Raw genomic sequence first — 57,671 nt, 5'->3', positions numbered from 1 at the left:
TCGTAAAAACAGTTTGAATTAACGTCATTATACGGGCTAACCAAGAAGTTTGCAATAAATGCTCTAAACTTTTTTAAAAAAATGTGGTATCAAATCTCACAAACCTAAAAATCTTCATCTTTGATCATATTATGTAAGCCCTTTCATTTCAATGTGTTTTCAAAAAAATTTTGATTTATCAGTGGTTCTGCTTTCTTACTTTCCCTTGTTAAACCGATGGATATATTTTCTATTGTTTCGTTTATTTGCATGTTTAAAAAGAAATCTATAAGTTATCTTCGCTCGTTTTTCTATTTTATTCATGCTCTTTCTTTCCACGGGCGACCCGCGAGTCTCCTCAGGCTAATGTCTTACGGGGTATCACAAGGTTCGCTGCTCTCGCAGAAGTCTCCTCTATTCCCAGAATATCAACTCCCTTGTTCAGCAACGTCCTTTATTAGAACCTTTTTCATTATAAAAATTGATCCTAGGCCTAGTTTTTTAAAGAGGTCACTAAAATAAAGATGAAAGGAGGGACAGTTTCAATACAAAGAAGCTGCCTGATAAGACAGCTTCTTTAAAAGGTATATTACTTATCTTTCTCTAGTGATAACCTGTAACTTTCTAGGTCGATTCAATAACCGTTCGTCCACCCATATATGGGCGGAGTACTTCTGGAATAACGATACTCCCATCTTCTTGCTGATAATTTTCTATAATCGCAGCGACCGTCCGTCCAACAGCTAAGCCGGAACCATTCAATGTATGAACAAATTCTGTTTTGCCTTTTGCTTCACGTTTAAAACGTATATTCGCCCGTCTAGCTTGAAAAGCTTCGAAATTACTACAAGACGAAATCTCTTTAAAATCATTATAACTAGGGAGCCAAACCTCAATATCATATTTCTTGGCAGCCGTAAAACCGAGATCACCTGTGCACATATTCATCACACGGTATGGAAGTTGAAGACGCTGAAGAATCGTTTCAGCATGGCTGGTCAAGGATTCAAGCATTTCATATGATTCTTCAGGCTTCACAAACGTTACCAATTCCACTTTATTAAATTGGTGTTGGCGTATCAGCCCGCGTGTGTCACGACCGGCAGAACCTGCTTCAGAGCGAAAGCACGCACTAAAGGCACTATTTTTGATTGGCAGCTCGTCCACGTTCAAAATTTCATCACGGTGCATGTTAGTGACAGGGACCTCTGCAGTTGGAACGAGAAAATAATCTTCTTCTCTAATTTTAAAGGAGTCTTCCTCAAATTTAGGCAACTGTCCTGTCCCTGTCATACTTTCCCGGTTTACCATGAACGGCGGAATCACTTCTTCATAGCCATGTTCACTTTCATGGACATCCATCATGTAGTTAATCAAAGCACGCTCGAGCCTAGCACCAAGCCCTTTATAAAATACAAAGCGACTTCCTGTCACCTTTGAAGAGCGCTCAAAATCAAGCATTTGCAGCTCTGTTCCTAACTCCCAATGAGCTTTTGCTTCATATGAAAAAATTGGTGGTTCTCCCCATGTTCTTACTTCTTCATTATCACTCTCATCTTCTCCTTGCGGTACACTTTCATGAGGCAGATTCGGGAGCGTTAAAAGGAGTTGTTGTAAATTTTGTTCTACTTCACGCAATTCTTCATCCAACGTTTTCATTTTCGTAGAAACTTCTTTCGTTTCTTGAATTAATTCATCCGCATTTTTACCTTCTCGCTTGTATTCAGCTACTTGCTTGGAAACTTCATTGCGTCTCTGTTTTAATTCCTCTGTTTGCTGAATTAACGAGCGCCGCTTGTGATCTAGGGTTTCAAAATTCTTTAATTCTTCAACATTTTCGCCCCGTTTATTAAATTTCGCGACCACATCATCCATATGTTCTCGAAGATATTTGGCATCAAGCATTTCGTATTTCCTCCTTGTATGTTTTACCATTAAAAAACTCCCATCCCTATTATGCAAGGGACGAGAGTTTCCCGCGTTGCCACCCTAGTTGCTAATCACTTAGCCACTTTGATTCGATAACGGTGAATAAACCGGGGGAGTTTCCGCTACGTTCCACTTCCCACTCTAAGCTGGATTCACACCTTTCGTTTCACCGGTTCCCACCAGCCACCGGCTCTCTGAAAAAACAAAAAGGCGTTACTTTTGCTTATCTACGTGTTTAATAATTTTACGCCTCAATGGTAGAGGCTTCTTGTTCTTGCTGCTCTTTCACCATCTGGGCAAAATAGCGATGCAGACGATTATCCTCTGTTAACTCCGGATGAAAGGAACAGGCCAAAAAGGAGCCTTGACGAGCAGCTACAATCTCTTCGCCGTGTTTGGAGAGAACTTCAACATGCTCCTCCACTTCTAAAATAAGCGGGGCGCGAATAAAGACCGCTTCCACGTCGTCCCCAACACCTCTTACGTAAAGCTTTGTTTCAAAGCTTTCTCGTTGACGCCCAAACGCATTCCGTTCAACCCGCATATCCATTAAGCCGAGGTGTCCTTGTGCTTCCCCATCAATTTCCCGAGCCATTAATATGAGGCCAGCACATGTGCCAAAGACAGGTTTGCCTGAATCAATAAAAGCTTTTAACGGTTCAAAAAATCCATATTTATCGATTAACCGCCGCATGGTTGTGCTTTCTCCGCCCGGAAGTACAAGCCCGTCTACTTCGTCTAGCTGTTCCGTCCGCTTTATAATAACCGTTTCAGTGTCAGGACCTTGCAAAGCATGAATGTGTTCCCGTACCGCTCCTTGGAGGGCAAGCACACCAATTTTTATCATGATTCAACCTTCTCCTTTACTTACGTTATATTCAAAACCTCGAAGATATAGATAGGTTATGAATGACTATGCGGCGATTTCTTTTTTCATCACTTACCATCCACGGTCTTGCATGCGTTCAGATGGTTCTAGTGTAGAAATCTCTGTTCCTTCCATCGCAGACCCTAAATCTTTTGAAAGCCGGCCGATAAGGGCATAGTCATCATAATGGGTCGTCGCTTCTACAATTGCTCGTGCATATTTTTCAGGGTGATCTGATTTAAAAATACCAGAGCCGACAAATACACCATCGGAGCCAAGCTGCATCATTAACGCCGCATCAGAAGGAGTAGCAATACCGCCGGCAGCAAAGTTCACCACTGGAAGCTTGCCATTTTCTTTAATGTCCAATAACAACTCATAAGGAGCACCTAGATTCTTCGCTTCAGTCATTAATTCATCTTTTGACATATTCGCTACTTTATGAATTTGTGACTGTACTTCCCGCATATGGCGGACGGCTTCTACAATGTTGCCGGTGCCTGGTTCACCTTTCGTTCGAATCATAGAAGCACCTTCGCCAATACGGCGCAGGGCTTCACCTAAATTGCGTGCTCCGCATACAAAAGGAACTGTATATTCACTCTTATCAATATGATATACCTCATCAGCAGGTGTTAATACTTCACTTTCATCAATATAATCTGCACCTAAGGCTTCGAGTACTCGTGCTTCAACGATGTGACCGATACGAGCTTTTGCCATAACCGGAATGGATACAGCTTCCATTACTTGTTCAAGTATCGTTGGATCTGCCATGCGAGCAACACCGCCTGCTGCTCGAATATCAGCAGGAACACGTTCAAGTGCCATGACCGCAACCGCACCTGCTTCTTCAGCTATTTTAGCTTGTTCTGCATTTACGACGTCCATAATGACGCCACCTTTTTGCATTTCTGCCATTCCACGTTTTACACGATCCGTACCTGTATCAACCATCGTCCATTCCTCCTGCTTTCTTATAAAAGTAGCCACCTGCCGACAAACTTTATTCAGCAAATGGGGAAATAAGGGATTTTTTTCTGTCCAACGTCTATTTTATCATCATTATGGCTTGACTAAAAGCACTACCTTCCGCTTTTAGAACCATCCACGTACTGTATCTGTGGCTTGATTCCAAATACCGCTGAAGAATCCGCCAATACTCCGCATTGTTAAGGAAAACCAGCCTGCTTCTTCTACCCCTTCATCCAAAACAACCTCTACTGTCTTGTGATTTTGCATATCAGACTGCAAATAATCATAATCTTGTTCGCCGTGGTATTCAGCGCTAAGTTGGCCAATTACTTCTCCCTCTTCTAACGGAGCTACTAATTCTCCCTCATCGTTTAAGACAGAGTCAGCAAACGCAAAGGAAGTCTCATAATCCTCTTCTTCTCCCTCTTCGATCAATGTTTGAATCGCTTCAGTAGTAGAAGCTGCTACTTGATCTTCTTCTCCACGCGTAACGGAAATAGCTTCTGCTTCCTCCGGCGTATACCCCGCTTCTACAATCTCAATTTCCTGAAAGTTGTCAAATCCGTAATCCATTAACTTTTCGGTTTCTTCAAACCGAGCCTCGCGGGAATCTGTACGCATCACTACGGAAATAAAACGGGTATCATCTCGTTCTGCTGTACCCGTGAAGGCATTGCCTGCAAGTTCTGTATACCCTGTCTTCAATCCATCCATGCCTTCATAGCCATGAGACCCCATGCCGGGAAGCATTTCATTCCAATTCCTCATATCAACCGCGTCATCTGTTCCTTCTTTAAATGTCATTTCTTCAATGCTTGCTGTATCCAACACCTCTGGATAATCATTTAATAAATGATACGTTAGCAGTGCAGTAGCACGGGCAGACATTTCATTTTCGGCGTCAGCATCCGTTCCGTCTGGATGCAGCCCTTGCATAGAGCTATTATTTAAGCCTGAGGAGTTCACAAAATTATACTCTGTTAAACCAAGTTCCTCTGCTTTGGCATTCATATCCTCTACAAATTCTGTCTCTGACCCTGATATTTCCTCAGCTAAGGCCACAGTTGCAGCATTAGCGGAATAAATCGTCATCGCTTCATAGAGTTCTTGTACGGTGTATGTTTCGTCTTGGCTCAAAAACACGTTTGACAAAGCAGTATCATGGGAAAGGGCATTCACCTCATCTGTAATAGTCACCTCGTCATCCCAACTAATTGTTCCTTCGTCCAACGCTTCATGGACCAAATATTCACTCATGATTTTGGTCATACTTGCTGGTGGTAGAATGACGTCTACTTCTTCTTGATAAATCATTTTACCTGTCTGTGCATCGACCAAAATAGCGGCTTCAGCCTCTAGATCAGGTTCTGATGCTTCTATATGTTCTACTGGGGCTGTAAGGAAAAACATCACCCCTAGACCATAAGCTGATATATGTTTGATATAACTTTTCAACCTACCCACACCTCCATGCAATCTTTAACAATTTTGTATTCTATCATAACTATTTATAAAAACATAGACAGCCACAGTACCCATTCTGAGACAAGTAAACATAGTCATCTGACCTATATTTAAGAAAAAAGCTTTGTTAACGAGTAATGTTGATGGTTCTTTCATGGCCTCCCTTACCAAGCGCAGGAAGAGCCTCCTCACCTTAACACCTGGGGGTCTCGTTAGGATGTCTTGTCAACGCCACAGAAAAACTGCTTATAGTTTAAGGCTCTGTTTTTAATCATTCTATAACTTGTATAAAGAGGTTGAGAACGTACACAACCTTGTTTTTGGTGAAGAAGTCGGCAAACCGCTTCGAGCTTTGCTCACTACTTCTCAAAGTAAGGTGAATGGAAGAATGAATGTAACTCTCGATAAATTAATTTTTTCCGCACCTCGTTCTATAAGAGTTTTGCCCATACCCTCTATAAAAACTTTCTTTATCCCCCCTTACAGAGCCTAGAAAATAAAAAGAACTTTTCCCGGGAAATAATAAAATGGGAAAAGTTCTTAAGAAAGAGGCTTTGGTAAGATCACGGCATATACGCATAACGCATTACGTGGGCACATTGGTAATACGTTTACCGCCCTCATATTGTTTTGTCGTTATAAATAGATCGTGATCAACCGCTCGTTACCAAAGCCATGAAATTAAAAGCTTTTCTGCCTCATTTCTCCTTCTGGTGTTTATAGAGGAGGGTGCCCTTACAAACTGTAATTTGGAGCTTCCTTGGTTATTTGTACATCATGTGGATGACTTTCTGTTAACCCAGCATTTGTAATACGGACAAATTGGCCATCTTCCCGCAGATCCTCGAGAGTCCTTGTACCGCAGTAACCCATACCTGCACGAATGCCTCCAACGAGTTGATGGATACTATCTGCTAGCGGTCCTTTATAAGGGATTCTTCCTTCAATCCCTTCCGGCACTAGTTTCTGGCTTTCCTCTTGGAAATAGCGGTCTTTACTCCCTTTTTCCATTGCTCCCATTGAACCCATGCCCCGGTACACTTTGAATTGACGTCCTTGGAAAATCACTCGTTCACCGGGACTTTCACTTACACCGGCTAATAAACTTCCGAGCATCACAGCATGTCCACCGGAAGCAAGAGCTTTCACAATATCACCTGAGTACTTGATACCGCCATCAGCAATAATTGGCACATCATGCTTAGCAGCTTCTTTTGCGCAATCATAAACAGCTGTTACTTGAGGTACCCCTACACCAGCTACTACTCGGGTCGTACAAATAGAGCCTGGGCCAATTCCAACTTTAACAACATCTACCCCCGCTTTGATTAAATCTCGCGTTCCAGCAGCTGTGGCAACATTGCCGGCAATCAACGTGACATCTGGATACTCTTCGCGGATTTGCGTAATTTGGTCGAGGACCCCTTTAGAATGACCATGAGCTGTATCAATCACGAGCGCATCAGCACCTGCTTCTACTAGCGCTTTTACGCGTACAGCCGTATCGTGCGCCACACCAACAGCCGCTCCCACAAGCAAGCGTCCTTGCTCATCTTTGGCAGAATGAGGAAATTCAATTACTTTTTCGATATCTTTAATCGTATATAACCCTTTTAGGGTCTGTTCATTATCTACAAGCGGCAACTTTTCAATTTTGTGTTTCTGCATTACTTGTTCTGCTTCTTTTAACGTAGTGCCTACCGGTGCTGTTACTAGGTTATTTTTAGTCATGACCTCGTCAATTAACAGAGAATAATCTTCAATAAAGCGTAAATCACGATTAGTAATAATACCAATTAACTTTTGCTCGTCATCAACAATTGGCACACCAGAAATTCGATATTTTCCCATGAGATGTTCGGCATCGTACACTTGCCGGTCTTTTGTAAGGAAAAACGGGTTAGTAATCACACCACTTTCGGACCGTTTCACTCGATCGATCATTTCTGCCTGCTCTTCCACAGACATATTTTTATGAATGATGCCAAGCCCGCCTTCCCGAGCCATAGCAATTGCCATTTCCGCTTCAGTTACAGTGTCCATTCCTGCGCTGACAATCGGTACATTTAACGGAAGCTTGTCAGTGAGCTTTGTCTTTACTTCAACGTCTCTTGGATGAATGTCAGACCTCGCTGGCATAAGCAATACATCGTCAAAAGTCAAACCTTCTTTCTCAAACTTATCGCTGCGCAAAATCTCCACCCCTTTTTAAGATTCCTTTTTTATTCCGATAGCTCGTAACTACACAAAAGGTATTTTTACTATCTTATCACGTTTTATGATACGAACAAGAGTGATGGCTTGAAGTCAAAACATTTTAAAAAATCAAAGAAGCTAAGTAAAGAACAAGTCATCTATTTTCTGATAGTGAAGTGAACGTTGAATGCGAATGGCTAGGCCGGGTCCAGACGTTTTTAAACCCCCACTCATTATCCTCGTAATATCTGCATTCTTTTTGTCACCTCAGCAAAAAGACCATGAGAAAACCAGCCGCAAGAAACGATATGCTTCATCACGGCTGGTTTGTTTTGTTCTCCTGTTAATCAGCAAATATTCCAGCAATATATACATTGTCCTTGCCTGTTAACTGCGTAATCAGTTTTGAATCTTCTAATTGTACGGTCGGACGAGTCGGATCTTTTGGGTCGATGTACATGACTTCTGCTTTTTCCCCATTTGTTAGAAGAACAGAAGTTCCAATTGAATAGGTTAACAAATAATCAGTAAGTGCCTGGACCGCCGGTGGATAAAATTTTCCAAATTCATCTCTAGCCAATATATCGAGCGCTTTATACGGTGATTGCTTATGGCGATGGCGCCGTTCAGAGCTAATAGCATGAAATACATCCGCCACAGCTAATATGCGGCTATACATGTGAATTTTTTGATGATTCACTGCCAACGGATAACCAGACCCGTCTTCTCGTTCGTGGTGTTGTAAAATGCCTACTAATACTTCATTTCCTACTTGGCCAGATTTTTTCACCATCCTATAGCTGTGATACGGATGATTTTTCATTTCTTCGTATTCTGTCTTTGTCATAGCTTCCCTTTTAACAAAAATTTGAAAGGGAATTTGGGACATCCCACAATCACATAGGGCTCCAGCGATTCCGACTTGCAAACACTCTTTCCATTCCCGATTCATTTTTTTAGCAAGAACGGAAGCAAGCAATCCAGTTGCCACCGCATGATGAAAAATGTATTCGTCTCTCGTGCTGTAATGATATAAATGCAACGCCTTTTGTGGCCTCTCTAGCACCTTTTCAATTAAAGGAAGCATCGTATTACGCACAGCCGTAATGTTCACATTTGCTCCCTCTTGCCACTTTTTAAACCACTCTTTGTACGTCTGAACGGCCGTTAAATAGTCTTTTTTAAAACTGGCATTTGGGTTAAGCTCTACTTTTTCAGGTGTTTCATCCTCTGGTGGCGATATGTTAGTTTCTGGCTGAAACGTACTGCCATCAATCATCATTTCTTCTACGGTTACTTGTGAAACCAAAAAAGCCTTCAGCACCTCTAAGTGCTGTTCTGTTAAAACAGTATGCTGAGGAATGAGGGGCTGAGGAGTAACAGCCATTACATCGGCAGCCAAAATGCATCCTTCTTTTACCTGATCCCGATAGACTGTAAGCATCCGTCCGCCCCTTTCTTCTTAGTTAGCTGAATTATTGATCTTCTTCATCAGTTAACGCTTCTTCATTTGCCTCTTCTTCAGTTACATCTTCTGCTTCTTCGGTGTCAGTTTCATCTTCTGATGTTTCAACTGGCGCCACCGTTGAAACTTCTTCGTCTTCTCCTACCCGAATTAGACGAACGCCTTGGGCATAGCGGCTGTACTGGGAGATTTCATCTGCATCCATGCGGATGAGAACGCCATTTTCTGTTATAACCATTAGATCATAGCCTTTGGTCAAGACGCGCAAACTCACGACATGACCTGTTTTTTCTGCAAGTGAAACAGCTTTTAACCCTTTTCCACCACGGCGCTGTGTCTTAAATTCTTCAGTCGAGGTGCGTTTACCAAAGCCTCTGCTAGTAACCAGAAGAACGTCAGAATCGGGCTCAATCATATCCATTCCAATCACTTCATCAGAAGGACTTAGTGAGATAGCTTTTACTCCGGAAGCTGTACGCCCCATCACACGGACATCCTTTTCATCAATGCGAATGGCATTGCCGTACTGCGTGCCGATCATCAACTCTTCTTCGCCTGTCGTCAAGCGCACACCGTGCAATTCGTCATCTTCGCGCAAGGAAATAGCAAACAAACCTCCCCGACGAATATTCGAATAAGCTGATAGGGTAGTACGTTTGGCCACACCTTGTTTTGTAAGGAAGAAAAGGTGCTCGTCATCGGAGAAATCTTCAATTGGAATGACTGTACTGATCGTTTCTCCTGCATCAATTTGAATTAGATTGATAGCTGGTATGCCTTTTGCTGTTCGTTTTAATTCAGGGATTTCATATGCTTTTAAGCGATAAACTTTTCCTTTATTCGTAAAGAAAAGGATCGTCTTGTGCGAATGAGTAGTAAACAAATGTTCTACAAAATCACCGTCATTTGTTCCCATTCCCTGCACGCCTTTTCCACCCCGGCGCTGGCTGCGATACGTATCCAGCGGCATCCGCTTTACGTAGCCATTATGAGTAATCGTGATGACTACATCCTGGCGAGGAATGAGATCTTCATCCTCAATCAAGTTTTCCCCGGCTTCGATTGTTGTTTTTCGTTCATCATTATACTTTTCTTTCAATTCTTTGAGTTCGGTACGAATGATCTCAAGCACTCGTTCTTCGCTTGCTAAAATAGCTTTTAAATCAGCTATTCTTTCAATCAGCTCTTTGTATTCCTGTTCAATTTTATCCCGTTCAAGCCCTGTTAAACGCTGAAGGCGCATATCCAGGATAGCCTGAGCTTGATCATAGCTTAACTCATATGTCGACATTAACCCTTCACGTGCGATGTCAGTCGTTTGTGACTGACGGATAAGCTCAATCACATCGTCCAGATGGTCTAAAGCCACGCGAAGACCTTCTAAAATATGAGCTCTTGCTTCAGCTTTACGAAGTTCGAAGGCTGTTCTACGTCGAATAACTTCTTTCTGATGATCCAAATAATGGGTTAAACATTCTTTTAACGTCAAGACTTCTGGGCGTCCATCTACGAGCGCTAACAAATTGATGCCAAAGCTCGTCTGCAAAGCCGTGTGCTTGTATAAATTATTAAGCAGGACGTTCGCATTTGCATCCTTTCTGAGCTCAATAACAACCCGCATGCCAGAGCGGTCCGATTCATCACGCAAGTCGGTGATCCCGTCTAATTTTTTGTCGCGGACAAGTTCGGCAATCTTTTCTACAAGCTTCGCTTTATTTACTTGGTACGGCAGTTCGGTAACGATAATTGAAGACTTGCCATTTGCATATTCTTCAATTTCAGCTTTTGCTCGTATCGTAATCGAACCTCTGCCGGTTTGGTAAGCTTTTTTAATCCCGCTTCTTCCCAGTATCGTAGCTGCAGTAGGAAAATCTGGTCCGGGGATATGTTCCATTAAGTCTGCTACGGTAAGGTCCGGGTCTTCGCTTAAGGCAAGCACCCCGTCAATCACCTCGCCCAACTGGTGAGGAGGAATGTTGGTTGCCATACCGACAGCAATTCCTGCCGCTCCATTTACAAGGAGATTAGGAAACTTTGCAGGAAGAACAATAGGCTCCTTTTCCGCCCCATCATAATTGTCCTGGTAATCTATCGTGTCTTTGTTAATATCTCGTACCATTTCCATCGAGATTTTGGACATGCGTGCTTCTGTATAACGCATCGCAGCAGCTGCGTCCCCATCGATGGAACCAAAGTTCCCATGCCCATCAACAAGCATGTAGCGGTAACTAAAATCTTGCGCCATCCGTACCATCGTTTCATAAACAGCGGAATCCCCATGCGGATGATACTTACCGATTACATCGCCCACAATCCGGGCTGATTTTTTATATGACTTATCAGCTGTAATCCCAAGCTCACTCATCGCATATAAAATCCGCCGATGTACCGGCTTCAATCCATCTCTTACATCAGGAAGGGCGCGACTTACAATGACGCTCATCGCATAGTCTAAAAATGATGTCTGCATTTCCTGACTAATATTTATTTCATGCACTCTTGATTCATTCTCGGCCATTCCTACAACCTCCGTTAATCCGTCAGAAAGTCACTTACCTGTCGACGGGCACGATTACACATCCAAATTCTGAACATAGTGAGCATTTTCTTGTATAAAATCACGGCGCGGCTCAACCTGGTCGCCCATTAATGTTTCAAACACTTCATCCGCCTTCATCGCGTCTTCAAGCGTAACTTGCAGAACCGTCCGGCCTTCAGGGTCCATGGTCGTTTCCCACAGCTGGGTCGCATTCATTTCGCCTAGTCCTTTGTAACGCTGAATATTTGGTTTCGGCTGACTTGGAATTCTTGCTAGTACTTCCTCTAGTTCTCGTTCCACGTAAGCATATTGAATATTTTTTCCTTGTTTAATTTGATAGAGAGGGGGCTGAGCAATATAGACATATCCCTTTTCAATCAACGGACGCATGTAACGGTATAAGAACGTTAAGATTAACGTCCGAATATGAGCGCCATCCACATCAGCGTCAGTCATAATAATAATGCGGTGGTAACGAGCCTTTTCAATATCAAACTCCTCGCCAATTCCTGTTCCCAACGCTGTAATAATGGCGCGAATTTCATTGTTTGCTAAAATTTTATCAAGACGTGCTTTTTCGACGTTGATTATTTTTCCTCGCAGTGGCAAGATCGCTTGAAAATGACGGTCACGTCCTTGCTTAGCAGAACCGCCTGCAGAATCCCCCTCCACGATATATAATTCACTAATTGAAGCATCTTTCGATGAACAATCGGCTAACTTACCAGGTAAAGAGCTCACTTCAAGCGCGCTTTTTCTGCGCGTGAGCTCACGGGCCTTTTTGGCAGCTTCGCGCGCTCTTGAAGCCATAAGTCCTTTTTCTACAACGCGGCGCCCTGTATCAGGATGCTCATTTAAGAAGCGGTAAAAATGATCAGAAAACAATGAATCTGTAATTGTTCTCGCTTCACTATTGCCGAGTTTCGTTTTCGTTTGTCCTTCAAACTGCGGGTCCTCTAACTTGACCGAGATGATCGCTGTCAAGCCTTCACGCACATCGTCTCCGACAAGGTTCGGGTCATTGTCTTTAAAAAGATTGTTTTTACGAGCATAATCATTGATAACCCGGGTTAAGCCTGTTTTAAATCCAGACTCATGGGTCCCGCCCTCATGTGTACTAATATTATTGGCAAACGAGTATATATTACTGGCAAAACTGTCATTGTATTGGACAGCAACTTCTACAATTACGCCGTCTTTTTCACTTTCGATGTAAATTGGTTCTTCATGGAGTACTTCTTTAGAACGGTTTAAATATTCCACGAAAGAAGCAATTCCACCTTCATAATAGTACTCCACATGTCGGGTCGTTTCATCTTCCACCCGCTCGTCAACAAAATGAATACGCAAGCCTTTATTTAGAAAAGCTAATTCACGCAAACGAATAGCAAGCGTGTCGTAATCAAATGTCGTCGTTTCTTCAAAGATCTCTGGGTCCGGTGAAAAAGTAATAATCGTACCGGTCTTGTCGCTTGTTCCTGCTACCTCAAGGTCCGTTTGCGGCACGCCTTTGGCATAATTCTGTTTATATATTTGTCCATCTCGGTGTACTTCAATATCAAGAGAAGTGGATAGAGCGTTTACTACCGAAGCCCCGACCCCATGAAGGCCGCCAGAAACTTTATAACCGCCGCCTCCAAATTTACCTCCTGCGTGAAGAACTGTCATGATCACTTCAACAGCAGGTCTTCCTGCTTTTTCATGCATTCCTACTGGAACCCCTCTACCGTTATCTTGAACAGTTACAGAGTTGTCGGTCCCAACTTTGATTGTGATCTCGTCACAATAGCCGCCCATTGCTTCATCAATACTGTTATCCACGATTTCCCACACTAGATGGTGCAAGCCTCGGCTAGCTGTAGAACCAATATACATACCAGGCCGTTTCCGCACAGCCTCTAGACCTTCTAAGACCTGTATTTGACTTTCATCATACGATTGTTCATTTGCTGACATAGTTTCACCTTCACTTCCTAGAAAGGAAATCTTAACTAAATTAAAAACAAAAGATCCTTCGCACTTTACCGGCTTGCAACTGAGCAAGAAAAGTAAACCTTGTTTAAGGAATAATTGAGCATAAACAAGGGTTCATAGAAATCATTTCCTTCTTCCAACTGTTTTTAGTTCCCACGCTTGTCAGTCTCTGCCTCTTATTTCCTGCTTTCTACTTTTCTTCTTCTGTGTTTTCTTCTTCGTTTTCTGTATAATCTTCAAATTCACTGATCACTTGGGCCCTTCGTTTTAACGTTAAAGAGGAGATCGGTGAATAATATACATAGCTTTCTGTTACTACTACTGATTTCGTCAGATCTTCAGAGATGATAATTACATCTTGTTTTGATTTTGCCTGTAAGAATTCAACTGTAATTCCATCTGCCTCGTTTGAATCATAATCGAGAATAGCGATAACATCTTTAGAGCGGATCACTTCATCGCCGCCTAAATGAATAAACATCTAAACACCTCTTTCCAATCGCTCTATGGCTCCGTTTGCTACTTCAAATACAGTCGCTTTTGAAAGTGTTTGATGTTCAATGCCTTCAACACTCGTTGAAGTCACAAACGTTTGCACCTTTCCTTGAATGGTATTTAGTAAATGAGACCTCCGGTGTGTATCTAATTCTGAAAGTACATCATCTAACAATAAGATGGGGTAATCACCGATCTCTTCACCAATTAGTTCAATTTCCGCCAGCTTTAAAGCTAATGCCGCTGTACGTTGTTGACCTTGAGAGCCATATGTCTGGACATTGCGCTCATTCACTTTCAAAACAAGATCTTCGCGATGAGGGCCAACCAAAGAGGTGCCGCGGCGCCTTTCTTGTTCCCTCTTGTTCAAAAGAGAGTCCTGGTATGCTTTTACCATTGTTGGCATATCTGTATCATCCGATACCTCCGCAGTGGGCACATATCCAAGCTCCAAGCTTTCAGCATCTCTGCTAATCCCGGCATGGAGCTCTGAAGCCCATTTTTCCAAGGAAGAAAGAAAGCGGAGTCTTCTATGCACAACTTTTGCTGCCGCTTCTGCCAATTGGTCATTCATTACCTCAAGCATCATGCCTGGATCATTTGGCGACCCTTGCCAATCTTTTAACAACTGATTACGCTGCTTTAAAATTCGATTGTACATTGCCAGGTCATGGAGATAAACAGGACTTGTCTGCCCTAGTTCCATATCAATAAAACGGCGCCTCATGATCGGGCCGCCTTTTACAAGATTCAAATCCTCGGGTGCAAACATAACTACATTCATCGCACCAATATATTCACTTAGTTTTCGTTGTTCCAACTCATTGACTTTCACCCGTTTACCGCGTGAAGACAAGATTACCTCGAGTGAGAGAGGTCCCGTTCGTTTTTCGACGTGGCCAGAAATCATTGCTTGTTTTTCTTCCCAGTTCATGAGCTCTTTATCTTTAGACGTTCGATGAGATTTAGCCAACGCCAAAAGGTAGATGGCTTCCATCAAATTTGTTTTTCCCTGAGCATTTTCCCCTACAATTACATTCACAGTATCTTCAAAGTTTATTGAGAGCTGTTTGTAATTACGAAACTGTTTTAGGTGGAGCGATTCAATGTACACAGCTAAAAACCCTTTAAGATCCCTGGACGACTTTAAAGGTTCCAGCTTCTTCTACGTAGATCTCATCCCCAGGGTAAAGTTTACGTCCACGCCGGTCTTCTGCTTCCCCATTCACGATTACCGCAAATTCACTAAGGAACCACTTTGCCATACCACCAGTATCTATGACCGCCGCTTCTTTTAAAAATTGACCCAGGGTAATATAAGAGCTCTGAATTTCAATTGATTCAGCCATTCGTCTGATCCTCCTCAACACATTCTACAACACGCCGATAGAACCCTTTATTTCTGGAAAACCAGACTGTTTGAGCACCCCAGTGCTAAATGGGAGAAGGGTTCTTTCTACACTAAGTCTTTAAGCACTTTATCTTTCTTAACCTGCCGTACTCAAAAAAGCTGCTGAACTGTAGCTGTTTCTTGACAGCCTCTTATTTTCCGATTGCAGCTAGTACAAAAATAAATTCGATCCTGCACTCCTCTCTCCATTTTACTAGACTGAGAATAGAACGCAAATAGGTAGGTGAAATAAAAGTGAAAGAAACACGAACGCCCTCCATTTTTTTATAAGGTTCTGGCAAATCGGGTGGTTTGCACCTCTGGCTACTCGTGTTAACTGTAGGCACCTGTACGTTATCTGCTTTCCCTTCGCTTCGCGCTCGTTTGATGTCGCCTCGCCTTTTGTTTCAATCAGCACTCCCTCTAACAGGATTAAAAATAAAAAGCAAATGAGTCCAGCAAAGGAACTCATTTGCTATAAAAACGATTAATACGTTCTCACCGGAGAGAAAAGGTGCAGCATCTGCTCATGGTCTGTTGGACGAACAACAAAGGGACTCATTGCCCCCGTGAATTGGATATGAATCGTTTCGCTATCGATAACTCGAAGTGCATCCATAATATTTTTCCCATTGAAGGAAATACGCAGTTCTTCTCCTTCAAACCCTTCTACGTTCACATTTTCTTGTACTTTTCCAACCTCTGCTGATACGGAGGAAACCTCAATCAAGTTATTTCCTTCTGCCTTCACATTAATCACATTGTTCTTTGCTTCTTTTGAAAGCAACAGCGCTCGTTCAAGCGATTGTAAAAGTTCTTTTGTCTGGATGGAAAAACTCGTCTTGGACTGCGTCGGGATCATATTATCTGTTACTGGATATTTTCCATCAAGCAAACGTGAAAAGAAAAGTAGATTCTTAAATTTAAAAAGAACCTGTGTTTCTGTAATGACAACATCAATCGTTTCTTCACTATCTTCAAGAATTTTATTTAGCTCATTCAACCCTTTTCCCGGTATTACCACATTTGAAATTTGTAATGGGGTTTCGCTTGCTTCAACTTGAGCTGTTCGCATTGCCAAGCGGTGACTGTCCGTCGCTGTACAGGTTAACGTTTGTCCATCAATGCTAAAGTTTACACCTGTCAACACCGGGCGTGTTTCCTGAGTGGACACTGCAAAAGACGTTTGTCGAATCATGTCTTTTAATAGGTGTTGAGGCAGAGTAAATGTTTGCTCTTCTGTTAATTTAGGAAGGCGTGGATACTCTTCCGGGTCTAATCCATTTAAGTTAAATACAACTGAGTCTGATCGTACTGTTGCTGCAAATTGGTCTTGTACTTCGATTTCAATCGTTGCCCCTGGCAGCTTTTTTATAATATCAACAAAAAATTTAGCCTGTAGAACAACACTTCCAGGTTCTTTTAACGAAATATATTCTTTTTCTTCATCGGCTTGAGGAATAAAAGCTTCAATCGAAACATCTGAATCACTACCAGTAAGAAATAGTCCGTCATCAGCTGCTTCAAGTTTAATCCCGGTTAAAATAGGAATCGTTGTTCGAGAAGAGATCGCTTTATCTACGTGCTGAACGGCGTGGACAAATGCTTCTCTTTCAATACTGAATTTCATTCTTATGACCCCTTTATTATTAATAATATAAAAAATAGTAGTAGTAGTAGGAGGTGTTTGTAGTGTGGATAACTCCAATGAGCCAACGGTAAACAAAGATATTCACATGTGGACAACCTGTGCGCAACTGAATGGTTTTAAAAGAGGTTATTCACATTTTAAGTTTTTCTTTTAATTCTTCAATTTGATCTGAAACAGCTGGCTTGTCGCTCATAACTGATGTGATTTTTTCATGCGCATGAATGACTGTCGTATGATCACGTCCCCCAAATTCATCTCCGATCTTAGGCAGAGAGGAATCTGTTAATTCGCGGGAGAGGTACATAGCTACTTGACGCGCAAACGCAATGCTTTTTGTCCGCTTTTTTGCTGTGATCTCTTCCTGTTTTACTTCATAGTATTCAGCAACTTTGTGTTGGATATCTTTAATCGTAATGACTTTAGGCTTTGCATTTGGAATAATATCTTTTAATGCTTCAGCAGCTAGGTCGGCGTTCATATCTTCATTGACTAATGAAGAATAGGCAACCACGCGGATAAGCGCCCCTTCAAGTTCACGAATATTAGTATCAATTTGGTTGGCAATATAGAGCATAACCTCATTTGGTATATCTAGTTTTTCTGCTTTCGCTTTTTTGCGCAATATGGCGATTCTTGTTTCTAGGTCAGGAGGGGTAATGTCAGTAATAAGCCCCCACTCAAAACGAGAACGTAAGCGATCTTCTAAAGTTGGAATTTCTTTTGGCGGGCGATCACTGGAAATGACAATCTGTTTGCTTTCTTCATGTAAAGCATTAAAGGTATGGAAAAATTCTTCCTGCGTTTGTTCTTTTCCAGCTAAAAATTGAATATCATCAATTAGCAGCACGTCTACATTCCTATACTTATTGCGAAAGTTGACTGCACGGTTATCTCGTATGGCATTAATAAATTCATTCGTGAATTTTTCTGAAGATAAATAAACTACACGTGCTTCGGGATTATGAGAAATCACATAATGGCCAATTGCATGCATTAAGTGGGTTTTTCCGAGTCCTACACCACCGTAAATAAATAAAGGATTATACGCTTTTGCGGGTGCTTCTGCCACTGCTAAAGAAGCTGCATGGGCAAAGCGGTTCCCAGAACCAATAACAAATGTATCAAAGGTGTATTTGTCATTTAACATGCTGTTTGGAGATTCATCTTCTGGAACCTGGCGTTTTGGCGGACGTTTATTCTGCTCCTGTTCGATAAACAAATCTTGCTCATCTTCCGCTTCGGGGATAATAAACTTTACGTGAAGCTCAGCACCTGTTACTTCTTTCAGTGTTTCAGAGATGATATGAGAATACCTGTTTTCAAGCCAGTCACGGGCAAATTCGTTTGGAGCTGTAATAGTGATGGTTTCATCTTCTAGCGCAGTAGCCTTCGTCGACTTTAACCAAGTTTCAAAGCTCGGTTTACTAACCTTCTCTTTGATCGATTCAAGAGCTTGATCCCACAAGTCCGTCAAATTTTCCAATCATGCCACCCTCCTTATGCAATAATTTGTTCCATTCGTTCTATGTACGAAACGATAAGAAAAGCTTCCGTCTCCTGGAAAAGAAGAAGGAAGCTATCAGCTGAACAACAATTAGATAATCATGTCGAATAAACATGCATCCAATGTTATAAAGAGATGCTATCCCCATTTAAATTACTATAGTAGAAAACAGTCTTATCAATAAAGTACACAGAGTTGTGGATAATAGTGTTAGAAGTTTGTGTATTGACATATCCACAAGAGTGGATAAGTTGTGGATAGTGAGAGAGTTCATTCAGAAGTTGTTCACCGAAAAACATAATAATCATATCAAAGATAGCCTGTTAAATCAATGATACATGAAAGTTATCCACATAGCCATAAAACTGTGATAAAAAATTATACACAGGCTTCGGGTATGTGCGCAATTTGTCGATAACCTTGTCGATAACTGCAGACATATGAAAAAGTTGTGCACAACCTGAAATGGAAAAGGTAACGGGAGAAAGAAGAAGTTTGGCATTACATACAAAAATCTCTTATTCAGAACCACCTTGACACTGAAGAAAGAAGTATTTATAATTTACGGGAATGTTTAGACTGAAATTACTACCTCAGGGAGGTGCGAATACATGGGTAAACCGACATTTCAACCGAATAACCGTAAGCGTAAAAAAGAGCACGGATTTCGTGCCCGCATGAGTACTAAAAATGGACGCCAAGTTTTACAGCGCCGTCGCCGCAAAGGACGTAAGGTGCTATCCGCTTAAGACCACTGATATTTAGTGGTCTTTTTTTCACTACAAAAAGGAAAAAGGATAGAAACGGCCGAATTAATATAATGAAAGAATGTAGTATGTAGAAACTGTTTACTTACTAGAAGCTCGCTATTAAGCGAGTTTTCTTTACGCTTTTCTTTTGTGCGGCTCTGTTAAAGGCCAGTGTTTAGTTGAAGCGGAAGGTGAGGGATGGCTGCGTGAATACGGGGTAGGGCGCCCTGAAGGTGCAGAGTGCAGAAGACGATCTAGATGCGTCCCCGCCAAGAAGGTACGGTTGAGCAAACGTGGTGAAGATAACGCCGAAGTCGCACTAGTGTCCGTAGTGCAACCAGCCAGAAGCGAAAATTAACAACGTTTAACAGAGCCTTTTATATAGAATTAAGATCAATTTCGTCTCTTGAAACCAAAAGAGGTGTTAGAAGAGGCGAAAGCAGGTGAGAATGTGAAAAAAGAGTATCGAATCAAGAAAAGTGAAGAATTTAGTGCTGTTTTTCAAAATGGTACCTCTTATGCAAATCAACAATTTGTTGTATATGTGCTGGATAAACCTGGACAGCCTCATCTTCGAGCAGGGTTTACTGTAGGAAAAAAGCTCGGCAATGCCGTAACACGAAATCAAATGAAACGTAAAATGCGGGAATTGGTGCGTATCCATCAAACTCACTTACATCCTGAAAAAGATTATGTACTTATAGCAAGAAAACCAGTCCTGCAATTATCTTTTCAGCAATTAGAACGAAGCTTTATTCACGTCATGAAACGAGCTAAAGTATGGAACCATGAAAATGAGATTTAATTGCAGCACTGTTCCTTTCATATTTATGTGTTCTATATCATTCACCGGTTTGTCACTGTTTCACTCAAAGAATTAGACTTTATTTCTTAATTCCGAAAGTCTAAAATAAAGAGTGTTAAAAGTAGTGGATATGTTTTTCTATCATGAAAAGGTAGGAGATCAATGTCTAAATAGATGCTAGGAGGAAAGACCGTGAGAAAAAAGCTATTACTGTCACTGGTGTTTATAGCCCTCACTGTTTTATTGACAGGCTGTTTCGATATCAATACGCCGGTTACAGATGAATCGGGAGACCGTATTACAGAAGTCGATGGCTTTTGGGCTACTTATTTTGTTTATCCATTATCATGGCTGATTATTAGCTTCGCTGAATTCTTTGGGAATGACGCAGGTTATGGATTAGCAATCGTACTCGTTACGATACTTTTACGTATATTGATTTTGCCGCTTATGATCAAACAAACGAAAAGTGCCAAAGCTATGCAAGAAATACAACCCGAAATGCAGAAGCTACGTGAAAAGTATAGTGCCAAAGATCAAAAGACACAGCAAAAACTGCAGCAGGAAACGATGTCTCTCTTCCAGGAACGCGGTGTTAATCCGCTCGCTGGTTGTTTCCCTATTTTGATTCAAATGCCTATCTTAATCGCTTTTTACCATGCGATTATGCGAACGGAAGCTATTCAGGGTGAACATTTCTTGTGGTTCCCGCTGGGTGAGCCAGATTTCATTCTACCGCTTATTGCTGGAATCACTACGTTCTTGCAACAAAAAATGATGATGGTTCAAGCAAACCCACAAATGCAAATTCTTCTTTACATGATGCCGATTATGATTACAGTCTTTGCCTTTTTCTTCCCGGCGGCGCTTGCGCTCTACTGGGTAATCGGTAACATCTTTATGATTGTACAAACGTACTTTATTACTGGACCTTCTAAGCAGAAAAAAGAAGATGCAAAAGCGGGAGGAGCGAAGTAATTGTGAAAAGTGTACGTGTTTTTGCTCATACGGTTGAACTTGCACTTGAACAAGCAGCAAAAGACCTTCACATCTCTAGAGATAAAGTGAAATACACAGTGATTCAAGAAGCAAAGAAAGGTTTCTTGGGATTTGGCAAAAAAGAAGCAATTATCGACGCCTATTACGAGCCACACCCAATAGAAGTTGCTAAGACATTCTTAACTGATGTATTAAATGACATAATGGTAGAGGCCACCGTCTCTATTTTTGAACAAAAAAACAAAGAGGCTATCCTGCACGTTGAAGGAACAGACTTAGGTGTTCTAATTGGGAAAAGAGGCCAAACATTAGATGCTTTAGAAACGTTAGTCAATATGGCAGCAAACCAGTCCAGCGATCAATCCTACTATATTTCATTAGATGCTGAAGGGTACCGTAAGAAGCGAAAACAGGCTTTAGAACAGCTTGCTGCTCGCAAGGCAGAAGAGGCTCTTGGCCGACGTCATACTATTTCACTTGAACCGATGAATGCAAGAGATCGGAAAATTATCCATCAGGCTCTGCAAAACAAGAAAGGAATCAACACGTATTCCAATGGAGATGAGCCAAAACGGCATATTGTAATAGAGCCGGAGTAGATAGCAAAAATAATAAGAGCTTTTTAAAAGGACCAGCCGAAAAGGAGTTTTTGCCTTCCGGCTGGTTTTTCTATGTAAATAGAAAGAGGCAGACGGGTTTCGAATCAACCATAACGCTTTTTTAGCAACCAGATGTCGTTAGTTTTTCAATTTCCGCGGACGAACGACCTGGCCTCTACTCCTTTAAAAATAAACTGCTTTTTTTCAAAACGTGGAACAACGGTCTTCATAATCGTTGGTAATCCAAAACCTAGTCGATTCGGGAGGCAGCAACAGCGGGAACATGGGCGGCTGAAGAATGTCCGCAATCATCTAAGCCGTAGAGGCGGAAAGGTTTAGCACTGATTTTTTCACTTTATTTAAGAAAATAGCTGAAATTTCCTTTGGTCTTTTCAACCCCTTATGGTATTCTATATTGTTAGGAAGTTAAGAAGTAAATAATCACAGTCTGTTTATGATATATATTAATCTTGGCCACGGAGGCGCCCTGCGCTTTTCGTTGTCCAGCTGCGCGGGCTAACGACTTGAGATCTCTTTCTCCCACCGAGCGGACGCGTCCGCTCGGTGGGAGAGAAGAGCTCTGCCTCGCTAATCAAGCCCGCTCCGCTTTTCTGTCCAGCTGCGGCGCCTAGATGCTCGAGGTTTTTTCTGCCCCTGACTTCGAGGAGCTTGCTCCTCTGTGCAGGTGCTGAAAAACTTGTCGCCTCTGAGCAAGGCGCCTCCGCTTTTCTGTCCAGCTCCGGGCACCATTGGCTTGAGATCCCTTTCTCCCACACTGCGGTGGACGCCTCCTCCTCGGTGGGAGAGAAGGGCTCTGCGCCAATGTTCAGGCGCCCTGCGCTTTTCTATTTAGGAGGTGAGGTTATGGAATTTGATACGATTGCTGCTATATCGACCCCGTCAGGAGAAGGGGCGATTGCGATTGTTCGTATAAGCGGGGATGAAGCCCTCGCTATTGGAGATAAAATTTTTCGGGGGCGCATCACGCTGCGTGAAGCAGAAAGTCACACCATTCATTACGGTAAGCTTATTGAACCAGAGGATAATGAACCGATTGAAGAAGTGATGGTTTCTGTGCTGCGCGCTCCTCGCACATTTACAACCGAAGATGTAATTGAAATCAATTGCCACGGTGGCGTAGTTTCGGTTAACCGAGTCCTCCAGCTCGTGTTGGATCAAGGGGCGCGTTTGGCGGAGCCGGGAGAATTTACGAAGCGTGCCTTTTTAAATGGCCGCATTGACCTTTCTCAAGCAGAAGGAGTCATGGACCTGATCCGTGCCAAAACTGACCGGGCCATGAACGTGGCGTTAAAGCAGGTAGAAGGCCGTTTGGCTGACCAAGTCCGCCGCTTGCGGCAGGAGCTTTTAGAGACAGTGGCTCACGTGGAAGTAAATATCGATTACCCCGAATACGACGCTGAAGATTTGACGATGATGACCTTAAAGGAAAAAGCAGAGAACGTAAAAGGAGAAATCGAACAACTTCTCCAGACCGCCAAACAAGGTAAAATTCTTCGTGAAGGCCTGGAAACTGCTATTATCGGGCGTCCGAATGTCGGGAAATCATCGCTTATGAATAGTCTCGTACACGAAAACAAAGCGATTGTTACGGATGTGCCCGGGACCACCCGAGATGTGCTTGAAGAATACGTGAACGTTCGTGGGGTGCCGCTTCAGCTTATTGACACCGCTGGAATTCGGGAAACCGAAGACATCGTTGAAAAAATTGGTGTAGAACGCTCCCGGCAGGTATTAAAAGATGCCGAATTAATTCTCTTAGTCATTAATGCAGCTGAAGAATTAACGGTAGAAGATGAAGCCTTATTTGAAGCGATTGAAGGCATGAATGCTGTTATTGTGTTAAATAAAACAGACTTGCAAATGTCAGTAGACATGGAGCAGGTAAAACGGCTTGCAAACGATCGGCCGATCATCTATACTTCGCTTCTGCAGGATGAAGGAGTAGATGCACTCGAGCAAGCGATTTCTCATCTCTTCTTTACCGAAGGGGTAGAAGCGAGCGATTTAAGTTATGTCTCAAATGCCCGTCATATCGCGCAGCTACGCCATGCTCAGGGAGCAATTGAAGAAGCGTTGCAGGCAGCGGAGATTGATGTGCCTATTGATATGGTACAGATTGATATTACGCGGGCCTGGGAACATTTAGGCGAGATCGTGGGAGAAAATGCACCGGACCATTTAATTGACCAACTGTTTTCGCAGTTTTGCTTAGGAAAATAAATAGATTGAAGGAGGAAAGCGACATGTCATATGATGGTGGAAATTTTGATGTGATCGTTATTGGTGCTGGTCATGCTGGTGTAGAAGCAGGTCTTGCCTCAGCTCGTATGGGAGCAAAAACCTTGATGCTTACGCTAAACTTGGATGCAGTTGCCTTCATGCCCTGCAATCCGTCGGTAGGCGGACCAGCAAAAGGCATCGTCGTGCGGGAAATTGACGCGCTCGGCGGTGAAATGGCGAGAAACATTGATAAAACACACATTCAAATGAGAATGTTAAATACTGGGAAAGGTCCGGCTGTGCGCGCGCTACGGGCCCAAGCAGATAAATTCTTATATCAGCAGGAAATGAAAAAAACGATTGAAGAGGAAGAAAACCTTCTGCTTCGCCAGGGAATGGTGGAAGAGTTGCTCGTGGAGGATGGTGAATGCAAAGGAGTTATCACCAACACCGGTGCTTCTTACCGCGCGCCGTCAGTGATCGTTACGACCGGCACTTATTTGCGCGGAAGTATCATTATGGGAGATTTGAAGTATGACAGCGGGCCAAATAACATGCAGCCTTCGGTTAACTTGTCTTACCATATGCAGGACCTTGGTTTTGAGATGGTACGATTCAAAACCGGAACCCCTCCACGCGTAAATGGAAATTCGATTGATTATGATAAAACAGAAATTCAGCCCGGAGACGACACCCCGCGGGCCTTTTCATACGAAACAGTTAAATATATCACTGATCAGCTTCCGTGCTGGCTAACGTACACTGGTGAAAAAACGCATGAATTAATTAATAATAATTTGCAGCGTTCCGCGATGTATTCCGGCATGGTCGAAGGCACGGGACCTCGCTACTGCCCATCGATCGAGGATAAGATCGTCCGCTTCCACGACAAGCCGAGCCATCAAATCTTCCTTGAACCAGAAGGCCGCCATACGTCGGAAGTATACGTGCAGGGACTTTCAACCAGTCTTCCGGAAGACGTTCAATTTGACATTTTAAAAACTATTCCAGGATTGGAAAATGTACGGATGATGCGTCCGGGTTATGCGATTGAGTACGATGCAATTGTACCAACCCAGCTGTGGCCGACACTTGAAACGAAAAAAATGCCCGGCCTGTTTACCGCCGGCCAAATTAATGGCACTTCCGGCTACGAGGAAGCAGCGGGACAAGGAATCATGGCAGGCATCAATGCAGCCCGCAAAGCTCAGGACAAAGAAGGAGTTATTCTGAATCGTTCTGATGGTTACATTGGTGTTCTCATTGATGACCTCGTCACAAAAGGTACCAATGAGCCATACCGTTTGTTAACGTCCCGGGCGGAATATCGTTTGCTCTTGCGCCACGATAATGCGGACCTGCGCTTAACTGATTTGGGTTATGAAATCGGCCTTATTTCTGAGGAACGTTACGAGCGTTTCCAAGGGAAAAAAGCAGCGATTGAAGCGGAGAAAAAGCGTTTGGAGAAAACAATCATCAAACCGAACGAAGATGTACAGAAGGTTTTGGAACAAAACGGATCTTCCCCGATGAAAGAAGCGGTCTCGGCTGCACATTTATTAAAGCGGCCGGAACTTGGCTATGCAGAAGTGATAGAGATTGTGCCTCCTGAAACCCAGTTGCCGCCTGATGTCTGTGAACAGGTGGAAATCAAAACGAAATACGAGGGCTATATTGCCAAGCAAATGGAACAAGTCGACCGTATGAAAAAGATGGAAGAAAAGAAAATACCAGAGTGGATTGATTACGGCGAAATCTCAGGACTAGCCAATGAAGCTCGACAGAAGCTAGAAGAAGTTCGTCCGATCTCTGTAGGGCAGGCTTCCCGGGTATCTGGAGTAAATCCAGCGGATATTTCCATTTTACTGGTCTATTTAGAGCAGGGTCGTCAAGCAACTGCAGAAGAAGTAGCTGAAAAAGCGAACGCATAAAACACGTAGTTCGTAACTACTTTACGACTTTTTTGACATGAGAGGTCCGTGCTAGAAGAAAGCACGGGCCTTTTTTTGTTACACTTAAGTAAAAGTTTGTTGATGTGGCTCAGTTTAAACAAGAGTAGACCTTGATAACTAAGAATATCACAGAGCAGCAAACCTTAGTTATAACGCAATTATCAGATTGTCACTAGCTCTTTTACTAGAAGCCATCCTAAAAAAGACTTTAAGCCGAAAGGGAAGATACTACATGACAGCCACTGAAACATTTAAACAATGGGTGGAAGCTAACCATCTCACACTTTCTGCCCACCAAATTGAACAATTTCAAGTTTATTATGAAACGCTTGTAAGCTGGAATGAAAAAATGAATTTAACTGGCATTACCGAGGAAAATGAAGTATATGAAAAACATTTCTATGACTCCCTCACGGCTGCATTTGCTTATGATTTTACGCAGGTAAACAAGGTTGTGGATATTGGAGCGGGAGCCGGATTTCCGAGTGTGCCATTGAAAATTATTTATCCACATGTGGATATTGTCATTGTTGACTCTTTAAAAAAACGTATGACTTTTCTGGACCACCTGGCTTCCAAGTTAGGTATTAGCGGATTTAGAGCTTTGCATAGCCGGGCAGAAGAATTAGGGAAAGTCAAAGAGCATCGGGAGCAGTATGACCTTGCTCTTTCCCGGGCAGTGGCAAGAATGCCGGTATTATTAGAGCTATGTCTTCCTTTTGTAAAAGAAAATGGAATGTTTTTGGCCATGAAAGGCGCAGAAGGTAAAGAGGAGAGGAAAGAAGGAGAGGTTGCTGCCATGCAACTAGGCGGAACGTTTGAGAAAACGTATGAAACTTTTTTGCCAGAAGAGAAAAGTGAACGTCATATACTTCGGGTCCGAAAATCGCACAAAACGCCTGCTAAATATCCTAGAAAGCCTGGCACTCCTGCCAAAAAGCCGTTAAGCTGACGTTTCGATATGGACATCTTTTCTTGCCGTGGTACAATATGACGCAGGTCATTCTACTCGTAAATTTTATAAAATATACCGGTAAGTGGGAGAAGGATTTTTATATTTATTTATCGAAAACTTTCCTATTGTAGCTATTTGAAGGTGGTGGAAGGCAGTGAAACATTCGCTACAGCGTTTCTTTGGTCTCGGTGATGGCAGCGAAGAGTTAGAAGAAGAGAAGGTAGATGAAGCTTACGTCCAGAACCTTCCTATTGAGCAAGTAGTACCAAACCCTTTTCAACCTCGGGAAATCTTTGAAGAAGATAAAATTGCTGAATTGGCACAATCGATTCGTACGCATGGATTATTGCAGCCTATTACAGTGCGCGAACGTAATGGGGAGTATGAAATTATTGCTGGCGAGCGTCGTTTTCGAGCTATAAAGTTGTTGGAATGGGGAGAAATTCCTGCTTTAATTAAAGATTATAATGATACGATCACGGCTAGTTTAGCTTTAATTGAAAATTTGCAGAGAGAAGGCCTGACTGCGGTTGAGGAAGCTCACGCTTATGCACGTTTAATTGAATTACAAGGGTTAACACAAGAAAGTCTAGCTCAGCGTCTGGGAAAAGGACAGTCTACGGTAGCGAATAAACTGCGGCTGCTTCATTTACCAACATCCGTGCAAAATGCGTTGATGAACCGAAGTATTTCAGAACGTCATGCCCGTGCCATGCTCGGCTTAAAAGAAGTAGACAAACAGGAGCTGCTTCTTCGTGAGATTATTGATGGTGAATTAAACGTCAAACAGACAGAAGAACGGATAATAGAGTTAAAAGCAGAGCCTACAGATGATTTAACTGAAAAACCAGCCAAGAAAAAATCAACACGCAAGCTTTATGCAAAAGATACGCGCTTAGCTTTAAATACAATTCGTCAATCTCTTGATATGGTAGAGAAAACTGGGATGTCGCTTGAAACAAACGAAGAGGAGCACGACGATTATATAGAGTTCAAAATCCGTGTGCCAAAACGATAAAACTGCACTGCTTGTATCCTGGATACATCAGGCAGTTTTTTACTTAGGCGAAAAATCAGCTTAGGTAGAAAGCTAGAACGAAGGTTCTTTTTTCGTCTTAACCCACCTCTTTTCATACCAAATAATGAAAACAAAAATATATTCCCCGACACCCTGGGTAAAAGATGCTTGGTTGAATGCTGATGTTTCCCTCATTTGAAGCACAGTTAAAAATCTACAGCGAAATTTCCTGAGTTACATGATAAAATAGATAAGAATGCCAAAAGATTTTTGCAGAGATACATAAAGACCTGTCGTCAACAACCAAAAAAGGTGTTTCAATGTTTGAGAGAGGCGTCCAGGGTAAGGGGAACTTTTCGGCCCTTTGTATCGAGCAAAGCACCAATAACAAATTGTCTCTCACTTTTCTTCCATTAACGAGTTTAACAGCTATAGGGGCGAAGAGAAGTAGAAAAGGCTATGCTTTTCGAGCTTAAGCAAAAGCAAGTTTTTCTATGAGAAAGAAGGTGAAAAGGTGACAAAACGAATTGCCATTGCTAACCAAAAAGGCGGTGTCGGAAAGACTACCTCATCGGTAAATATAAGTGCAAGCTTAGCAAGCATCGGCCATCACGTGTTACTTGTAGACATAGATCCTCAAGGGAATGCAACGAGTGGCGCAGGAGTAGAAAAAGGCGATGTTGACCGCTGTGTGTACAACTTGCTCGTTGAAGAAGCAACAGCGACAGAATTGATCCACCCTTCTTCAGTAGAGCGGCTGGATGTACTTCCAGCTACTATTCAGTTGTCAGGGGCAGAAATCGAGCTTGTACCTACAATATCTAGAGAAGTTCGTTTGCAAAAAGGACTTGCCTCATTAAGTGATCAATATGATTACATCATTATAGATTGTCCGCCTTCACTCGGTCTCTTAACGATTAATGCTTTAACAGCAGCTGACTCCGTTATTATTCCTGTTCAATGTGAATATTACGCTCTCGAAGGGTTAAGTCAGCTTTTAAATACGGTGCGGCTTGTTCAGAAGCATTTAAATACCAACCTTGCTATAGAAGGCGTATTGCTCACAATGCTTGATGCCCGTACTAATTTAGGCTTGCAAGTCATTGAAGAAGTGAAAAAGTATTTTCAGGATAAAGTATACGAAACAGTCATTCCTCGAAATGTAAGACTTGGAGAAGCTCCAAGTCATGGCAAACCGATCGTCGAATATGATCCTCGTTCTAGAGGAGCAGATGTTTATCTTAATTTAGCGAAGGAAGTGGTTGCTGGTGTCTAGAGGTTTGGGTAAAGGTCTAAGTGCATTTTTTCCAGAGGGATGGGAAGAGCAGGAAGACGTAGTTCAAGACATTCCAGTAAAAGAGCTGCGCCCAAATCCCTATCAACCGCGAAAAACATTTCCAAAAGAAGCTATTAATGAGTTAAAGTCCTCTGTTAAGACCCATGGTATTCTTCAGCCTATTATTGTTCGGAAAAGTATCAAAGGCTATGAAATTGTAGTTGGAGAACGCAGATTTCGCGCAGCTCAAGAATTAAAACTTGAAAAAGTTCCAGCAGTTGTTAAAGATTTAACTGATGAAAAAATGATGGAAATTGCGCTCATTGAGAACTTACAACGAGAGGACTTGAATCCATTAGAAGAAGCAGAAGCTTATGAACGATTGATGACTCAGTTGAATGTGACGCAAGAGGCGTTAGCAAAAAGACTGGGAAAAAGCCGACCCCACATTGCTAATCATCTCCGGCTTATCCAATTGCCACCATCAATTCAAAAAAGAATTGTAAACAAACAATTATCGATGGGACACGGACGCGCTCTGCTTGGCTTAAAACGGCCAGAACAACTTGAAGAAGCAGCAAAAGTGATAGAGAAAAAAGGATTGAATGTTAGACAAGCAGAAGAGCTTGTACAACAAATGAATGGCCGTGTTTCACGTGAAACATCTAAAAAGAAAAAGAATGTTTCCCCTTATGTAAAACATCAAGAAGAAACACTGGGCTCTTATTTTGGAACTTCGGTTTCCATTAAACAAGGCAAGAAAAAAGGAAAAATTGAGATTGAATTTTTTACTGAGGATGACCTTGCACGAATATTGGAATTAATCGGGCAAGACGATGAACAATAAAAGTACCTGTGCATTATATTGCTTAGGAGACTGGCTCAACGAAGGCCTACAACACTTTTTCTAGATAAAGGAAAAGTAAGGTCAACGGAGTCAGTTTTTTATGGAGTGAATAGGTTTATTTTTTTGTGTACTGGACAAGGGGTAAATCTTTGTCTGCACACCGTTGTTAAAAAGGTTGATGGTTTGTTCACATGCTGTTAGGACTTGTTCCACGAGTTTGGTGCTGCATGTGTCTCTGGGGGACCGGCTATATTTCACAGCTTCAAGCAGAGCATTTCTTTTAGTTAACGAGGCTTGTTAAGCTAGAGTATAGATAGTAGCTATTGCGTACAGACCGGAAGAGAACCTTATAAAAGCATAAGCCTGAATGTATACTAATGGATTTTGTGATAAAGCGAGGGATAGAAATGATTTATCTTGATCATGCAGCGACTTCTTTTCCTAAAGCACCAGAAGTAGCAGAACGAGTAGCTGAAGCCATTACCAGCTATGCAGCAAACCCTGGCCGCGGGAGCCATAAACTGGCTAAGCAATCTGCTCAAGTGGTATCTGCAGCCAGATCGGAGCTGGCAAAATTATTTGATGTCCCTAGTCCAGAACGAGTGGTCTTCACATCCAGTGCCACCCATGCGTTAAATATTGCCATTCATACCCTGAAGCTAAATGCAGGAGATCATGTAATCGCTACGACGCTTGAGCATAATTCCGTGCGTCGTCCGCTGGAAGATTTAGCTTTGCGTCTCAATGTAAAAATAACGTGGCTGGAACCAACGCTTAATGGTGAGATATTATACGAGCAATGGCAAGAAGCGGCTACTGAGGCCACCAAAGCTGTGGTTACTTGTCACGGCTCAAATGTAACCGGGACAGTACTAAATCTGCAACCATTACAATTATTCATCGAAAATACCGGTTTGCCTTGGGTGCTTGATGCTTCACAAACGGCTGGAGTATTACCTGTACACCTGCAGAAGCTTGGCGCTTCGATGGTTGCTTGTCCCGGCCATAAAGGGTTACTTGGCCCTCAAGGAACGGGGGTTTTACTCCTTGGAGAGCAAGTGGAGCCTATTCCTTTTTTGCACGGAGGAACCGGTATGCAATCTGAAGCAAAACAAATGCCAGAGCAATTGCCTGAACGGCTGGAAGCGGGGACATTAAATACGCCGGGCATTGTCGGTTTGCTTGCAGGAATAGAAGAAGTGTCACGCCTTGGTCTATCAAGCATTTATGAACATGAACGTCAATTGACAGAACGGATCGTCACAGCATTTGCAGAAATTGACGGCTTAGAGGTATATGGGCCTGACCTTGAATCAGAAAGGCTGGGGGTGGTTGCTTTTAAGATGAAAGGGGTAGATGCCCAAGAGGCCGCCCTTATATTTGATTCACATTATGACATTTGTCTGCGCAGCGGCCTGCATTGCTCACCTTTAGCCCACGGTTGGATAAAAACCTCCCCAGAAGGGCTGCTGCGAGCAAGTGTTGGTCCTTATACGACCAAAGAAGAGATTGATACATTTATACGTGCAGCAATAGAAATTTATGAAGGTTTGCGCATGAGTTAGAAAGCGGGAAATAAAATGGTTTTACTTGGAACATTAGTCAATGGAGCAGCTATTATAGTAGGGTGTCTGGCCGGTTTATGTTTTCGGCAGATCCCCGAGCACATTAAAACAGCAGTCATGCAAGTCCTTGCCTTATGCGTAGTTGTTCTTGGTATTGATATGGCTTTAGAGAGCGAGCAATTTATAGTGGTTATCGCCAGTCTTGCCATCGGCGCCTGGATTGGGGAACGCCTGCGCCTTGAAGATGGGTTGAATCGCTTAGGAGAGATGCTAGAGGAGAGGTTGGGCAACTCTAAGGATAGTGAAAAAAGTCTGGCTAATGGTTTCGTTACAGCTACCCTCATTTATGTAGTCGGGGCTATGGCGGTAATTGGCGCTTTAGACAGCGGCTTGCGCTTAGAACATGATGTATTATTTACAAAATCCCTTTTAGATGGATTTACAGCCCTTTTATTTACCACCACACTTGGTATTGGAGTTATTTTTTCGGCTATCCCAGTTGTTTTGTACCAAGGTACCATCGCCTTGTTTGCAGAACAGATTGACAAAGTGATCTCAGAGGAAATGCTAAATTTATTTATTATAGAAATGACTTCGGTCGGCGGTGTGATGATCATAGCGATTGGCTTGCGCATTGCAGGCTTGCTTCATATTCGGGTCGCTAACCTGCTTCCAGCAATAGTGGTCGTGGCTTTGGTTGTCTGGTTCAGCCAACAATTTGGTCTTTACTAATTACGCAAAGAAAGCCCATTAACTAGAGACAGAACGTTTAGTAGAAGGTGTAAGTGAATGAAGAAGAGCTAGTTTGCGGTCAGCTATTAAAAGACTTTCAGCTAACGATTCAGCCATCGCGTTCACTTGATATAAACGAGTGTTTTGCAAAACGATGTGTTCCATTAACCCGACCACATTTACCGTACCGGTAATATAAAAATCTCCTACAGGAGGAAGTTTCTTCTTCATGGCCGCTCCTGGCTGAACGGCTCCTTTGGCAAAAGTAAAACGACCGATATTATTCAATTTGCCCAGGCTTGCGTCTATAGCAAGCACGAAAGGTTTTTCATAGCGGTTATTTATGGCAGCCAACTGCTCTTCCATATTTACAGCGTGAACAGGGTCTTCTAACGTGCCGTGCACACAAAAACGTTTTAAATGATTCTTGTGAAGCATGGAACCAACGAGCGGGCCTAAAGCATCTCCTGTACAACGGTCTGTACCGATGCAGACAATCACTAGCTCTTTAGAAGAAAAAGGTTTGATAATGGTGGTTATCTTTTCTGCTAGAAGGACAGGGTCTTCATCTTTGTAACTATAAAATGGCAGATTCGAAGAGTCACAGCTGAACGTCATAAATATCTCTCCCTTGTCATACTTGTCCTAGTATGGGAAACAAGCTATGGTTTTAAACGTCGCAGCGCAAGGGAGAGACCAAGTTGGTTTTAGCAGGATTTAAATGGATGTTTTTAATTATTGGCACAATGATTGGGGCGGGGTATGCGTCTGGGCGTGAGATCTGGCAGTTTTTTAGTGGGGAAAGTAGTCTTGCGATCGGATTGTTTGCCCTATTGTTCATGGTATGTTTATTGGTAGTTATGACTCTTAGTTATACGATGCATACCAACGATTATATAGGTGTTCTTGAACGTATCGTTGGCCGGCGTATGTCGCATGTGTATGATTTATTAACTGTACTTTATCTTTTTACCACAACTGGTACGATGATAGCAGGAGGAGCGGCAGCACTGGAAATGTTTCATCTTCCCTATTGGGCAGGGATCCTGTTCATTTCTGTCATGCTCGTATGGGTGCTGCGCTATGACGTAGAAGGTGTGACCTCGATCAACGTATTTATGATTCCTGTTTTAATTGTCACCCTTTTAATTACTCTGCTGATGTTTCAATGGAGTGTAGGGGGTTCCTTTCAATTTGAAGCGGTAGAACTTCATTCTATGTCACCCGTTTTTGTCTTTACGGCTTTAAATTTACTTCCTATTGTGGCAGTGATTGCGGGGGTCGGCAGCCGTATACGATCTCACGGCGAGATATGGATCGCTTGTTGTGGCAGCAGCCTTATATTAGGTGTGGTCACCTATCTTTATAATGAGTCCCTTTTAGCCGTTTCAGATGATGTATTATTGTATGAGATTCCGTTGTTTGCTATTTTAAATGCATATCCTTATGTGATGGTTTTATTTATGACTCTTTTGTTATGGACAGCCATCTTTACTACTGCTGCAACGGGACTGTTTGGGTTGGTTCGTCGTCTGCGAGTGGTTTCTCCTCAACCGACTTCGGTATTAGCGGTATTTTCATTACTGGCTATGCTGCCTCTGGCCTGGATTGGTTTTTCGACGTTAGTGTCAACCCTCTATCCAATCTATGGGGTGATTAATCTTTACTTATTGGCAGCTGTTGTTCTATATCCTTTACTACGAAGGATAGGAAAAAAATAAAACGTCGTAATGACCTGATGCTGCTGGGTTGTCAGAACTCTTAAATAGAGGGAGTTCTCCCCCAAGTCCACTCAGGGCAGTGACACCATTTATTTCTTATCATCAGCCTCTTAACTGCAGCGAGCAAAGCAACAAAAAAGTGTGATAAGAAAGGAAATGATGTATAATATAAAAGATTCCATACCAAAAGAAACAAGAGGGAAGGAGACATAGGTGGTGTCAGACTCATCATTTCAACTCTATGATCTTGTCGAAATGAAAAAGGCTCATCCATGTGGAGAGAACCGGTGGAAGATTATACGAATGGGCGCTGACATTCGCTTGAAATGTCAGGGATGCGGGCACAGTGTAATGATGCCACGGCGAGATTTTACGAAAAAAATGAAAAAAATATTGCACCGGCCGGAAAGTAATGAGGCCTAGAGAAGCTGTTTTATAAACGAAACGGCTTCTTTTTATTTAGCCTAACAAAATGGGGGGCAGTAAGAGGTGACAGATGATGTCGTTGACTTAACAGTAACTCTTGGAGTAGAGAATGGAGAAGAAGATATACCGGATCAGCTTACAGATCTAGGTAATAGAAAAGAACGGGCGACCAAGTCATGCTATTTTTGCTTGCAGGTTAAGGCTTTAAAGGGAAGCCCTCTCGACAAACGCGTATGTTCTTTCTATAATGGAGAGCGTATGAATTCAAGTGACCGGGTATTTTTACAAACAAAGGAAGTGTAAATAAATGGCTTTAACAACTGGAATTGTAGGCCTCCCTAATGTGGGAAAGTCCACACTATTTAACGCAATCACTCAAGCGGGGGCTGAATCTGCGAACTACCCATTTTGTACCATCGATCCAAATGTTGGTATTGTTGAAGTGCCAGATGGAAGGCTTTCAACGTTAACAGAGCTAGTAAAACCGAAACAAACTGTACCTACAGCCTTTGAGTTTACAGATATTGCAGGTATTGTTGAAGGAGCCAGTAAGGGGGAAGGCCTGGGCAATCAGTTTCTTTCCCATATTCGTCAGGTGGATGCCATCTCTCATGTTGTACGTTGTTTTGAAGACGGCAATATTACCCACGTTTCCGGAAGCGTTGATCCGATTCGGGATATCGAAGTGATAAACCTGGAGTTGATCCTTGCTGACTTGGAGACGGTAGAAAAACGGCTTGCTAAAGTGGCGAAAATGGCTAAGTCTGGAGACAAAGAAGCAAAAGCAGAAGTAAGTGTACTAGAAAAATTAAAAGAAGCGTTCGAAAACGAGGAGCCTGCCCGAAGTCTGTCCTTAACAGAAGAGGAAGAAAAACTCGTCCATGGCTTCCATTTGCTAACGATGAAACCCGTTTTATATGTAACGAATGTAAGTGAAGAAGATTTGCAAAGCAGTGAAGACAACGCGTATGTGCAAAAAGTGAAGGAGTATGCTGCTGAGGAAAACGCAGAAGTTATTACGATTTGCGCAAGTATTGAAGCAGAAATCGCTGAACTAGAAGGTGATGACCGGACGGAATTCCTTGAAGACTTAGGAATTGAAGAAGCAGGCTTGGATCAATTAATCCGTGCAGCTTATGATCTACTAGGTCTTGCTACGTACTTTACAGCAGGTGAGCAGGAAGTACGGGCTTGGACCATTCGAAAAGGGATGACAGCACCGCAAGCAGCTGGCGTAATCCATACCGATTTTCAACGTGGCTTTATTCGGGCAGAGGTCGTAGCGTATGAAGATTTAATGGAAGCGGGGTCTATGGCTAAAGCTAAAGAAGCGGGAAAGGTACGCTTGGAAGGTAAAGATTACCTCGTAAAAGACGGCGATGTTATTCACTTCCGTTTTAATGTGTGAAGGCAAATGACTGTTTCATAAGGGATTCTTTAAAACCCTGATCCATTTTTGGATTGGGGTTCCTGTATGAGGTCCGGAGAGTAACTGCATCACTTTTGCAAATGAGCAGCCAAAAAACGGACGGGAAGAAATGTGTGAGTAGATGGTTACTCCCGTCTCCAGAGTAGAAGTCAGTAAGTGTACGGGACGGAAGCATAGCCTAACAAAGGGTAAAATGTTACGGGAGAACGCCAATTTTTCATGATAGAGTATTGTATTACCTTAAGAGCTCTGCTATAATAGCAAATTGCGAGTTAAAAACAACAGATTGCTGTTTTTGCTCCTTGCTCCTTATTATGAGGAGCCGTTAAGACCAAAAGGAGGTGACGCACAATGCGTAATTATGAGATTCTTTACATTCTTGCTCCAACTCTTGAAGAAGAAGCGGTCAAAAACACGATCGAACGCTTCAACAAAATTCTCACTGACAATGGAGCTGAGATTGAAAAGGTAGATGAGAAGGGTAAGCGCCGTCTTGCTTATGAAATTAACGACTTTCATGATGGATACTACGTCGTTATTAACGCAAAAGCTTCGACGGAAGCCATCAATGAATTCGACCGCCGCGAAAAGTTAACGGATGATATCATTCGTTCCCTTGTCGTTCGCGAAGACGATTAAAGTTGAAACGTAGGAGGGGTTCCGTTGATTAACCGTGTGGTTCTAGTCGGAAGGCTTACCCGTGATCCGGAATTAAGGTATACTCCAAACGGGGTGGCTGTCTGTAATTTCGGTATTGCTGTGAATCGAACGTTCACTAATCAGCATGGCGAACGGGAAGCCGACTTTTTTAATTGTGTGGTTTGGCGCAAGCAAGCCGAAAATGTAGCGAATTACTTGAAAAAAGGTAGTCAAGCTGGTATTGATGGCCGTTTGCAAAGCCGTAGCTACGAAAATAACGAAGGACGCCGAGTCACCGTTGTAGAGGTAGTTGGCGATAGTGTTCAGTTTCTTGAACCACGAGGCGGCAGTGGAACCGCTAACAATGATCCGTACGGGGCCCCGTCGCAAGAAACTTCAGGCGGCGGCTATGGAGGACAGCAAGATTCTCAGAGTTTAAAGAATGATCCGTTTGCCGACCAGGGCAAAGCGATCGATATCTCTGATGATGACTTGCCTTTCTAAAGTAGCGCTCCTAAAATTAATAATAGAACCTTTTAGCTAATAGATTAACGAAATAAGTAAGAAGGAGGTTTTTATTCATGGCACGTCGTAGAGGAAAACGCAGAAAAGTGTGTTACTTCACGGTCAACAAAATCGAGAAAATCGATTATAAAGATGTTGACTTGTTGAAAAAGTTTGTTTCTGAGCGCGGTAAAATTTTACCTCGCCGAGTAACAGGAACTTCCGCTAAATATCAACGTCAATTGACTCGTGCAATTAAACGTGCGCGTCAAGCGGCCCTACTTCCATTTGTTCGTGAAAACTAATTCACGTAAGAATACCGAAGCACAGCTGGCACCGTTGCCGCTGTGCTCTTTTTACACTATCGGCCAATAATAAAGTACTATAAATAGTAGGATACGAGTCGGTAGAGAAGGTGCTTTTTGAGGGAGGCAGTTAATTTCTCCCGGCCCCTAAGTTTATAACTAACAGGCATAAAACTCGTCACTTTCCATTTTAGTTGTGATCAGCTACAATAAACCCGTGATTATTTCTATAAATGTGAAGATAGAACTACTGGTGTATCATTAACTCAGCTTTTGGTGTTAGCGGTTTGGAACCGTTTCTTTCTTCTGGAATGCGGCAGAGGCCTCCTCGCACCGGGTAAGAAGCGGGCGGCACTATTTTCAAATGCGCTCTGCCTTTTTTATTTATTATGGGAGCCCTTGGCTTACTATTCCTTTTCGTTGTGGCCGCTTCCTCTTCGAGGAAAAAAAGGAAGATGCGCCAATGAGTGGGCTCCTACGCTTTTCTACTTACGGGGTGAGGTTATGAAGCAAACGCGAGCACTTACAGAAGGGGCGGTTATGCTTGCCCTATTTATGATATTAGTGGGTATGGCCCTCTTTATACCTGTAATAGGTACTCTTGTTATTTGGCTCCTTCCACTGCCTTTTATTGTCTATACGGTCCGATTTGGTTTAAAGCCTGCCTTTATTGTTTGGATTACTGCTTTTTTCATCAGTTTTCTTTTAGGAGGGGTGTTGGCGCTTCCATTTACGCTGCTCTTTGCTTCGGGAGGAGTGGTGATTGGTGAACTGATTCGACGAGAAAAAGAAGCGTTGATGGTACTTGTAGGAGGAAGCTTGACATATATTGTCGGACTGATCATTGTTTTTGTCGGGAGTATTGTCATTTTTGACATTGATCCTGTACAGTCAATGCAGGAAGCCATGGAACAGTCTATACACTCAGCGGAATCCATGCTTTTCTCCCTAGGACAAGAACCAGGTGAGCAATTGGAAGAGTTTGAAGAAGCTCTTGCTCTTCTTCAAGAAATGACTCCGATGATACTTACTTTAACAGGAATTGGCTTGGCTTTAGTCAGCCAGGGAATTAGCCATGTCGTTCTTCGACGTTTAAAAGAAAGCTATCAGGCATTCCCTCCATTTCGGGATTGGAATATGCCAAAATCTTTTATTTGGTATTACTTAGCGGCTCTTATCGCTGTACTTATCGGAGTGGAAGAAGGCACTCCTAGTTACACCGTCTTGTGGAATGTGTTTCCGCTGCTTGAAATCGCAATGACGGTCCAAGGTCTTACAGTTGTTTTCTTATTTTTTCATCAACGAAATGGAAGCAGAGTGATACCTTTTCTTATCCTCGGCTCCAGTATAATTATTCCGTTCCTTCTTGACCTTATTCGCTTGCTCGGTATCGTGGATCTCGGGTTTGAATTGAAGAAGCGAATGCAAACTGATCAAAAATAGGGGTTGAAGCTATGCCTAGGTTTTTGCTGAAACGGTGGCACGGATATCATGTAATTGCCCTGTTTACGATTGCAGTAATCATGGCTGCCATACTCTCTTTCTATCAATGGGAAGTGGGTCTTATTGCCCTGTTTCTGCTCGGCCTTCTTGTTATTTTTACGTTCCAAGCCCGAGCTGCATTTGAAAAAGATTTAGAACAGTATATATCTACTTTAAGCTATCGCGTTAGTAAAGCAGGAGAAGAAGCAGTCTCTCAAATTCCCATCGGTATTGTGCTTTACAACAGTCAATATGCGGTGCAATGGGCGAATCCTTATATGCTTGAATATCTTCCAGATGAATTTTTGGGAAGGCCGCTTGATGACATCTCTGGAGAGTTAGCACCCTTAATAGAGCGGGGGGAACGTGAAGAGAAATTAACGATTGGGGATCGGTATTATCATGTCACCCTAAAGCCGGAAGAGCGCTTGCTTTACTTTTTTGACATGACCGAAACAGCTGAAACCCATGCCCTTTACACCGAAGAACAAACGGTGATAGGTTTTATTTATCTAGACAATTATGATGAAGTGACTCAAGGCATGGATGACCAGATTCGCAGTAAACTAATGAGCCAAGTGACTTCTGCTTTAAACCATTGGGCTAATAAACATGATATTATGCTACGCAGGACTTCTTCAGAACGTTTTATTGCAGTCTTTAACCAACGTTCACTTTATGAAGCAGAAGAAACTCGGTTTGATATATTAGATGAAATTCGAGATGTTACCGCTAAAGAAAAAGTACCTCTCACGCTCAGCATTGGGGTAGGGAGCGGGGAGTCTTCTCTGCGTGAACTTGGAGAGTTAGCTCAGTCCAGTCTCGACTTAGCCCTTGGGCGCGGTGGTGACCAAGTAGCCATCAAAGAAAAAAGCGGACAAGTTCGCTTTTATGGTGGAAAATCCAATGCGATGGAAAAACGGACACGTGTGCGGGCCCGCGTCATCTCTCATGCTCTGCGCGACTTCGTGCTAGAGAGTGACCAGGTAATCATTATGGGGCATAAAAATCCGGATATGGACGCGATCGGCGCAGCGCTTGGTGTATTAAAAATTGCTGAAGTAAATGAAACAGATGCCTATATTGTCGTCGATCCTAACGAAATAAACCCTGATGTAAAAAAGTTAATGGAAGAAGTAGAACGACATGACTTTTTGTGGGCTCACTTTATCACACCAAATGAGGCCATGGAAGAAATGACGCGGCATTCTCTGTTAGTAGTTGTTGATACTCACAAGCCTTCACTTGTTATTGAACAGCGGCTGCTTGACTATATCGACCGGGTTGTAGTGCTTGATCATCACCGGCGTGGAGAGGAATTCATTAAAGATCCAGTGCTAGTGTACATGGAGCCTTATGCGTCTTCTACAGCAGAACTGGTCACTGAGCTGTTAGAATATCAGCCGAAGAAAGTGAAAATGGATGTCCTAGAAGCTACTGCTATGTTGGCCGGAATTATGGTTGATACAAAGAGTTTTGCGATTCGTACAGGCTCGAGAACGTTTGATGCAGCTTCGTTTTTAAAAGCTAATGGCGCTGATACTGCTGCTGTGCAAATGCTCTTAAAAGAAGATATCGATCAATATGTTAAACGCTCCAAACTGATCGAGAATGCTTCGATTTATCAAGAAGGCATGGCTATTGCCAGAGCTTCTGAAGATGAATCATATGATCAAATTTTGATTGCGCAAGCTGCTGATACGCTGCTTACCATGAATAATGTCCGCGCTTCTTTTGTTATATCCCGTTTAAATGATGGGCGTGTTAGCATAAGTGCCAGGTCTCTTGGTGAGGTAAATGTGCAGCTTATCATGGAAAAACTTCATGGAGGCGGACATTTAACAAATGCGGCAACCCAAATTCAAGATGCCAACCTCGAAGAAGCTCATAAGATGCTTGAAAATGCTATTGATGAATATTTGGAAGGGGGAGCTTAACCATGAAGGTTATTTTTAAACAGGATGTTAAAGGAAAAGGGAAAAAGGGAGACGTAAAAGAAGTTTCTGAAGGTTATGCTAGAAATTACTTGCTAAAGAATAATTTGGCAGTTGAAGCAACAAAAGCAAACCTTAACGCTCTCGAAAATAAAAAAGAACAAGAGCGCCAGAAAGAAGCACAAGAATTAGAGGATGCGAAAAACCTTAAAGAAGAATTAGAAAATACCACCGTAGAAATGACCGCAAAGGCGGGAGAGGCTGGACGGTTATTTGGGGCAGTATCTAATAAGCAAGTTGCTGATAAATTAAAGAAAATGGGTTATACCATCGACAAACGGAAAATCGAAATGAAAGATCCGATCCGTAATCTTGGCGTTACTAAAGTTCCGGTTAAAATTCACCCTGAAGTGACGGCTACTCTTAATATTCGCGTATCTGAACAATAAAGAAAATGGTTGATGTCATACATCAACCATTTTCTTTATCTTGTGTTACTGCTACCATGTATAGATGTAGGCGAGCGGGTTATAGCGTTGGCTAGCCTCACCGAAAGTTTTAGAGAGAAGGGTAGGTTAAGAAAACATGAGTGAATGGTTCGGAGAACGCACCCCTCCTCAAAATATAGAAGCAGAGCAAGCTGTACTAGGAGCTATTTTTCTCGATGGCCAAGCTATTGTCACGGCTTCTGAACGCTTGCAGCCAGATGATTTTTACCGTGCTTCTCACACGAGATTATATCGGGTGATGATGGAATTATCCGAACGGGGCGAACCAGTAGACCTTGTGACAGTGACTTCAGCTCTTCAGGATCGCCAGTGGCTTGAAGAGGTAGGAGGCATTACGTATTTAACGGAGTTGGCGAATTCCGTGCCAACGGCAGCAAACGTTGGCTATTATAGTCAAATTGTTGAAGAAAAATCCTTGTTACGCCGTTTAATCCGAGCAGCAACATCAATTGCTTCAGAAGGTTACGAGAGTGAAACCGAAGTTGAAGATGTGATTAGCGATGCCGAGCGTTCTATTCTAGAAGTCTCTCAACGTCGAAACTCCAGTGCCTTTATCCCCATTAAAGATGTGTTAATTGAAACCTATGACAACATCGAGTTCATGCAAAACCGTGACAATGATATCACTGGGATTTCCAGCGGTTTTTCTGATCTCGATCGCATGACTGCAGGGTTTCAACGGAGTGATTTGGTTATTGTTGCGGCACGTCCTTCCATGGGTAAGACAGCATTTGCTTTAAATATTGCTCAAAACATTGCTACGAAAACAGATGAAAACGTAGCTATTTTCAGTCTGGAAATGGGAGCCTCCCAGCTCGTTCAGCGTATGTTATGTGCGGAAGGAAATATTGATGCCCAGAAAATGCGGACGGGAGCTCTGGAGGAAGAAGATTGGGAAAAGCTCACGATGGCCATGGGCAGCCTGTCCCGGGCAGGTATTTATATTGATGATTCACCAGGCGTTAAAGTAAGTGAAATTCGGGCCAAATGTAGACGCCTTAAGCAAGAAAGTGGCTTAGGGATGGTTTTGATTGACTATCTTCAACTTATACAAGGTAGTGGTACGAGGAGCGGGGAAAGTAGACAACAGGAAGTATCCGAAATCTCAAGAGCTTTGAAAGGATTAGCAAGAGAGCTGGATGTACCAGTGATCGCTCTTTCTCAGCTTTCAAGAGGAGTAGAATCTAGACAGGATAAACGGCCGATGATGTCTGACCTAAGAGAATCCGGTAGTATCGAGCAGGATGCCGATATTGTGTCTTTTCTTTATCGGGAAGATTACTATGACCAGGAATCTGAAAATCAAAACACTATTGAAATCATTATTGCCAAGCAGAGAAACGGTCCCGTGGGAGCCGTGGAGCTCGCGTTTATAAAAGAATACAACAAGTTTGTTAATATAGATCACAGCCATGCAGAAAGCAGCATACCACCTACGGCTTAATAGATTGAAACCTCTTTTGCTAACTAGCAAAAGAGGTTTTTTCGATATTAAGGGAAACAATAGCCTTAGAAGGAAAGTCCATCCTACGTTGTAGTTTAATAACGAATATAAAATGTCTATTTTGTTCCAATGTTCGTGTTTTGTTGACTTCCCTTCTGCTAGTTGGTACACTATGATAGGGTTTTTACTCAAATCTCTTCAAAACATGAGATGTTTTAAGTAGTAAACTCATTTTACATAAGCTGTTGAGAAGAAAAAATAGGCATAGATGGATGGAAAGCGTGAAGTACTTTTATTACATGTATGATTATCACTGGGGAGGTGAGTCCTTTGTCATCAGTAGTCATTGTTGGTACGCAATGGGGAGACGAAGGAAAGGGGAAAATTACGGATTATCTTTCAGAGAATGCAGAAGTAGTTGCCAGGTATCAAGGCGGGAATAATGCAGGTCACACGATTGTTTTTGGTGGAGAAACCTATAAGCTTCACTTAATTCCTTCTGGGATTTTTTACGATGATAAAATCTGTGTGATTGGTAATGGGATGGTGATTGACCCGAAAGCTCTTGTAGAAGAGTTGAATTACTTGCACGAGCGGGGAATCAATACAAGTAACCTACGGATTAGTAACCGGGCTCATGTTATTTTGCCTTACCATGTTAAACTTGATGCAGTTGAAGAAGAGAGCAAAGGTGAAAATAAAATCGGCACGACTCGAAAAGGTATAGGCCCTGCTTATATGGACAAAGCGGCTAGAACCGGTATTCGAATTGCTGATCTTTTGGACCGCGAGGAATTTGAACTTAAGCTGGAGCGTAACTTACAGGAAAAAAATCGTGTTTTTGAAAAAATTCACGAAACTGAAGGCTTCACAGTTGCGGATATTCTTAATGAGTATTTTGAATATGGACAGGAGTTCGCTAAGTACGTGTATGATACTTCCGTTGAATTAAACGAAGCCATTGACCAGGGCCGGAGAGTACTTTTTGAAGGAGCTCAAGGGGTCATGCTCGATATTGACCAAGGAACATACCCATTTGTAACTTCTTCAAATCCGATTGCTGGCGGGGTAACTATTGGCTCCGGGGTAGGTCCATCTAAAATTCATCATGTACTTGGGGTTTCAAAAGCGTATACTACCCGGGTCGGTGATGGGCCGTTTCCAACAGAATTGGAATGCGACATTGGTGCCCATATCCGCGATGTCGGAAACGAGTATGGCACAACCACTGGCCGAGCCAGACGTGTTGGTTGGTTTGACAGTGTGGTAGTACGCCACGCCCGTCGCGTAAGTGGAATTACAGACCTTTCTCTTAATTCGATCGATGTGTTGACTGGTTTAGATACGGTTAAGATCTGTACAGCGTATCGTTATAAAGGAAAAGTACTCGAAGAATTTCCAGCCAGTTTGAAAGTCTTAGCTGAATGTGAGCCTGTTTATGAAGAAATGCCTGGATGGAGTGAAGATATTACTGGAGTACGTTCATTAAATGAGCTGCCAGAAAATGCGCGTCATTACATTGAACGCATTTCTCAGTTAACGAACATTCCACTTTCTATTTTTTCAGTAGGTCCGGATCGTGAACAAACAAATTTAGTAAGAGGAGTATGGGGGCTGTAAGCCCCCATGTTTCCCTTTTTTAACAGGCAGCAGTTAATTTTTAATTTTTGAAGAAAAAATTTTTGAAACCTATTGCATGATTCAAAGTGACATGCTATTATATGTTTTGTCGCACAGATGAGGTTGCTGCCTACCAATCAGCGCGCGAGCCATTAGCTCAGTTGGTAGAGCATCTGACTTTTAATCAGAGGGTCGGAGGTTCGAATCCTCCATGGCTCACCATTTTAGTTTTTTACGTGGCCCGTTGGTCAAGGGGTTAAGACACCGCCCTTTCACGGCGGTAACGCGGGTTCGAATCCCGCACGGGTCACCAAAATTATATAAGGGCCTGTGGTGTAGCGGTTAACATGCCTGCCTGTCACGCAGGAGATCGCGGGTTCGATTCCCGTCAGGCCCGCCATTTTTTGGGCTCGATAGCTCAGTCGGTAGAGCAGCGGACTGAAAATCCGCGTGTCGGCGGTTCGATTCCGTCTCGAGCCACCATTTTGAAAGAATACATACAGTTCTATAAACTAGCTAACAAACACCTTTCACTGCTGTGGAGGGTGTTTTTATATGACGTTGAATGAAAGCTTAGCGGACATGAGTTCCGTTATTTGGCTTCAAGCTGCTAAAAATCAAGGAAACGAGGAGCAATAACAGAACAGAGGACCGCTAATTTTCCCTGGCTCCTTATTTAATCAAAATAACGGAGTTTGACGCCCTTCATTTTTCGGTGTTCAGTTTGGGACGTTAGCGACATGAAATCGCTTCTGGGTCTGCCTGCGGCAGCTTTTCACTGGTTAAGAACCATGCCGCGCCGCTAACCAAATGCCCTCCACTTTTCTGTCTAGCTTCGTGTGCTAACGACTTGAGCTTCCTTCCACACTGCGGCGGACGAGTCCTCCTCGGCGGAGAGAAGAGCCCTGCGTCATTAATTAAGCTCGCTCTGGCGCTTAGATGCTCGAGGTTTTTTCTAGTCCTGACTCCGCGCAGCAGGCTGCGCTGCGCAGTTCTAGAAAAACTTGTCGCATCTGAGCAAAGCGCCTCCGCTTTTCATGTCTAGCTGCAAGCAGCAGGGGCTCGAGGTCATAAGCCGTTCGCCTTCAAAGTCAAAGAGCAACTTTGGCGCCGCCCGTCTTATGCTTGACGCCCCTGAACGCTGCTTTCCGCTTTTCTTTCAACCTAGCTATGTTAAAATAGAGGCGTATGTGTATAGGGAAAGAATAATAGATTTGCCTGCAAGCCTTAAAATATAAAGTAAGCTATACGAAACGGAGCGGATGAATAATGGAGGAAAAAATTCTTGTGGTGGATGATGAACAGCCGATTGCTGATATTTTAGAGTTTAGTCTCCAGAAAGAAGGGTTTGAAGTAGCTGTTGCTTATGACGGTAACGAAGCTGTAGCTAAAGTCCATGATTTTCATCCGGATATCGTCTTACTCGATATAATGCTGCCTCATAAGGATGGAATGGAAGTTTGCCGAGAGATTCGAAAGTCATTTGATATGCCAATTATTATGTTAACGGCTAAAGATGCCGAAATCGATAAAGTATTAGGCCTGGAGCTTGGGGCAGATGATTATGTAACGAAGCCGTTTTCTACGAGAGAATTGATTGCCCGGGTAAAAGCTAACCTACGCCGACAGCAGAATGTTCCAGAAAGTGAAGGAAAACGAGGCGGGGAAATAGAAATCGGCGACCTAATGATCGACCCGGATGCATATATGGTGACGAAAAAGGGAGAGAAAGTGGACCTTACCCACCGGGAGTTTGAATTAATTCACTATCTCGCTCGTCATATGGGACAAGTGATGACTCGAGAGCATTTGTTACAAGCCGTTTGGGGCTATGATTATTTTGGAGATGTCCGCACAGTAGATGTAACGGTACGGCGTCTTAGAGAAAAAGTAGAAGAAAATCCAAGTTATCCGAATTGGATCATTACGCGGCGCGGCGTTGGTTACTACATGCGGCACCCTGAACAGGAGAAATAACGATGAAAGTTATCGATTTTTTTAAATCGATTCACTTTAAGCTGATTGCGATTTATGTATTATTGATTTTAATAGCGATGCAGATTATCGGTGTTTATTTTACCCAGCAGCTAGAAGACCAGCTGATTAATAACCACCGAGATACAATGATTGAACAATCCAACTTGCTTGCTTATAACGTAGAACAGGAAATGACGGAAACAAGAGATGAAGATGATCCAGATCTTAGTTCTAGCATTGATTCGTTATTAAATGAAATTTTTCCGCTTGAGAATTCAGAAGTTCAAGTGATCGATGAGAATCAAGTTGTGCTTAGCACTTCAAGTGTAAACAATTCTCATATCGTCGGCCAGTTAAGCACAGAAGCGCGCGTAAAACGAGCGCTTCTTGGTCATCCTCCCGATGATGAAATTTTACGGGATGCAGAAACGGGTGAACGGAAAAGAGTGTTGGCACAGCCGGTTGAATCAGACGGCACCGTTATCGGAGCAGTATACATTGAGTCATCGGTGGAACAAATTTTTGGGGAGATGCAGGATATTAATAATATTTTGCTTACTGGAACAGCTATGTCGCTCGTTATTACTGCTTTTCTAGGTATTATGCTGGCTCGCACAATTACCCGCCCAATTGGAGACATGCGCAAGCAAGCGAAAATGATGGGTGAAGGAGACTACAGCAGGCGCGTGCGTGTATACGGCAATGACGAAATAGGCCAGTTAGCAGATTCGTTTAACGAACTTAATATGAAGTTAAAAGATGCTCACATTACCACTGAAGGTGAACGTAAAAAGCTGAGCTCTGTACTCACCCATATGACAGATGGAGTGATTGCAACCGATGAGTTAGGCCGCATTATGTTAATGAATAACCGCGCGGAAGAATTACTATCTACACCAAGCGATTCAGCGATGGGAAGATCTCTCCCAGAGGTGTTGCGCCTTTCTGAATCGTTAAGGCCAAGTGATTTATATGACTATTCAGAAGCGATTCTGCTTGATTTTAGCGATGAAGAACAAGATTATTTATTGGAAGCTAGTTTTTCAGTGATTCGAAATGTCGATGGCCCGATTACAGGGTTAATTACCGTGCTTCATGATGTCACGGAGCAAGAGAAAATCGAACAAGAACGCCGCGAATTTGTTTCCAATGTTTCTCATGAATTACGCACGCCTCTCACTACGCTAAAAAGTTACTTAGAAGCGTTAGAAGATGGTGCTATGGATAACAAAGAGCTGTCGAGCCGTTTCTTGCGCGTCACGCAAAATGAGACGGAGCGGATGATTCGCTTAGTTAATGACCTGTTACAGCTATCGAGAATGGATAGTAATGACCAAGAATTGTACTTTGAAACAAAAGATATGAGCAGCGTCTTACATGAAATCGCTGATCGCTATGAAATGATGATTAAAGACCAGGGTATTTCCTTTGTTCGTCATATTCCCGGTCACCCTGTATATGTAGATGTCGACACAGATAAAATTATTCAAGTATTTGACAATATTGTTTCTAATGCGGTGAAATATTCTCCGGACGGAGGCACGATCAGGTTTCGGGCCACCCCTGAAGAAAAACAAATTCGCGTTTCCATTGAAGATGAAGGAGCAGGTATTCCAAAAGAAAGTCAGCAAAAAGTATTTGAACGTTTTTATCGAGCAGATAAAGCACGAGCTAGAACGCTCGGTGGAACCGGTCTCGGTTTAGCTATTGCGAAAGAAATTGTACAGGCTCATGGGGGACAGATTGAGGTTGAAAGTGAAATGGGCCAAGGGACTACGTTATATGTAGTATTACCTTACTCCGTCTATAAACAAGCAGGAGGAGAAGCATGAGAACCGAACGAATTAAATCAGGTGTCCTGACTTTACTCGTGTTGACAAGCATGTGGCTTACGTATGAACTATGGTCGTATCAACCTGATTACAGTACTATCGAGCATTCTGAGGAGAGTTATATCGAGACGGAACCAATCGGGGATGAACAAGAAGTCGAAGAAACGATTTTCCCAGAACGAATTGTTTTTCATGATGAAGAAAATCTAGCCTGGTTAGACGGAAATGATAACAGGTTTGGAGCTTTCTATGAAAAGCTTCAAGATGCTCGCTTTGAAGAATTGGCGCTTCAATCAGACATTACAAATGAAGAAATTTATGAAGAGGAGCGAATAGCAGAAGTCATTTTTCCCGCTCCGATTCCTTGGACGATGTTAGATGAACTTTTTGAAGTTGAAGAAGACCTGCCTCACATTAACGTAGAAGAAATTGATCGAGTGTTGATTTCTGAACAAGCAGAAGGAGAGGACAATTTACAAATTAAACTCGTCTCCTGGGAAGAGGCAGCTATGATCACCGGTGAAACTAGCTTCAGCGGAAGTGAATTTAACGAGGTGTACCTAGATGCTATGGATGAACTGCCGGAGGTGTTTGTTTATGACCCAGGTGATGAGGAAGAGGAAGCTGCTCCGCTTTATTTGCCAGAGGAAAGTGTAAGTTATACGACTCGATCTTACTCTATGTCTAGTTTGGATGCAGAAGACTTTGCTCAAGTGTTGTTTAATGATCCTGATTATACACGTCATGCAGGCCAGGAATTTCAAAGTGATGGAAATAGAATGCTCGATATTGTTGAAGACGGGGGCTATATGCAATACAGCAATCCAGTCTTTAGCGACAACAATTCATCAAGTGAGAGTCATATATTGACCTCCGGGTTCGATTTTATTAATTCTCACGCAGGCTGGACGGGGAACTATCAGCTTTTTGATTGGGAAGAAGAAGGAAGCACTCAATCAGTTTCCTACCGTTTGCAAATTGAAGGTCTCCCGGTTTTTTCTGACGGTGCAACAGATGTAAATGTCATTGAACTAGAACGTGAGGGAAATCAAGTGTCCAGTTATGCTAGGCCTCTGTTCGACATTGATAATGAAGCATTTGATACTGGCTCTTTTGTTCAGTTAGAGAGCGGAGAAGAAATTTTAGAGACCATTGAGATGTACAGCGAAGTGCTCCCATTTGAAGAAAGTGATATAGAGAATTTAAGTGTTGGCTATGAAATGGAAAAGCAGGATTTGCTGGCTACACTAACACCAAGATGGTACGTTCAGGCTCATGGAAACTGGCATCCAATTGATGTTGACGAATTGAGCGAACAGGGGGAGACGGAGAATAATGGATTGGAATAGAACAAAAACCATTTTTATCGTTACCTTTCTTATGTTAAATAGCTTCTTGGTGTATCAGCTCATGGAACAGCGGGCTGATTATCAAACCAATGTCCAAGCAGAAACGACTGTACAAGAAACACTTGAAGAAAACAATATCACCCTTGAAACAGAATGGCCTGAAGAGATATCCGAAGGTCAGCACATTGTGAAATCCTCTTTTTCTGTGCCGGAAGATGCGATTGAAAATCTAAATGAAGACGATGAGTATGTCGTTGATGAAGACACTATAAACGTAAGTTTGAACGAGCCATTTGAACTCCCTCCTGAAGATATTACGGATGAATTAACGGAGTTTATCGAGGAATACGTCGTAGGCGGTGATTATTTCCGCTACGGATATTGGGACTCTGATGCCCGCCAGTTTGTTTTTTATCAAACGTACGAAGATCAGACCATCTATACGTATGAAGCTCATGCGTTAGTATTGTTTATTGATGAAGAAGGTAATATCGATAGTTTTGCTCAAAGTTTTTCAGATGTGGAAGCAGGCGGGCGCACCCAGGATTTTATTAGTCCTCCGTTGGCCCTTGAAAATTTGTTAAATGAAGGGGTGCTCATGTATAACGACGATATCACCCAAATGGATCTTGGTTTTCATAACCCCTTTGGGAATGAAGAGACGGTGCGAGCGTTTGCCCCTATGTATCTTATCGAAATTAATGGAGAAGAGATGTATCTCGTTCATGCAATTGAAGGCAATATTGTCGATTTAACGGAAGAGGATTCGTAAGGCGCGGCATCATTATGGAGGGAAAAGTATTGACATTAAAGTGCAGTGTACTAGCTAGCGGCAGTACTGGAAACGCTGTTTACGTTGAAACAAAGAAGCAACGTCTGTTAATTGATGCTGGTTTAAGTGGAAAAAAGATGGAGGAACTTTTAGCAAAAGTGGACCGTACTCCGAGGGAATTAGATGCCATTCTAGTCAGCCATGAACATAGTGACCATATAAAAGGAGTGGGGATCCTTGCGCGTAAGTATAACCTCCCCATTTATGCGAATGAAGCAACATGGCAAGCGATGGAGCAAAGTCTAGGCCCTATTCAATCAGAGCAACGTTTTCATTTAGAACCACAAACAGTTACCTCCTTCGCTGATTTGGACGTAGAGACATTCAGGGTGTCTCATGACGCCGCTGATCCTATGTTTTTCACCTTCCATCATGAGGGAAGAAAACTGGCATTAGCGACTGATATGGGCTATGTAAGTGACCAAATCAAAGGAACCATTCACGGTGCTCATACCCTTATTTTTGAAGCAAACCATGATATGAATATGCTGCGCATGGGGAAATATCCATGGAATGTGAAACGACGCATATTAGGTGACATGGGACACGTATCTAATGAGGATGCAGGAAAGGCATTAAGTGATTGTATTTCCTCTCATACCCAGCAAGTGTATCTAGCACATTTGAGCTTGGATAATAACATGAAAGAGCTAGCGCGGATGACAGTTTCCCAAGTCCTTGAGGAAAAAGGTTTTTACTCCGAGGGGAAACCACCTCTATTGGACACTGACCCGTATCGACCAACAGAGTTGATATCGGTATAACTCAGGAACAGACTTTTCAAGTTGGCTTAATAAGATGAAGTGAAGGCAAGGTTCTGCTAAACAGCAGGTCTTGCTTTTTTATGAAGCGTTTTTTGATACGTAGTTGTTGTGGCTAAAAAGCCTGGAAGGAGCAAGGGGGCGACTCTAGCTGAAAAAACGGGCAGTCAAGCCCCCAGGACAGGTTTCCGAGAAGGCTGACCTTGTAAAGAAGACACGGCGTCATCAAACGAAGGGAAGATGAAGTTGAACTCGCGCTTGTGCCAATGGTGAAAGCGTCCGCCTCGAGCAAATTCAAAAAGGGTCCCAATCCTTTGAAAGCAACTATCTGTAAGTTTAAAATGCTTAATAAAAGTTTGTCTTATTCATGGCCAAATCCCAGATCTTTGTTTAAATAAAAACGGTCGAGGGCATGCTAAACGCAGTGATTTTGAAAAAGTTTCAAAAACAGAACCTTTTGCTGGACGGCTTCAGAGACGCTTTTTAAAATATATATAGACAGGGTTCATACATTAGGCTACTGTTAAGATGAGAAAGGATGGTGAGGGGATCCGTGGGTTATTATGATAATCATATGGACGACCGCCAGAACCGTCGAAATAATAAGCGATCAGGTTCAGGGGCAGGACTTTATGGCTTTCTTGGAGCTTTAGTTGGTGCTGGAGCTGTACTGCTTTTCATGTCACTAGGAGGTAATGGCCTATTTTCAGCAGTGACTGATACAAGTGAAGAAAACCAAGAGATGGAGCAAGTAGTTGAAGAGGGAGAACAACAAGAGCAACACGAAGAAGATACCCCAACAGAAACAGTAGATGTAGACGTTAACACAGATATAAGCCGAGCGGTGGAAGAAGTCTCTGATTCCGTAGTTGGAGTATTTAACTTGCAGGAAACCGACTTTTGGGCAGAAGAAGGTACAAGTGCAGGAAATGGGTCTGGCGTGATTTACAAGGTTGATGGAGAAGAAGCCTATATTGTAACGAACCAACACGTCATCGAAGGAGCAAATCAAGTAGAAGTGAGCATGGGCGAAGGTTTAAGAGTTGAAGCCGAAGTTTTAGGTGAAGATGTCTTAACAGACCTTGCTGTATTGCGTATAGATGCTGATGAAGTTGATACTGTAGCAGAATTCGGGAATTCCGAAAACCTAAGCAGTGGTGAGCCGGCCATTGCGATTGGTAATCCACTAGGGCCACAATTTGCCCGAACGGTAACCCAGGGGATTATTAGTTCTACAGAACGCAGTCTACCGATTGATATGACTGGCGATGGACAGATTGATTGGCATGCAGAAGTACTACAAACCGATGCTGCGATTAACCCAGGAAACAGTGGGGGTGCGCTCGTTAATATTAATGGAGAAGTCATTGGAATTAATTCCATGAAAATTGCCCAGTCGGCAGTTGAAGGCATCGGTTTTGCCATACCTACTTCAATAGCAGTTCCCGTTATTGAAGATTTAGAACAACATGGTGAAGTTCGACGTCCAGAATTAGGGGTAGCCATCAATTCGTTATCTGAAATTCCAAGCTATCACTGGCAGGAAACATTAATGCTGCCAGAAGAAGTAGAATCCGGGGTGTTTGTAGTGGATGTAGTCACTAACTCCGCAGCTGACCAAGCAGGCTTGGAAGAATATGATGTTATAACCGAAATTAATGGGGTTGCCATCCATGATGGACATGACTTAAGACAATATCTTTATACAGAAGCTGAAATTGGCCAAACGATAGAGGTCACATTTTACCGTGAAGGAGAGCAGCATTCCATAAGTGTCGACCTCCAAGAAGGAGAACAATTATAATAAGAAATGCTGAAAGCTGCGATCAATAGTGAGACAAGTGTGCATCCTATCTCACCTTATAACGTTAACCTCTCACTTCAAGTTAAGTGAGAGGTTTTTCTATCCACACTTCATGCCAAAGGTCTGCTTAGTTATTTATCCACATGTGTGCATTTCAAGTTAAATTACAACTTATGCTACAATGAAGGAGTTGAAAGAAAGGTGGGAGGATATGATCTATTGCTGTAAAACTCATGTAGAACAAGGGTTAGATGATATTGTAGATAAGCATGAGGCCGTCCCTATTTTTGAAAACGTACCTGAAGAGAAGGAGTTACTCTTATGTGAGTATTGTACAAATACAGCTGAATATAAAATTTCAGCAGGGTAGAACTAGATATCCACATGTGGATAAAATGTGCATAAGTAAAGGAGTCTAGCATGCAAATTCAAATTGTAGCTGCAGGGAAGCTAAAAGAACGTTACTTACAAGAAGGGATCAGCGAATATGAAAAACGACTTAAAAAAGATGCAGCCCTTCAAATTATTGAAGTTCCTGATGAAAAAACCCCTAGTATACGAAGTGAAAAGGAAGAAACATTAATAAAGGAAAAAGAAGGAAAAAAACTCCTTGCAAAAATTCCACATGATGCTTATGTGATTGCCTTGGAACCTCAAGGAAAAGAATTTACTTCGGAAGAACTGGCAGATCACTTAAAAGAGCTTGCTATTTATGGGAAAAGCAAAGTTTCTTTTATTATTGGAGGCTCTTTAGGATTAAGTAAAGAAGTATTACAACGAGCAGATAGAAAGTGGTCCTTTTCCAAGCTGACCTTTCCTCATCAATTGATTCGCTTAATGTTGGTTGAACAGCTGTATCGAAGCTTCCAAATTCAAAAAGGCACACCATACCATAAATAAACCGGTAGACTTATGGGCTAGCGGTTTATACTTTTTCTAGTTTTTTTTGCTCGTTTGACCTGGTATAAGCGAAGTGCAATATACCCCCCAATCAAAAGCGCAATAATAGAAAAGATTACATATTGAAAGCGTTGAAACCAATTATAAATAACTTCAATATTTCCTAATTGTCCTAAATAAAACATTAGAAGAGCGGTAGGAAAAACCCCGATAAACGTAAACAAACCGTAGCGAAACGGACGAATTTCACAAAAAGCAGCAACATAGGCGATATAGCCCATTCCGACCATTCTGCCGCCTGCAATGGCCCATTCTCCGTATTTTTCTACCATATGTTGCATTCGTTTTAAACGGCCGCTATTTAATTTTTTCTTGAATAAGTAATGATAACGGTTAGCTAGTAGATAGGGGATGAAACTAACCACCATATAAATCCCAGAGGAAAGTAAACTGAGCAAGAACCAATCTGTCCAACCCGGATCAAGAATATAACCATATGCCAGCATAAATATGGCTGCAGGAAAAGGAATAGAAAGAGCTTCAATCGCCACGCCTAGAATGAGCCCGACAATGCCAAGCTGTTCAAGTATTGAGAGGATAAATTCAAGCATAATAGGCTCCTTCATTAGTCAATAAGATCAATAACTTCTGAAGAGAATATTCCCCGGTTATATGTTCCAAAAACAACTCTTTTGATTATAGATTGAAAAAGGGTGGTTAATCATTTGGAAGGGATATATTTACTATAATGCTGGAAGAAAGAGCAGATTAGTTTCAAAAGTATTATAACCAGTGGGAAAAAACTTATGGAAAATAAATAATTGTAGATGATAATGAGGCTTTCTCTGTTGTTTCAAAGAAATAGAATCTCCTATATGATAGAGGGAGAGAAAATATAAGGAGGGGCACAAGTGAAGGTTTCAGAATGGAAAGAAATGATTGCTCAAGCAAAATTATGGGCTATAGAAGCAGGAAAAGAACAACTAAAACGAATGGATCAACCAATGGATATATCTTCAAAAACATCAGATATTGATTTTGTAACAGAAGTAGATATTTGGACAGAGAACTTTTTGAAAGAACGTATCCTCGACCGTTATCCGGATCATGCCCTTTTGACAGAAGAGAGTGGTGTACATAGCGGCAAAGCAGATTATGAATGGGTAATAGACCCGATTGATGGAACAGTTAATTATGCAAGAGGGTTACCAGCCTTTTGTATTTCTATAGGGATTCGCTATAAGGGAGAAACGGTTGCCGGTTTGATTCATGCACCTAAGTTAGGGGAAACATATGAAACGATAAAAGGAGAAGGAGCATGGTGTAATAATGAGCCTATCCAAGTTTCAACTGTATACACCCTCTCCAAAGCTGTGTTAGGTACGGGTTTCCCTTATGATAAAGCAACAGACTCAGATAATAATGTAGAGCATTTCTCAACGATGATTACCCAAATAGGTGGGATTCGTCGCATAGGAGCAGCAGCTCTTGATTTAGCAATGGTGGCTTCTGGAAAGCTCGACGGTTATTGGGAACTTAAACTAAAGGAATGGGACGTTGAAGCGGGCATTCTGTTAGTAGCAGAAGCAGGTGGCCAAGCAGAAGTGTTTCCAGAGCCAAAAGGATTAAGTGTCAGGGCAGGGAATAAAGAAATATTTAACATTCTCAAAGACCAAATTAAACGTTAATGTTTCATGTGAAACATAGGGGCAAAGCTTTGTAAGAGAAAGGATATTTCACTATGAAAATATTGCAAAATGACTGGGCAGAAGTCATAGGGGATGAATTTCAAAAAGAATACTATCAAGAATTACGAAGCCAGTTAAAAGAAGAATATACTCATCAAGCGATTTATCCAGATATGAATGACATTTTTAATGCTCTGCATTACACCCCTTTTGCAAACACGAAGGTAGTAATTCTTGGCCAAGACCCCTATCATGGACCAGAACAAGCTCATGGTCTAAGTTTTTCTGTGAAACGAGGGATTAATCCTCCCCCTTCTTTGCAAAACATCTTAAAAGAGCTGGCCGCTGATTTGGGGTATCAAATCCCAGATCATGGCCACCTTACCTCTTGGGCAGAACAAGGGGTTCTATTGTTAAACACGGTTTTAACAGTTAGAAGAAAAGAGCCAAATTCTCACAAAGATCTAGGATGGGAGACGTTTACGAATCGTATTATTCAAGAAGTGAATGCCAAACAAGATCCTGTTGTATTTATGCTATGGGGGAAACACGCACAACGAAAAAAAGAATTAATAAGTAACGACCGTCATCTAGTTATTGAATCACCACATCCGAGTCCGTTCTCTGCTCACCGTGGTTTTTTTGGAAGCCACCCGTTTTCAAGAGCAAATGAATTTTTAGAAGAACAAGGTAGAGAAAAAGTAAATTGGCAGCTTCCAGAGTAAACAGTTTAGGAGGGTTTCACGTGAAACATTCAATACCGACCGTCAAACTTTATAATAATGTAGAAATGCCTCAGCTTGGGCTAGGTGTTTACAAAGCTGAAGAAGGAAATGAAGTGGAAGAAGCTGTGCAAGCAGCAATTGAAAGTGGTTATAGAAGTATTGATACAGCTTCTTTTTATGGAAATGAAAAAGGAGTAGGGAAGGCGATTGAAGCTAGCGGCCTTCCACGTAAAGATGTCTTTCTCACTACAAAACTGTGGAATGATGACCATGGGTATGAGCAGACGTTGAAAGCATTTGAAAAAAGTAGACTACAGCTAAGCGTAGATTATATTGACCTTTATTTATTACATTGGCCTGTGCCAAATAAGTTTGAAGAATCTTGGAAAGCGTTGGAGAAACTCTATCAAGAAGGTTTTGTCCGGGCTATCGGCGTAAGTAACTTTCATCAATCTCATTTAGAACAACTGTCTCAAACGATGCAAATTAAACCAATGGTGAATCAAGTGGAATTTCATCCACTCCTTTTTCAAGAAGAATTATTAGAGTATTGCCGAATGCGGGATATTCAATTGCAATCCTGGCGTCCATTGACGAGAGGTCACCTTCTAGAGGAGCCAATTATAAGAAAGCTTGCCGAAAAATATGAAAAGACACCTGCCCAAATTGTATTGAGATGGCATATAGAGCAGGGGGTGGCAACGATTCCTAAATCAGTTACCCCTGCACGCATACATTCGAATGCTGATATATTTGATTTTAGGCTGGAGTCAGAAGATATAATAGCAATCAATCAATTAAATCAAGGTCAAAGATTCGGCCCTCATCCTGATACATTCGATTATAACGGATAATTTTTATAACATTAATAAAGAAAAGGAAGGTCCAAGCGGAGAAGTTGGACCTTCCTTTTTTTCGCTTTATAACCCCATGTAAGAAGAAATAGATCCTTACACACCTCTGTTAAAGACAAGACAGCCATGTAACCGCTCTCAGCAACGGTGGAAAATTCAGAAAATAAACAAAAATCGTGTTAGGTTATCTAACAAATTTGTAGATTGTTGCTTTAATATCCTTAAAATGAAGATAGAACCAGTCAGAAAAAAACTGGAAAAAGGGAAGGGGAGAGATACTTTGGACCCGATGTATTTAATGAACAACGTTTGGATCATGTTTGCTTTTATTTTAGTTATTCTTATGCAGGGTGGCTTTATTTTACTTGAAGCCGGCTCAACACGAATGAAAAACGCTGGACATGTTGCTGGTAAGACGGTATTTACGCTTGGAATTGCTTCAATCGTTTTTTGGGCCGTGGGCTACGGATTTATTTATGGCTCTAGCGCAGGTGGGTTTTTAGGAGTTTCGGACTTTTTCTTTGGTGATTTTACAACGGAAGTTGATGGCTTAGCTGGCTCAGTAGATTTTATTTTCCAATTAGCGTTTGCGGCAATTGCCCTGACTATTGCTTTTGGTGGGTTTGCTGAACGAGCGAAAATTTCTGTTTATCTTATTTTTGCCGTGCTCTTTTCAGCCTTTGTGTATCCGTTTGTCGCTCACTGGATTTGGGGAGCAGGCTGGATTGGTGAACTAGGCAAACAAGACTTTGCCGGTTCTACGGTCGTT

At 42.4% G+C, this 57,671-nt stretch carries 51 protein-coding genes, 4 tRNA genes and 1 other annotated feature (1 of these 56 cut by a window edge); of the genes, 40 read left to right on the top strand and 15 right to left on the bottom strand.

What is annotated here, in order from left to right; all coding sequences use genetic code 11:
• Positions 1-603: 603 nt before the first annotated feature.
• The 13 genes from serS to dnaA form a co-directional block, all read right to left on the bottom strand.
• The gene (gene serS / locus D469_RS0110275) at positions 604-1,884 is read right to left on the bottom strand and encodes a serine--tRNA ligase (RefSeq protein WP_018923306.1); all 1,281 of its coding nucleotides are present in this window, start codon (positions 1,882-1,884) and stop codon (positions 604-606) included.
• Between the two features lie 53 nt (positions 1,885-1,937).
• Positions 1,938-2,147 (bottom strand) — a binding site (T-box leader).
• Positions 2,148-2,152: 5 nt separating this feature from the next.
• A complete protein-coding gene (pdxT, locus tag D469_RS0110270) occupies positions 2,153-2,755 on the bottom strand; it encodes a pyridoxal 5'-phosphate synthase glutaminase subunit PdxT (protein ID WP_018923305.1) in 603 nt (200 codons plus the stop codon).
• 93 nt (positions 2,756-2,848) lie between these two features.
• A complete protein-coding gene (pdxS, locus tag D469_RS0110265) occupies positions 2,849-3,733 on the bottom strand; it encodes a pyridoxal 5'-phosphate synthase lyase subunit PdxS (protein ID WP_018923304.1) in 885 nt (294 codons plus the stop codon).
• Positions 3,734-3,874: 141 nt separating this feature from the next.
• Positions 3,875-5,215: a D-alanyl-D-alanine carboxypeptidase family protein gene (locus tag D469_RS0110260; RefSeq protein ID WP_420834853.1), complete on the bottom strand. Its 1,341-nt coding sequence runs from the start codon at positions 5,213-5,215 to the stop codon at positions 3,875-3,877.
• Positions 5,216-5,950: 735 nt separating this feature from the next.
• Complete coding sequence (gene guaB / locus D469_RS0110250; protein WP_018923301.1) at positions 5,951-7,408, bottom strand: IMP dehydrogenase; 1,458 nt, start codon at positions 7,406-7,408, stop codon at positions 5,951-5,953.
• Between the two features lie 346 nt (positions 7,409-7,754).
• Positions 7,755-8,855 (bottom strand): HD-GYP domain-containing protein, encoded by a 1,101-nt coding sequence (locus D469_RS0110245; RefSeq protein WP_018923300.1) that lies wholly within the window; start codon positions 8,853-8,855, stop codon positions 7,755-7,757.
• 31 nt (positions 8,856-8,886) lie between these two features.
• Positions 8,887-11,394: a DNA gyrase subunit A gene (gene gyrA, locus D469_RS0110240; protein WP_018923299.1), complete on the bottom strand. Its 2,508-nt coding sequence runs from the start codon at positions 11,392-11,394 to the stop codon at positions 8,887-8,889.
• Between the two features lie 54 nt (positions 11,395-11,448).
• Complete coding sequence (gene gyrB / locus D469_RS0110235) at positions 11,449-13,371, bottom strand: DNA topoisomerase (ATP-hydrolyzing) subunit B (RefSeq protein ID WP_018923298.1); 1,923 nt, start codon at positions 13,369-13,371, stop codon at positions 11,449-11,451.
• 208 nt (positions 13,372-13,579) lie between these two features.
• Entirely contained in the window at positions 13,580-13,870 is a 291-nt protein-coding gene (gene remB, locus D469_RS0110230) for an extracellular matrix regulator RemB (protein ID WP_018923297.1), read from the bottom strand.
• Positions 13,871-14,998, bottom strand: coding sequence for a DNA replication/repair protein RecF (recF, locus tag D469_RS0110225; protein ID WP_018923296.1), 1,128 nt, complete (start codon positions 14,996-14,998; stop codon positions 13,871-13,873).
• Between the two features lie 13 nt (positions 14,999-15,011).
• Positions 15,012-15,233 (bottom strand): S4 domain-containing protein YaaA, encoded by a 222-nt coding sequence (gene yaaA, locus D469_RS0110220; RefSeq protein ID WP_018923295.1) that lies wholly within the window; start codon positions 15,231-15,233, stop codon positions 15,012-15,014.
• Positions 15,234-15,761: 528 nt separating this feature from the next.
• A complete protein-coding gene (gene dnaN, locus D469_RS0110215; protein ID WP_018923294.1) occupies positions 15,762-16,904 on the bottom strand; it encodes a DNA polymerase III subunit beta in 1,143 nt (380 codons plus the stop codon).
• A gap of 151 nt (positions 16,905-17,055) precedes the next feature.
• Positions 17,056-18,408: a chromosomal replication initiator protein DnaA gene (dnaA, locus tag D469_RS0110210; protein ID WP_018923293.1), complete on the bottom strand. Its 1,353-nt coding sequence runs from the start codon at positions 18,406-18,408 to the stop codon at positions 17,056-17,058.
• Positions 18,409-19,040: 632 nt separating this feature from the next.
• Here dnaA and rpmH point away from each other — a divergent pair.
• The 12 genes from rpmH (at position 19,041) to D469_RS0110145 (ending at position 32,167) form a co-directional block, all read left to right on the top strand.
• Positions 19,041-19,178, top strand: a complete 138-nt coding sequence (gene rpmH, locus D469_RS0110205) for a 50S ribosomal protein L34 (RefSeq protein WP_018923292.1) — start codon at positions 19,041-19,043, stop codon at positions 19,176-19,178.
• 451 nt (positions 19,179-19,629) lie between these two features.
• A complete protein-coding gene (gene rnpA / locus D469_RS0110200; protein WP_026286198.1) occupies positions 19,630-19,983 on the top strand; it encodes a ribonuclease P protein component in 354 nt (117 codons plus the stop codon).
• A 192-nt stretch (positions 19,984-20,175) separates the two neighbouring features.
• Complete coding sequence (gene spoIIIJ, locus D469_RS0110195) at positions 20,176-20,961, top strand: YidC family membrane integrase SpoIIIJ (protein ID WP_018923290.1); 786 nt, start codon at positions 20,176-20,178, stop codon at positions 20,959-20,961.
• Positions 20,962-20,963: 2 nt separating this feature from the next.
• The gene (gene jag / locus D469_RS0110190; protein WP_018923289.1) at positions 20,964-21,581 is read left to right on the top strand and encodes an RNA-binding cell elongation regulator Jag/EloR; all 618 of its coding nucleotides are present in this window, start codon (positions 20,964-20,966) and stop codon (positions 21,579-21,581) included.
• 864 nt (positions 21,582-22,445) lie between these two features.
• Positions 22,446-23,822, top strand: coding sequence for a tRNA uridine-5-carboxymethylaminomethyl(34) synthesis GTPase MnmE (gene mnmE, locus D469_RS0110180; protein ID WP_018923287.1), 1,377 nt, complete (start codon positions 22,446-22,448; stop codon positions 23,820-23,822).
• Between the two features lie 23 nt (positions 23,823-23,845).
• The gene (mnmG, locus tag D469_RS0110175) at positions 23,846-25,753 is read left to right on the top strand and encodes a tRNA uridine-5-carboxymethylaminomethyl(34) synthesis enzyme MnmG (protein ID WP_018923286.1); all 1,908 of its coding nucleotides are present in this window, start codon (positions 23,846-23,848) and stop codon (positions 25,751-25,753) included.
• Positions 25,754-26,006: 253 nt separating this feature from the next.
• Entirely contained in the window at positions 26,007-26,726 is a 720-nt protein-coding gene (gene rsmG / locus D469_RS0110170) for a 16S rRNA (guanine(527)-N(7))-methyltransferase RsmG (protein ID WP_018923285.1), read from the top strand.
• A 157-nt stretch (positions 26,727-26,883) separates the two neighbouring features.
• A complete protein-coding gene (gene noc / locus D469_RS0110165) occupies positions 26,884-27,747 on the top strand; it encodes a nucleoid occlusion protein (RefSeq protein WP_018923284.1) in 864 nt (287 codons plus the stop codon).
• 514 nt (positions 27,748-28,261) lie between these two features.
• Positions 28,262-29,023, top strand: a complete 762-nt coding sequence (locus tag D469_RS0110160; RefSeq protein ID WP_018923283.1) for a ParA family protein — start codon at positions 28,262-28,264, stop codon at positions 29,021-29,023.
• The gene (locus D469_RS0110155) at positions 29,016-29,870 is read left to right on the top strand and encodes a ParB/RepB/Spo0J family partition protein (RefSeq protein WP_018923282.1); all 855 of its coding nucleotides are present in this window, start codon (positions 29,016-29,018) and stop codon (positions 29,868-29,870) included. The genes D469_RS0110160 and D469_RS0110155 overlap by 8 nt, the downstream gene beginning before the upstream one ends.
• A 407-nt stretch (positions 29,871-30,277) precedes the next feature.
• On the top strand, positions 30,278-31,435 hold the full coding sequence (locus D469_RS0110150; RefSeq protein ID WP_040606773.1) for an aminotransferase class V-fold PLP-dependent enzyme: 1,158 nt from the start codon (positions 30,278-30,280) through the stop codon (positions 31,433-31,435).
• Positions 31,436-31,450: 15 nt separating this feature from the next.
• On the top strand, positions 31,451-32,167 hold the full coding sequence (locus tag D469_RS0110145; RefSeq protein ID WP_018923280.1) for a DUF554 domain-containing protein: 717 nt from the start codon (positions 31,451-31,453) through the stop codon (positions 32,165-32,167).
• Positions 32,168-32,185: 18 nt separating this feature from the next.
• Here D469_RS0110145 and yyaC read toward each other — a convergent pair whose 3' ends face one another.
• The gene (yyaC, locus tag D469_RS0110140; protein ID WP_018923279.1) at positions 32,186-32,785 is read right to left on the bottom strand and encodes a spore protease YyaC; all 600 of its coding nucleotides are present in this window, start codon (positions 32,783-32,785) and stop codon (positions 32,186-32,188) included.
• A gap of 83 nt (positions 32,786-32,868) precedes the next feature.
• Between yyaC and D469_RS0110135 the strand changes: the two genes are divergently transcribed.
• The 24 genes from D469_RS0110135 to rlmH all read left to right on the top strand — a co-directional run bounded on the left by D469_RS0110135 (position 32,869) and on the right by rlmH (position 53,635).
• Positions 32,869-33,888: a YkvI family membrane protein gene (locus tag D469_RS0110135; RefSeq protein WP_018923278.1), complete on the top strand. Its 1,020-nt coding sequence runs from the start codon at positions 32,869-32,871 to the stop codon at positions 33,886-33,888.
• 216 nt (positions 33,889-34,104) lie between these two features.
• Positions 34,105-34,311, top strand: coding sequence for a DUF951 domain-containing protein (locus D469_RS0110130; RefSeq protein ID WP_018923277.1), 207 nt, complete (start codon positions 34,105-34,107; stop codon positions 34,309-34,311).
• A gap of 66 nt (positions 34,312-34,377) precedes the next feature.
• Positions 34,378-34,617 carry a hypothetical protein gene (locus D469_RS0110125; RefSeq protein ID WP_018923276.1) on the top strand — a complete coding sequence of 80 codons (240 nt, stop codon included), beginning with the start codon at positions 34,378-34,380 and terminating at the stop codon, positions 34,615-34,617.
• 4 nt (positions 34,618-34,621) lie between these two features.
• Positions 34,622-35,722: a redox-regulated ATPase YchF gene (ychF, locus tag D469_RS0110120; protein WP_018923275.1), complete on the top strand. Its 1,101-nt coding sequence runs from the start codon at positions 34,622-34,624 to the stop codon at positions 35,720-35,722.
• Positions 35,723-36,094: 372 nt separating this feature from the next.
• On the top strand, positions 36,095-36,382 hold the full coding sequence (gene rpsF, locus D469_RS0110115) for a 30S ribosomal protein S6 (protein WP_018923274.1): 288 nt from the start codon (positions 36,095-36,097) through the stop codon (positions 36,380-36,382).
• 24 nt (positions 36,383-36,406) lie between these two features.
• On the top strand, positions 36,407-36,886 hold the full coding sequence (gene ssb, locus D469_RS0110110; RefSeq protein WP_018923273.1) for a single-stranded DNA-binding protein: 480 nt from the start codon (positions 36,407-36,409) through the stop codon (positions 36,884-36,886).
• Between the two features lie 77 nt (positions 36,887-36,963).
• Complete coding sequence (gene rpsR, locus D469_RS0110105; RefSeq protein WP_018923272.1) at positions 36,964-37,191, top strand: 30S ribosomal protein S18; 228 nt, start codon at positions 36,964-36,966, stop codon at positions 37,189-37,191.
• Positions 37,192-37,695: 504 nt separating this feature from the next.
• Positions 37,696-38,634, top strand: a complete 939-nt coding sequence (locus tag D469_RS0110100; protein ID WP_018923271.1) for a YybS family protein — start codon at positions 37,696-37,698, stop codon at positions 38,632-38,634.
• Between the two features lie 11 nt (positions 38,635-38,645).
• On the top strand, positions 38,646-40,610 hold the full coding sequence (locus D469_RS0110095; RefSeq protein WP_018923270.1) for a DHH family phosphoesterase: 1,965 nt from the start codon (positions 38,646-38,648) through the stop codon (positions 40,608-40,610).
• Positions 40,611-40,612: 2 nt separating this feature from the next.
• On the top strand, positions 40,613-41,056 hold the full coding sequence (gene rplI / locus D469_RS0110090) for a 50S ribosomal protein L9 (RefSeq protein WP_018923269.1): 444 nt from the start codon (positions 40,613-40,615) through the stop codon (positions 41,054-41,056).
• A gap of 136 nt (positions 41,057-41,192) precedes the next feature.
• Positions 41,193-42,560 carry a replicative DNA helicase gene (gene dnaB, locus D469_RS0110085; protein WP_018923268.1) on the top strand — a complete coding sequence of 456 codons (1,368 nt, stop codon included), beginning with the start codon at positions 41,193-41,195 and terminating at the stop codon, positions 42,558-42,560.
• Between the two features lie 330 nt (positions 42,561-42,890).
• Positions 42,891-44,180: an adenylosuccinate synthase gene (locus D469_RS0110080; RefSeq protein WP_018923267.1), complete on the top strand. Its 1,290-nt coding sequence runs from the start codon at positions 42,891-42,893 to the stop codon at positions 44,178-44,180.
• Between the two features lie 146 nt (positions 44,181-44,326).
• Positions 44,327-44,402, top strand: a tRNA-Lys gene (locus D469_RS0110075).
• Between the two features lie 16 nt (positions 44,403-44,418).
• Positions 44,419-44,493: transfer RNA gene (locus tag D469_RS0110070), tRNA-Glu, on the top strand.
• Between the two features lie 11 nt (positions 44,494-44,504).
• Positions 44,505-44,580: transfer RNA gene (locus D469_RS0110065), tRNA-Asp, on the top strand.
• Positions 44,581-44,587: 7 nt separating this feature from the next.
• A tRNA-Phe gene (locus tag D469_RS0110060) sits at positions 44,588-44,663 on the top strand.
• 786 nt (positions 44,664-45,449) lie between these two features.
• Positions 45,450-46,157, top strand: coding sequence for a response regulator YycF (gene yycF, locus D469_RS0110050; protein ID WP_018923266.1), 708 nt, complete (start codon positions 45,450-45,452; stop codon positions 46,155-46,157).
• Between the two features lie 2 nt (positions 46,158-46,159).
• Positions 46,160-47,989, top strand: coding sequence for a cell wall metabolism sensor histidine kinase WalK (walK, locus tag D469_RS0110045; RefSeq protein WP_018923265.1), 1,830 nt, complete (start codon positions 46,160-46,162; stop codon positions 47,987-47,989).
• The gene (locus D469_RS0110040) at positions 47,986-49,338 is read left to right on the top strand and encodes a YycH family regulatory protein (RefSeq protein ID WP_018923264.1); all 1,353 of its coding nucleotides are present in this window, start codon (positions 47,986-47,988) and stop codon (positions 49,336-49,338) included. The genes walK and D469_RS0110040 overlap by 4 nt, the downstream gene beginning before the upstream one ends.
• Positions 49,325-50,110 (top strand): two-component system regulatory protein YycI, encoded by a 786-nt coding sequence (locus D469_RS0110035; RefSeq protein WP_018923263.1) that lies wholly within the window; start codon positions 49,325-49,327, stop codon positions 50,108-50,110. Before D469_RS0110040 ends, D469_RS0110035 begins: the two co-directional genes overlap by 14 nt.
• Before the next feature lie 29 nt (positions 50,111-50,139).
• Positions 50,140-50,934 carry an MBL fold metallo-hydrolase gene (locus tag D469_RS0110030; RefSeq protein ID WP_018923262.1) on the top strand — a complete coding sequence of 265 codons (795 nt, stop codon included), beginning with the start codon at positions 50,140-50,142 and terminating at the stop codon, positions 50,932-50,934.
• Between the two features lie 550 nt (positions 50,935-51,484).
• A complete protein-coding gene (locus D469_RS0110025) occupies positions 51,485-52,735 on the top strand; it encodes a S1C family serine protease (RefSeq protein ID WP_018923261.1) in 1,251 nt (416 codons plus the stop codon).
• 211 nt (positions 52,736-52,946) lie between these two features.
• Entirely contained in the window at positions 52,947-53,105 is a 159-nt protein-coding gene (locus tag D469_RS21615; RefSeq protein WP_018923260.1) for a CxxH/CxxC protein, read from the top strand.
• A 50-nt stretch (positions 53,106-53,155) separates the two neighbouring features.
• A complete protein-coding gene (gene rlmH / locus D469_RS0110015) occupies positions 53,156-53,635 on the top strand; it encodes a 23S rRNA (pseudouridine(1915)-N(3))-methyltransferase RlmH (protein WP_018923259.1) in 480 nt (159 codons plus the stop codon).
• A 17-nt stretch (positions 53,636-53,652) separates the two neighbouring features.
• Here the strand turns inward: rlmH and D469_RS0110010 are convergent, their stop codons facing one another.
• Positions 53,653-54,246, bottom strand: coding sequence for a DedA family protein (locus D469_RS0110010; RefSeq protein ID WP_018923258.1), 594 nt, complete (start codon positions 54,244-54,246; stop codon positions 53,653-53,655).
• A gap of 300 nt (positions 54,247-54,546) precedes the next feature.
• Between D469_RS0110010 and D469_RS0110005 the strand changes: the two genes are divergently transcribed.
• From D469_RS0110005 to D469_RS0109990, 4 genes are all read left to right on the top strand, one after another.
• Positions 54,547-55,323: an inositol monophosphatase family protein gene (locus D469_RS0110005; RefSeq protein ID WP_018923257.1), complete on the top strand. Its 777-nt coding sequence runs from the start codon at positions 54,547-54,549 to the stop codon at positions 55,321-55,323.
• Positions 55,324-55,376: 53 nt separating this feature from the next.
• Positions 55,377-56,048, top strand: a complete 672-nt coding sequence (locus D469_RS0110000; RefSeq protein ID WP_018923256.1) for a uracil-DNA glycosylase — start codon at positions 55,377-55,379, stop codon at positions 56,046-56,048.
• Between the two features lie 65 nt (positions 56,049-56,113).
• Positions 56,114-56,902: an aldo/keto reductase gene (locus D469_RS0109995; protein WP_051081184.1), complete on the top strand. Its 789-nt coding sequence runs from the start codon at positions 56,114-56,116 to the stop codon at positions 56,900-56,902.
• Positions 56,903-57,182: 280 nt separating this feature from the next.
• Positions 57,183-57,671 carry the 5' portion of an ammonium transporter gene (locus D469_RS0109990; RefSeq protein ID WP_018923254.1) on the top strand. 795 nt of this gene lie beyond the right edge of the window, so the window shows 489 of its 1,284 coding nt (coding positions 1-489); the start codon lies at positions 57,183-57,185; its stop codon lies beyond the right edge, outside the window.

Source organism: Salsuginibacillus kocurii DSM 18087 (assembly GCF_000377705.1).
In the GTDB taxonomy this organism is placed as follows: Bacteria; Bacillota; Bacilli; order Bacillales; family Marinococcaceae; genus Salsuginibacillus; species Salsuginibacillus kocurii.
This window is presented reverse-complemented; position numbering and strand designations above follow the sequence as displayed.

Excerpts from the sequence above, each read along its gene's own strand:
- pdxS (WP_018923304.1), bottom strand. The coding sequence starts at position 3,733 with ATGGTTGATACAGGTACGGATCGTGTAAAACGTGGAATGGCAGAAATG.
- gyrA (WP_018923299.1), bottom strand. The coding sequence starts at position 11,394 with ATGGCCGAGAATGAATCAAGAGTGCATGAAATAAATATTAGTCAGGAA.
- yaaA (WP_018923295.1), bottom strand. The coding sequence starts at position 15,233 with ATGGCTGAATCAATTGAAATTCAGAGCTCTTATATTACCCTGGGTCAA.
- D469_RS0110035 (WP_018923263.1), top strand. The coding sequence starts at position 49,325 with ATGGATTGGAATAGAACAAAAACCATTTTTATCGTTACCTTTCTTATG.
- D469_RS0109995 (WP_051081184.1), top strand. The coding sequence starts at position 56,114 with ATGCCTCAGCTTGGGCTAGGTGTTTACAAAGCTGAAGAAGGAAATGAA.
- D469_RS0110145 (WP_018923280.1), top strand. The coding sequence starts at position 31,451 with ATGGTTTTACTTGGAACATTAGTCAATGGAGCAGCTATTATAGTAGGG.
- D469_RS0110150 (WP_040606773.1), top strand. The coding sequence starts at position 30,278 with ATGATTTATCTTGATCATGCAGCGACTTCTTTTCCTAAAGCACCAGAA.
- D469_RS0110010 (WP_018923258.1), bottom strand. The coding sequence starts at position 54,246 with ATGCTTGAATTTATCCTCTCAATACTTGAACAGCTTGGCATTGTCGGG.
- rsmG (WP_018923285.1), top strand. The coding sequence starts at position 26,007 with ATGACAGCCACTGAAACATTTAAACAATGGGTGGAAGCTAACCATCTC.
- gyrB (WP_018923298.1), bottom strand. The coding sequence starts at position 13,371 with ATGTCAGCAAATGAACAATCGTATGATGAAAGTCAAATACAGGTCTTA.
- dnaN (WP_018923294.1), bottom strand. The coding sequence starts at position 16,904 with ATGAAATTCAGTATTGAAAGAGAAGCATTTGTCCACGCCGTTCAGCAC.
- rpmH (WP_018923292.1), top strand. The coding sequence starts at position 19,041 with ATGGGTAAACCGACATTTCAACCGAATAACCGTAAGCGTAAAAAAGAG.
- yycF (WP_018923266.1), top strand. The coding sequence starts at position 45,450 with ATGGAGGAAAAAATTCTTGTGGTGGATGATGAACAGCCGATTGCTGAT.
- mnmE (WP_018923287.1), top strand. The coding sequence starts at position 22,446 with ATGGAATTTGATACGATTGCTGCTATATCGACCCCGTCAGGAGAAGGG.
- rpsR (WP_018923272.1), top strand. The coding sequence starts at position 36,964 with ATGGCACGTCGTAGAGGAAAACGCAGAAAAGTGTGTTACTTCACGGTC.
- serS (WP_018923306.1), bottom strand. The coding sequence starts at position 1,884 with ATGCTTGATGCCAAATATCTTCGAGAACATATGGATGATGTGGTCGCG.
- D469_RS0110000 (WP_018923256.1), top strand. The coding sequence starts at position 55,377 with ATGAAAATATTGCAAAATGACTGGGCAGAAGTCATAGGGGATGAATTT.
- remB (WP_018923297.1), bottom strand. The coding sequence starts at position 13,870 with ATGTTTATTCATTTAGGCGGCGATGAAGTGATCCGCTCTAAAGATGTT.
- mnmG (WP_018923286.1), top strand. The coding sequence starts at position 23,846 with ATGTCATATGATGGTGGAAATTTTGATGTGATCGTTATTGGTGCTGGT.
- yyaC (WP_018923279.1), bottom strand. The coding sequence starts at position 32,785 with ATGACGTTCAGCTGTGACTCTTCGAATCTGCCATTTTATAGTTACAAA.
- rlmH (WP_018923259.1), top strand. The coding sequence starts at position 53,156 with ATGCAAATTCAAATTGTAGCTGCAGGGAAGCTAAAAGAACGTTACTTA.
- ychF (WP_018923275.1), top strand. The coding sequence starts at position 34,622 with ATGGCTTTAACAACTGGAATTGTAGGCCTCCCTAATGTGGGAAAGTCC.
- D469_RS0110040 (WP_018923264.1), top strand. The coding sequence starts at position 47,986 with ATGAGAACCGAACGAATTAAATCAGGTGTCCTGACTTTACTCGTGTTG.
- pdxT (WP_018923305.1), bottom strand. The coding sequence starts at position 2,755 with ATGATAAAAATTGGTGTGCTTGCCCTCCAAGGAGCGGTACGGGAACAC.
- rpsF (WP_018923274.1), top strand. The coding sequence starts at position 36,095 with ATGCGTAATTATGAGATTCTTTACATTCTTGCTCCAACTCTTGAAGAA.
- D469_RS0110095 (WP_018923270.1), top strand. The coding sequence starts at position 38,646 with ATGCCTAGGTTTTTGCTGAAACGGTGGCACGGATATCATGTAATTGCC.
- D469_RS21615 (WP_018923260.1), top strand. The coding sequence starts at position 52,947 with ATGATCTATTGCTGTAAAACTCATGTAGAACAAGGGTTAGATGATATT.
- D469_RS0110100 (WP_018923271.1), top strand. The coding sequence starts at position 37,696 with ATGAAGCAAACGCGAGCACTTACAGAAGGGGCGGTTATGCTTGCCCTA.
- rplI (WP_018923269.1), top strand. The coding sequence starts at position 40,613 with ATGAAGGTTATTTTTAAACAGGATGTTAAAGGAAAAGGGAAAAAGGGA.
- dnaB (WP_018923268.1), top strand. The coding sequence starts at position 41,193 with ATGAGTGAATGGTTCGGAGAACGCACCCCTCCTCAAAATATAGAAGCA.
- D469_RS0110245 (WP_018923300.1), bottom strand. The coding sequence starts at position 8,855 with ATGCTTACAGTCTATCGGGATCAGGTAAAAGAAGGATGCATTTTGGCT.
- walK (WP_018923265.1), top strand. The coding sequence starts at position 46,160 with ATGAAAGTTATCGATTTTTTTAAATCGATTCACTTTAAGCTGATTGCG.